Annotated in this window: 61 protein-coding genes, 4 tRNA genes and 2 pseudogenes; 15 read left to right on the top strand and 52 right to left on the bottom strand. The window is 37.6% G+C overall.

Annotation, left to right across the window (positions count from 1 at the left end):
* Positions 1–185: 185 nt before the first annotated feature.
* Positions 186–506, bottom strand: coding sequence for a DUF4870 domain-containing protein (locus BMX30_RS20515; protein WP_090749837.1), 321 nt, complete (start codon positions 504–506; stop codon positions 186–188).
* Positions 507–675: 169 nt separating this feature from the next.
* On the opposite strand from BMX30_RS20515, the gene BMX30_RS20520 reads away from it, so the two are divergent.
* Entirely contained in the window at positions 676–1,455 is a 780-nt protein-coding gene (locus BMX30_RS20520; protein WP_090749950.1) for an undecaprenyl-diphosphate phosphatase, read from the top strand.
* Between the two features lie 282 nt (positions 1,456–1,737).
* Positions 1,738–2,298 (top strand): GNAT family N-acetyltransferase, encoded by a 561-nt coding sequence (locus BMX30_RS20525; RefSeq protein WP_090749839.1) that lies wholly within the window; start codon positions 1,738–1,740, stop codon positions 2,296–2,298.
* Positions 2,299–2,344: 46 nt separating this feature from the next.
* Here BMX30_RS20525 and BMX30_RS20530 read toward each other — a convergent pair whose 3' ends face one another.
* The 4 genes from BMX30_RS20530 to BMX30_RS20540 all read right to left on the bottom strand — a co-directional run bounded on the left by BMX30_RS20530 (position 2,345) and on the right by BMX30_RS20540 (position 5,933).
* Positions 2,345–3,538, bottom strand: coding sequence for a DHH family phosphoesterase (locus BMX30_RS20530; protein ID WP_090749841.1), 1,194 nt, complete (start codon positions 3,536–3,538; stop codon positions 2,345–2,347).
* A gap of 313 nt (positions 3,539–3,851) precedes the next feature.
* Entirely contained in the window at positions 3,852–4,658 is an 807-nt protein-coding gene (locus BMX30_RS20535; RefSeq protein WP_090749843.1) for a CAP domain-containing protein, read from the bottom strand.
* A gap of 360 nt (positions 4,659–5,018) precedes the next feature.
* Positions 5,019–5,150 carry a hypothetical protein gene (locus BMX30_RS24160; protein WP_280139996.1) on the bottom strand — a complete coding sequence of 44 codons (132 nt, stop codon included), beginning with the start codon at positions 5,148–5,150 and terminating at the stop codon, positions 5,019–5,021.
* Between the two features lie 3 nt (positions 5,151–5,153).
* Positions 5,154–5,933: an SDR family oxidoreductase gene (locus BMX30_RS20540; protein WP_090749850.1), complete on the bottom strand. Its 780-nt coding sequence runs from the start codon at positions 5,931–5,933 to the stop codon at positions 5,154–5,156.
* A gap of 194 nt (positions 5,934–6,127) precedes the next feature.
* Between BMX30_RS20540 and BMX30_RS20545 the strand changes: the two genes are divergently transcribed.
* Together BMX30_RS20545 and BMX30_RS20550 are read left to right on the top strand one after the other, a co-directional pair.
* Positions 6,128–6,610 (top strand): Hsp20/alpha crystallin family protein, encoded by a 483-nt coding sequence (locus BMX30_RS20545; protein WP_090749851.1) that lies wholly within the window; start codon positions 6,128–6,130, stop codon positions 6,608–6,610.
* Between the two features lie 26 nt (positions 6,611–6,636).
* Positions 6,637–7,155, top strand: a complete 519-nt coding sequence (locus BMX30_RS20550; RefSeq protein WP_090749852.1) for an Hsp20/alpha crystallin family protein — start codon at positions 6,637–6,639, stop codon at positions 7,153–7,155.
* A gap of 32 nt (positions 7,156–7,187) precedes the next feature.
* Here the strand turns inward: BMX30_RS20550 and BMX30_RS20555 are convergent, their stop codons facing one another.
* Positions 7,188–8,585 (bottom strand): sensor histidine kinase, encoded by a 1,398-nt coding sequence (locus tag BMX30_RS20555; RefSeq protein ID WP_090749853.1) that lies wholly within the window; start codon positions 8,583–8,585, stop codon positions 7,188–7,190.
* On the bottom strand, positions 8,582–9,262 hold the full coding sequence (locus tag BMX30_RS20560) for a response regulator transcription factor (RefSeq protein ID WP_090749861.1): 681 nt from the start codon (positions 9,260–9,262) through the stop codon (positions 8,582–8,584). The genes BMX30_RS20555 and BMX30_RS20560 overlap by 4 nt, the downstream gene beginning before the upstream one ends.
* Positions 9,263–9,699: 437 nt before the next feature.
* Between BMX30_RS20560 and BMX30_RS20565 the strand changes: the two genes are divergently transcribed.
* Positions 9,700–9,942, top strand: coding sequence for a DNA alkylation repair protein (locus BMX30_RS20565; RefSeq protein ID WP_090749863.1), 243 nt, complete (start codon positions 9,700–9,702; stop codon positions 9,940–9,942).
* A 19-nt stretch (positions 9,943–9,961) separates the two neighbouring features.
* On the opposite strand, the gene BMX30_RS20570 is transcribed toward BMX30_RS20565, so the two are convergent.
* The 3 genes from BMX30_RS20570 to deoD form a co-directional block, all read right to left on the bottom strand.
* Positions 9,962–10,798: a hypothetical protein gene (locus tag BMX30_RS20570; protein WP_090749868.1), complete on the bottom strand. Its 837-nt coding sequence runs from the start codon at positions 10,796–10,798 to the stop codon at positions 9,962–9,964.
* A 159-nt stretch (positions 10,799–10,957) separates the two neighbouring features.
* Entirely contained in the window at positions 10,958–12,457 is a 1,500-nt protein-coding gene (locus BMX30_RS20575) for a lmo1851 family serine protease (RefSeq protein ID WP_090749870.1), read from the bottom strand.
* A 177-nt stretch (positions 12,458–12,634) separates the two neighbouring features.
* Positions 12,635–13,339, bottom strand: a complete 705-nt coding sequence (gene deoD, locus BMX30_RS20580; protein ID WP_090749873.1) for a purine-nucleoside phosphorylase — start codon at positions 13,337–13,339, stop codon at positions 12,635–12,637.
* 192 nt (positions 13,340–13,531) lie between these two features.
* Between deoD and BMX30_RS24165 the strand changes: the two genes are divergently transcribed.
* A complete protein-coding gene (locus BMX30_RS24165; protein ID WP_090749875.1) occupies positions 13,532–13,660 on the top strand; it encodes a hypothetical protein in 129 nt (42 codons plus the stop codon).
* 39 nt (positions 13,661–13,699) lie between these two features.
* Here BMX30_RS24165 and BMX30_RS20590 read toward each other — a convergent pair whose 3' ends face one another.
* From BMX30_RS20590 to BMX30_RS20600, 3 genes are all read right to left on the bottom strand, one after another.
* Positions 13,700–14,470: a sporulation protein gene (locus tag BMX30_RS20590; RefSeq protein WP_090749877.1), complete on the bottom strand. Its 771-nt coding sequence runs from the start codon at positions 14,468–14,470 to the stop codon at positions 13,700–13,702.
* Positions 14,471–14,490: 20 nt separating this feature from the next.
* The gene (locus BMX30_RS20595; protein ID WP_090749879.1) at positions 14,491–15,291 is read right to left on the bottom strand and encodes a serine/threonine protein kinase; all 801 of its coding nucleotides are present in this window, start codon (positions 15,289–15,291) and stop codon (positions 14,491–14,493) included.
* Between the two features lie 301 nt (positions 15,292–15,592).
* The gene (locus BMX30_RS20600; protein WP_090749882.1) at positions 15,593–15,766 is read right to left on the bottom strand and encodes a YozD family protein; all 174 of its coding nucleotides are present in this window, start codon (positions 15,764–15,766) and stop codon (positions 15,593–15,595) included.
* A gap of 160 nt (positions 15,767–15,926) precedes the next feature.
* Between BMX30_RS20600 and BMX30_RS23685 the strand changes: the two genes are divergently transcribed.
* Complete coding sequence (locus BMX30_RS23685) at positions 15,927–16,094, top strand: hypothetical protein (protein ID WP_170843960.1); 168 nt, start codon at positions 15,927–15,929, stop codon at positions 16,092–16,094.
* 262 nt (positions 16,095–16,356) lie between these two features.
* Positions 16,357–17,319 carry an arsenic resistance protein gene (locus BMX30_RS20605; RefSeq protein WP_090749884.1) on the top strand — a complete coding sequence of 321 codons (963 nt, stop codon included), beginning with the start codon at positions 16,357–16,359 and terminating at the stop codon, positions 17,317–17,319.
* 49 nt (positions 17,320–17,368) lie between these two features.
* Here BMX30_RS20605 and BMX30_RS20610 read toward each other — a convergent pair.
* The 21 genes and pseudogenes from BMX30_RS20610 to ltaS form a co-directional block, all read right to left on the bottom strand.
* Positions 17,369–18,004, bottom strand: a pseudogene (locus tag BMX30_RS20610) (hypothetical protein); the annotation flags it as partial.
* Between the two features lie 95 nt (positions 18,005–18,099).
* Positions 18,100–18,228, bottom strand: a complete 129-nt coding sequence (locus tag BMX30_RS24170) for a hypothetical protein (protein ID WP_280139997.1) — start codon at positions 18,226–18,228, stop codon at positions 18,100–18,102.
* Between the two features lie 217 nt (positions 18,229–18,445).
* Positions 18,446–18,646 (bottom strand): hypothetical protein, encoded by a 201-nt coding sequence (locus tag BMX30_RS20615; protein ID WP_090749886.1) that lies wholly within the window; start codon positions 18,644–18,646, stop codon positions 18,446–18,448.
* Between the two features lie 92 nt (positions 18,647–18,738).
* Complete coding sequence (locus tag BMX30_RS20620; RefSeq protein WP_090749888.1) at positions 18,739–18,972, bottom strand: thioredoxin family protein; 234 nt, start codon at positions 18,970–18,972, stop codon at positions 18,739–18,741.
* Positions 18,973–19,024: 52 nt separating this feature from the next.
* Positions 19,025–20,029: a permease gene (locus BMX30_RS20625; RefSeq protein ID WP_090749890.1), complete on the bottom strand. Its 1,005-nt coding sequence runs from the start codon at positions 20,027–20,029 to the stop codon at positions 19,025–19,027.
* A 33-nt stretch (positions 20,030–20,062) separates the two neighbouring features.
* Entirely contained in the window at positions 20,063–20,413 is a 351-nt protein-coding gene (locus BMX30_RS20630) for an ArsR/SmtB family transcription factor (protein ID WP_090749892.1), read from the bottom strand.
* Positions 20,414–20,783: 370 nt separating this feature from the next.
* Entirely contained in the window at positions 20,784–21,725 is a 942-nt protein-coding gene (gene trxB, locus BMX30_RS20635; RefSeq protein WP_090749894.1) for a thioredoxin-disulfide reductase, read from the bottom strand.
* Positions 21,726–21,759: 34 nt separating this feature from the next.
* A complete protein-coding gene (locus BMX30_RS20640) occupies positions 21,760–22,188 on the bottom strand; it encodes a protein-tyrosine phosphatase family protein (protein WP_090749896.1) in 429 nt (142 codons plus the stop codon).
* A gap of 17 nt (positions 22,189–22,205) precedes the next feature.
* Positions 22,206–22,328: a hypothetical protein gene (locus BMX30_RS24175; RefSeq protein WP_280139998.1), complete on the bottom strand. Its 123-nt coding sequence runs from the start codon at positions 22,326–22,328 to the stop codon at positions 22,206–22,208.
* A gap of 186 nt (positions 22,329–22,514) precedes the next feature.
* On the bottom strand, positions 22,515–24,284 hold the full coding sequence (gene arsA / locus BMX30_RS20645; protein WP_090749897.1) for an arsenical pump-driving ATPase: 1,770 nt from the start codon (positions 24,282–24,284) through the stop codon (positions 22,515–22,517).
* Between the two features lie 5 nt (positions 24,285–24,289).
* Positions 24,290–24,652, bottom strand: a complete 363-nt coding sequence (gene arsD / locus BMX30_RS20650; protein WP_090749899.1) for an arsenite efflux transporter metallochaperone ArsD — start codon at positions 24,650–24,652, stop codon at positions 24,290–24,292.
* A gap of 178 nt (positions 24,653–24,830) precedes the next feature.
* Complete coding sequence (gene arsC / locus BMX30_RS20655; RefSeq protein ID WP_090749901.1) at positions 24,831–25,250, bottom strand: arsenate reductase (thioredoxin); 420 nt, start codon at positions 25,248–25,250, stop codon at positions 24,831–24,833.
* 27 nt (positions 25,251–25,277) lie between these two features.
* Entirely contained in the window at positions 25,278–26,576 is a 1,299-nt protein-coding gene (locus BMX30_RS20660) for an arsenic transporter (RefSeq protein ID WP_090749904.1), read from the bottom strand.
* A gap of 15 nt (positions 26,577–26,591) precedes the next feature.
* Positions 26,592–26,936, bottom strand: a complete 345-nt coding sequence (locus BMX30_RS20665) for an ArsR/SmtB family transcription factor (RefSeq protein ID WP_090749906.1) — start codon at positions 26,934–26,936, stop codon at positions 26,592–26,594.
* 379 nt (positions 26,937–27,315) lie between these two features.
* Positions 27,316–27,621 (bottom strand): UPF0175 family protein, encoded by a 306-nt coding sequence (locus BMX30_RS20670; RefSeq protein WP_244532684.1) that lies wholly within the window; start codon positions 27,619–27,621, stop codon positions 27,316–27,318.
* A 198-nt stretch (positions 27,622–27,819) separates the two neighbouring features.
* Positions 27,820–28,689 (bottom strand): NUMOD4 domain-containing protein, encoded by an 870-nt coding sequence (locus tag BMX30_RS20675; protein WP_090749910.1) that lies wholly within the window; start codon positions 28,687–28,689, stop codon positions 27,820–27,822.
* A gap of 618 nt (positions 28,690–29,307) precedes the next feature.
* A complete protein-coding gene (locus tag BMX30_RS23690) occupies positions 29,308–29,469 on the bottom strand; it encodes a hypothetical protein (RefSeq protein WP_170843961.1) in 162 nt (53 codons plus the stop codon).
* A gap of 57 nt (positions 29,470–29,526) precedes the next feature.
* Complete coding sequence (locus BMX30_RS20680; RefSeq protein ID WP_090749912.1) at positions 29,527–29,772, bottom strand: hypothetical protein; 246 nt, start codon at positions 29,770–29,772, stop codon at positions 29,527–29,529.
* Positions 29,773–30,041: 269 nt separating this feature from the next.
* Entirely contained in the window at positions 30,042–30,170 is a 129-nt protein-coding gene (locus BMX30_RS24180) for a hypothetical protein (RefSeq protein WP_280139999.1), read from the bottom strand.
* A gap of 168 nt (positions 30,171–30,338) precedes the next feature.
* A complete protein-coding gene (locus tag BMX30_RS20685) occupies positions 30,339–31,817 on the bottom strand; it encodes a SulP family inorganic anion transporter (RefSeq protein ID WP_090749914.1) in 1,479 nt (492 codons plus the stop codon).
* A 296-nt stretch (positions 31,818–32,113) separates the two neighbouring features.
* Positions 32,114–34,069, bottom strand: coding sequence for a lipoteichoic acid synthase (ltaS, locus tag BMX30_RS20690; RefSeq protein ID WP_090749952.1), 1,956 nt, complete (start codon positions 34,067–34,069; stop codon positions 32,114–32,116).
* Between the two features lie 293 nt (positions 34,070–34,362).
* On the opposite strand from ltaS, the gene BMX30_RS20695 reads away from it, so the two are divergent.
* A complete protein-coding gene (locus tag BMX30_RS20695; RefSeq protein ID WP_090749915.1) occupies positions 34,363–34,908 on the top strand; it encodes a recombinase family protein in 546 nt (181 codons plus the stop codon).
* A 113-nt stretch (positions 34,909–35,021) separates the two neighbouring features.
* Here the strand turns inward: BMX30_RS20695 and rnjA are convergent, their stop codons facing one another.
* The 10 genes from rnjA to BMX30_RS20745 form a co-directional block, all read right to left on the bottom strand.
* On the bottom strand, positions 35,022–36,683 hold the full coding sequence (gene rnjA, locus BMX30_RS20700; RefSeq protein WP_090749917.1) for a ribonuclease J1: 1,662 nt from the start codon (positions 36,681–36,683) through the stop codon (positions 35,022–35,024).
* 138 nt (positions 36,684–36,821) lie between these two features.
* Complete coding sequence (gene helD, locus BMX30_RS20705; RefSeq protein ID WP_170843962.1) at positions 36,822–39,128, bottom strand: RNA polymerase recycling motor HelD; 2,307 nt, start codon at positions 39,126–39,128, stop codon at positions 36,822–36,824.
* Between the two features lie 261 nt (positions 39,129–39,389).
* Positions 39,390–39,809: a universal stress protein gene (locus tag BMX30_RS20710; protein ID WP_090749919.1), complete on the bottom strand. Its 420-nt coding sequence runs from the start codon at positions 39,807–39,809 to the stop codon at positions 39,390–39,392.
* Between the two features lie 11 nt (positions 39,810–39,820).
* Complete coding sequence (locus BMX30_RS20715; protein ID WP_090749921.1) at positions 39,821–41,269, bottom strand: SulP family inorganic anion transporter; 1,449 nt, start codon at positions 41,267–41,269, stop codon at positions 39,821–39,823.
* A 795-nt stretch (positions 41,270–42,064) separates the two neighbouring features.
* Entirely contained in the window at positions 42,065–42,247 is a 183-nt protein-coding gene (locus BMX30_RS20720; protein WP_090749923.1) for a helix-turn-helix domain-containing protein, read from the bottom strand.
* A gap of 332 nt (positions 42,248–42,579) precedes the next feature.
* Positions 42,580–43,440: a patatin-like phospholipase family protein gene (locus tag BMX30_RS20725; protein WP_090749925.1), complete on the bottom strand. Its 861-nt coding sequence runs from the start codon at positions 43,438–43,440 to the stop codon at positions 42,580–42,582.
* A gap of 113 nt (positions 43,441–43,553) precedes the next feature.
* Entirely contained in the window at positions 43,554–45,008 is a 1,455-nt protein-coding gene (locus BMX30_RS20730; RefSeq protein WP_090749927.1) for a SulP family inorganic anion transporter, read from the bottom strand.
* 343 nt (positions 45,009–45,351) lie between these two features.
* Entirely contained in the window at positions 45,352–46,764 is a 1,413-nt protein-coding gene (locus BMX30_RS20735) for a pyruvate kinase (RefSeq protein ID WP_090749929.1), read from the bottom strand.
* A gap of 261 nt (positions 46,765–47,025) precedes the next feature.
* On the bottom strand, positions 47,026–47,445 hold the full coding sequence (locus BMX30_RS20740) for a universal stress protein (protein ID WP_090749931.1): 420 nt from the start codon (positions 47,443–47,445) through the stop codon (positions 47,026–47,028).
* A 206-nt stretch (positions 47,446–47,651) separates the two neighbouring features.
* On the bottom strand, positions 47,652–48,071 hold the full coding sequence (locus BMX30_RS20745; protein WP_090749932.1) for a universal stress protein: 420 nt from the start codon (positions 48,069–48,071) through the stop codon (positions 47,652–47,654).
* A gap of 325 nt (positions 48,072–48,396) precedes the next feature.
* On the opposite strand from BMX30_RS20745, the gene BMX30_RS20750 reads away from it, so the two are divergent.
* Both BMX30_RS20750 and BMX30_RS20755 read left to right on the top strand, forming a co-directional pair.
* Complete coding sequence (locus BMX30_RS20750) at positions 48,397–49,014, top strand: class I SAM-dependent methyltransferase (protein ID WP_090749934.1); 618 nt, start codon at positions 48,397–48,399, stop codon at positions 49,012–49,014.
* A 27-nt stretch (positions 49,015–49,041) separates the two neighbouring features.
* The gene (locus BMX30_RS20755; protein WP_090749936.1) at positions 49,042–49,314 is read left to right on the top strand and encodes a hypothetical protein; all 273 of its coding nucleotides are present in this window, start codon (positions 49,042–49,044) and stop codon (positions 49,312–49,314) included.
* 221 nt (positions 49,315–49,535) lie between these two features.
* Here the strand turns inward: BMX30_RS20755 and BMX30_RS20760 are convergent.
* The 4 genes from BMX30_RS20760 to BMX30_RS20775 all read right to left on the bottom strand — a co-directional run bounded on the left by BMX30_RS20760 (position 49,536) and on the right by BMX30_RS20775 (position 49,943).
* Positions 49,536–49,610: transfer RNA gene (locus tag BMX30_RS20760), tRNA-Asn, on the bottom strand.
* Positions 49,611–49,651: 41 nt separating this feature from the next.
* Positions 49,652–49,735, bottom strand: a tRNA-Tyr gene (locus BMX30_RS20765).
* Between the two features lie 24 nt (positions 49,736–49,759).
* Positions 49,760–49,836, bottom strand: a tRNA-Asp gene (locus tag BMX30_RS20770).
* 30 nt (positions 49,837–49,866) lie between these two features.
* Positions 49,867–49,943: transfer RNA gene (locus BMX30_RS20775), tRNA-Met, on the bottom strand.
* 828 nt (positions 49,944–50,771) lie between these two features.
* Between BMX30_RS20775 and BMX30_RS20780 the strand changes: the two genes are divergently transcribed.
* The 3 genes from BMX30_RS20780 (at position 50,772) to BMX30_RS20790 (ending at position 52,145) form a co-directional block, all read left to right on the top strand.
* Positions 50,772–51,182 carry an endonuclease domain-containing protein gene (locus tag BMX30_RS20780; RefSeq protein WP_090749938.1) on the top strand — a complete coding sequence of 137 codons (411 nt, stop codon included), beginning with the start codon at positions 50,772–50,774 and terminating at the stop codon, positions 51,180–51,182.
* Positions 51,179–51,772, top strand: a complete 594-nt coding sequence (locus tag BMX30_RS20785) for a restriction endonuclease (RefSeq protein ID WP_090749940.1) — start codon at positions 51,179–51,181, stop codon at positions 51,770–51,772. The genes BMX30_RS20780 and BMX30_RS20785 overlap by 4 nt, the downstream gene beginning before the upstream one ends.
* A 142-nt stretch (positions 51,773–51,914) precedes the next feature.
* Complete coding sequence (locus tag BMX30_RS20790; protein ID WP_139195427.1) at positions 51,915–52,145, top strand: hypothetical protein; 231 nt, start codon at positions 51,915–51,917, stop codon at positions 52,143–52,145.
* A gap of 409 nt (positions 52,146–52,554) precedes the next feature.
* On the opposite strand, the gene BMX30_RS20795 is transcribed toward BMX30_RS20790, so the two are convergent.
* Positions 52,555–52,851 carry a hypothetical protein gene (locus tag BMX30_RS20795; protein ID WP_090749944.1) on the bottom strand — a complete coding sequence of 99 codons (297 nt, stop codon included), beginning with the start codon at positions 52,849–52,851 and terminating at the stop codon, positions 52,555–52,557.
* A gap of 309 nt (positions 52,852–53,160) precedes the next feature.
* On the opposite strand from BMX30_RS20795, the gene BMX30_RS20800 reads away from it, so the two are divergent.
* On the top strand, positions 53,161–53,484 hold the full coding sequence (locus BMX30_RS20800; RefSeq protein ID WP_090749956.1) for a helix-turn-helix domain-containing protein: 324 nt from the start codon (positions 53,161–53,163) through the stop codon (positions 53,482–53,484).
* A 143-nt stretch (positions 53,485–53,627) separates the two neighbouring features.
* On the opposite strand, the gene BMX30_RS20805 is transcribed toward BMX30_RS20800, so the two are convergent.
* The 3 genes and pseudogenes from BMX30_RS20805 to ltrA all read right to left on the bottom strand — a co-directional run.
* On the bottom strand, positions 53,628–53,918 hold the full coding sequence (locus BMX30_RS20805; RefSeq protein WP_090749946.1) for a hypothetical protein: 291 nt from the start codon (positions 53,916–53,918) through the stop codon (positions 53,628–53,630).
* 1,076 nt (positions 53,919–54,994) lie between these two features.
* On the bottom strand, positions 54,995–55,732 hold the full coding sequence (locus BMX30_RS20810) for a MerR family transcriptional regulator (protein ID WP_090749948.1): 738 nt from the start codon (positions 55,730–55,732) through the stop codon (positions 54,995–54,997).
* A 276-nt stretch (positions 55,733–56,008) separates the two neighbouring features.
* A pseudogene (ltrA, locus tag BMX30_RS20815) lies at positions 56,009–57,091 on the bottom strand (group II intron reverse transcriptase/maturase); the annotation flags it as partial.
* Positions 57,092–57,199: the final 108 nt, after the last annotated feature.

Consider the following 57,199-nt stretch of genomic DNA (forward strand, 5'->3'; position numbering starts at 1 on the left):
CAGGAGTCTTCGCCGCCTTCCACTCCAATCAACAGTGTCTTTAATTAGGTTGAGTTTAAAAATTAACAAAAAAACGACTCTAAATCAGGTTTTGAATTTTAGAGTCGTTTTTTGATTGAAGAAATTACTTTTTCAAAAACCCGAAGGCTTTTCAGTGCCCTCTTAGAACACAGGCCCGGTCTCTCTTATAAGATTCGGAAGATGAACGGGATTCGATATTCATCCCCTTCATATGCTTTAACTGCTCCAATAAGGGTAAAAACAACGCCAAGGATGCCGACGATTGGTAGCAAAAGAAAACCAACAAGAACAACCATTAAAATTCCACTAATAAGGCCATAGACAGCATAGGTTATTAGAAAATTAAAATATTCTCGTCCGTGATAATCGATAAAGCTTGAATCATTCTTTTTTACAATCCAAATGACTAGCGGACCAATAAAGACGGTGAAAAAACTAATCGCATAAATCGCAGCAGCCAGAAGCCTTTCTTCATTGCTCGGCATATCAATTCTCCCCCCTTTGCCAGCCTTCTCCTTATCCTACGAATGTACCATCTAAATGTTTCATCATGTAAGTATATTCCGCAACTACAGGATGAGAAGTTCTTGTTTTGGACTACGTGAATACATTTGTAGTACAAGCAACTTCTATGAGGTGATAGTTATGGAAATGATGTCAAAAATTGAAGCGTTTATTCTCGGGATCATTCAAGGATTTACCGAGTTCTTGCCCATCTCAAGTACTGGCCATCTATATCTTGGGCGGCATCTCTTTGGACTAGACGAAGCTGGTCTATTTCTTGATACAATGCTTCACATGGGTACATTATTAGCTGTCCTTGTGATTTATAAGGATGAACTTCTCGATGTGATTAAACATCCACTAGGGAGGACTGCAAAGCTACTCGTTATCGGAACGATTCCTGCTGTTATCGTCGGGGTCCTCTTCGATGACTTCTTTGATTCAATCTCAAAGAGTGGACTTACAATTGGCTGGGAGTTCCTTGTTACCGGTTTGATCCTTTGGATGGCGGATGGAATTAGAAGAGGCCGCAAAAAAATGCATGAAATCACTTATGGAGATGCATTATTCATTGGGGTCTTTCAATCGGCAGCAATCATGCCTGCGTTGTCCCGGTCCGGCCTAACAATCGCAGCTGCTCTGTTTAGAAAATTAGATCGCGAAACAGCCGCATATTTTTCCTTTCTATTGTCGATTCCAGCGATTGCAGGCGGGGTCGTATATAAGCTTCCAGAATTGTTTTCAGGTGGAACAGAGGCCGTTTCGCTGGGTAGCTTAATGGTGGCCACAGTCGCTTCTGCCCTTTGTGGTTATGTAGCCGTTGTTTGGATGATTAATTTCCTCCAGACAAAATCCTTGAAAATATTCGCTGTATATGTGTGGATTTTAGGGTTAACCGTATTGGCACTCCAATACACAGGAATTTTTTAGAATTATCTGAAGTAATTTGGGAAAAAAAGGCGAAAAATCGGGCAAAAAAACTATTTCCTTTTGCGCATTTTTTTAGTATGATTTCTATGGAAATTGTTTAACCGAAAAGTTCATATCGGATATGTAATAAGGGAAGGCAAATGGTGCGCCACCAGTATCCTGGTTCTAGTGGGTTCGATTCCCACCCCGAAATTTTTTAGCAATTTTACAAAAAATTTCGAGGGTGGGCCATGTCTGTTTGACATGGTTGGAATCTGCCCTGCAAATAGGAGGGATACAAACATGCTCAAGAAAAGAGATCTTCAGGATTCTCACGTTCTTTTCGAGCTTATGTCGCATCCAGATGTCTTCCCTTTTGTACGTCAAAAGGCTTATTCTTACGATGAATTTGTGTTCGTCACAAAGCAAACCATCGAAGCTGAAGACCGAGGAGAACTTATTTCGAGAACCATTCTTGATGATTGGGGAGCCCCAATAGGGACAATTAATTTATTTGATATTCAAGATGGGGCTGGATTCCTCGGAACATGGATTGGCAAACCTTATCACGGAAAAGGCTATAATGCACCAGCGAAAGATGCCTTTTTCCAAGAAGCTTTTTATGAGCGCGGAATTGAAACAATTTTTATGCGTATCCGGAAAGAAAATATCCGCTCCATTAAAGCTGCTGAGAAACTTCCTTACGTTGTCAAAGCAAACGAAACGAGACCGTCCATTTATAACCAATTAAACGCGAATGGCGATATTTACGATTTATATGAAATTCCTAAAGATCAATACACACTATATATCCGTCGTGAAGTGAACCAGACTGTTGACGAATCACAGCTATTGGAAGCATAAAAGCAGGAGCACCCCATCCAAGATCATGTGGGGGCTCCCGCTTTTTTTATTTTTTTTCTTTTAGATAAAAATCGACTAAATATTTAACATAAACATCATCCCGAGATAGAGAGGCGCCGAAGTTTCTTTTTATATGATTTTCAGCTTCCTGAAACTGACTAAAGCTCTCTTCGAGAATACCGTTTTTGACCTCAATGCTCCACTTGCCATCCTCCATTGGGGCAACGAAGAATTTATCCCCCTGCCGACTATCATATAAAGTACCTTTTGGTGATTCCTTAAGGTTGTATCGGTTTCGAAAGGCATCTTGTCGGATTGGATCTAATGGATAGACTTCCTGAACGTATAAATCGAACGCGTCTTTTCCCATCGAGCATCCCGAGGCTTTTGCATGACCTCCGCCTCCGAACTGACCAGCGACGGCTGATACGTCCACATCGTCATGAATGGTTCGAAAGCTTATCTTTTTTCCACCAACGTTCAAAATCGCAATGTAGTCCAAATGCGGATATTCTTTCCCTAGCTCGTTTCCTAGCTCAGAATGGTAAGATTCAGCATGGACAATCCCAGCACAAAGCTCATTGATAAACGTTTGATATGTCTCGCGCTTTTTTCTTCGGACATAGCGCTCAATTTTGTCCTCTTCCATTGATAACAGCTTTTGCTCAAAATCATCAAAATTAAAGGAATCTTGCTGTGACGTTAAACGTTCAATCATCTTTTCTTCAAATTCATCCAGTGAAAACATAAAAAATAAATCATTTAAATGCTTTGCTTTAATATTGTCGTTTTGGTCCCATTCCCAGGTATCATATTGGCGGACAAGCTCGACAAATTCATCCAAGGCCTTCGTTTTATGTATCCATTCATTCTCAAGCAAATGCTCATACAACAAGGAAGTGGCCGAAGTAAGCCTACCATCCTCATATTCCACCTGAACAGTCCCCCAGCTGTACTCATTAAAATGGAGCGCTGTCTTATGATGGTCAATAAAATTTACCTTTCCTCCACGCTTATGTAGCTGCTCCACCCTTTTCGTGTTTTCTTCATTAATGGATAAGTCCGTAATAAATAAATGGAACTCCTCTAACTTCTTCTCATGTTCAAAAAGCCGTTCGATTTGGTGATCCAACCCCATTACCGAGTTATACCGAACCTCAACCTTATCAGCAAAAGCCAGTTTCGCTACAATGCCACACCCAATCCCATCAAGGTCATTATGGGTATACAATTTATACATCCTCTTCACCCGCTATTCTTTACATTTCTCCCATTAGGGTATCATTCTTCCCCCCTTTTTAAACACTATTTTCCACCATTTAAAGCAAAAGACTTTTTCAGAAAGGATTGTTGTTAAAATCCTAAAGCCAATTTTAGCGTAAAATAAGCTAATTTGTACGTTTTAGTAAGTTTGCAAGCTCTTTTTTCATATGTAAATAGCCATGATGCTGCTCTGTAACAATGCTTAAGTCGTTCTACTTTATTCCAAAAACAACAAAGTATAAGAATAGAGGCCAGGCATCCAAAAACTGGATGGTGCCTGGCACCTTACATTATTTCCCTATAAACATTTGTGTCCAATAGTTTCCTTCGGCTATATGACCTACTCCGATGTGAGTAAAGGAGCTATTTAGGATATTTTTGCGGTGGCCTTCGCTATTCATCCAAGCATTTACGACCTCTTCTGGTGTACGTTGGCCCATTGCGATGTTTTCGCCAGCAGCACGGTAGCTGATGCCAAACTGTTTCATCATATCAAACGGTGATCCGAATGTCGGGCTAGTATGGCTGAAGTACTTGCTGTCTTTCATATCAAGCGACTTTGTTCTCGCTACTTTACTTAATTCTGTATCTAACTTTAATGCAGCGAGACCTTGCTTCGCTCGTTCCTGGTTCGTTAAATCCACTACTTTTTGCTCGTAGGCACTTACCTGGGAAGCCTTAGGAGCTGTCTCTGTTTGTTGAGCTGGTTGCTCTTGAACAGGTGCTGTTGGCTGTTGGACTGGCTGTTCTTGAACTGGTGTAGCCGGCTGTTCTGCAGTTGGTTCTTCTACCGGTGGTGCAGACTGTTGGGGAGTTTGAACAGGCTGTTGTTCCTGTATAACCTCCTCCGTTGGTTGTTTAGGCTCTTGAATAGTAGGCTGCTTTGCAATATAACGATTCCAGTTTAATTGGTAGTCTTTTAAGTATTTTTGTAGATAACTATTAACTTGATTAAAGTCATATGTGCCTGTCTGGTATACATAAACTTTTTTCTCCACTTGATAATATGGACTTGCCGCATCTGCTTCATTTGCACCCGGAGTACCAAAAAGCAAAGCTGCTGTTGCTGCAACGCTTACGAGCATTTTCTTTTTCATTGATGAATTCCTCCCTAGAAATGTTCATGCTGTCTTGCCCTTTAATGATAGCATTCAATTTTTGTAATATTTTAGGGAGAAATTTCCTTTATACAGATCTAATCCTATTTAGTAATGCAAGACTGAGATTACTTTTTAAAAAATTTAACTAGTTTTCATGGCCTGTCTATAGTTATTTGATGTCCTTCTGTTATCAGTTATATTTATCCAACATTGTTAATTACACCCTCATAATCCATGTATTACATAATAATAGAGGTTGACAGGTTTTTAATAGGCCGTTCTTTTTTACATAAATTTCATTTAAATGTCTAGTTTTAAAAATATATGTGAAAGATTACCTTAAAATGATAGTGTAAGTTACGTGCCTAATGTATGCTGGTCTACAAACATCACAAAAAAAAGAGAAAGCCAACCAAGGCGATTAACACTGACCATCGCCCTGGTTGGCTTCGTTTTTAACTCAATTTCCAAATAAATTATCACTTTCATTATCTATCCTTCTCGCCTATGAACCTTACCAAGCACATCTTTGCCGCCAGTTATCGGAATGATGCTTCCGGTAATATAATCTGACTTCTCGTCTGCAAAAAATGAAATCACCCTAGCAATATCCTCGCCCGTTCCTGGCCGTCCTACTGGTACCGATTCATCAATTGATTCCACAGCCTCATCAATATCTTTTTCCTTCCAGTCTCCAACAATATCGCCCGGACACACCATATTGGCTGTAATCCCATATTCCGCTTCCTCAAGCGCTATCGATTTAGTCAACGAAGCCAATCCAGATTTAGCCGCTGCAAAAGCAGAACGGTAAATCCACCCAGGTGCACTCTCAACGCGGTCAAAACCAACAGTGATGATTCTCCCCCAATCCATTTGACGCATGCCAGGAATAAGCAGGCTCGAGAGATAAAAAGCCGAATTTAAATTCCCATTGATCAAATACTGCCAGTCCTCTACGGAGTAGTCGACCATCCTTCTTCGTTCATGGATGTATGGCCCCGCATTATGAACTAGAATATCAATCGAAGAAAAGCATTGCTTTGCCTCCTCAACAAGTTTACAGCACTGCTGATAATCAGAGACATCCCCAGCTAAGGGGAGATTGTTGGTCCCATACTTTGACGTAAGTTCCGCTGCCAATGCTTCTGCCTTATCCTGACTGTTTCGGTAATTTATCACTAAATTGATCCCCTCTGAAGCAAGCTGTACCGCTGTTCTTCTGCCAATTCCTGATGCCCCTCCTGTGATAAAAGCTGTTCGTTTACCCACGTTTATACCCCACATTTATAATTCCTTTATACCATTATAGTAAATAGAACACCGTGTTTATGCAAATCTTAGCTAAACAATTTTCCTAGTGCAGGATTTCTTAACCACTAGGCTTTTTATTGCATACAATAACACAACTTAATTACGATTAGCAGAAGTATAACGGGTATCATTCCCCAAAAGGAGGTCATCTGATGCTCCCGTGGAACCAACTCCCTTTTAACGAGGACATGAAAAAAAAGCTTAATAGCATGAACCCAAACGAGATTGACAAATATGTGCAAGACATGGTTTTAAAAATGTTCCCAAAGAATATGGGGGGAATGTTAAATCCTCAAGAATGGCTTAAAGATGCTGACAATTTTCAAGGAGCCTCCCCCACATCAACTAGGGAAATTCATGGGCTTCAATCTACCGTTTTTGAAACACATGATTTTGTTTTTATCAGAATCCCAATCAAAGATGAACACTGGTTAAGAGAAATGAAGATTTATCATACCTCCCACGAGGCCATAATCGAAAATATTCCTGAAATCGGAGAAAAACACACGCTAAAATTACCTGCTGCCGTAAAGAAAAAAGGAGCCGTTGCCAACCATAGGGACGGTGTGCTCGAAGTTCGAATACCACGCAGTTATCAAACACAGATTTCAGAGATTAATATACAAGACAATTAGACGGTTGAAAGTTAAGGAGGATTAAAATGGAAACTGATAAATGGAAGGATTGGCTAGATTTAACGAAACAATATGCTGCCGAAAGCTTTTGGAAGGAGGTTTTTAATCAGACTGATCAACCCTTTGCGGGTCATGAGAAGATGGGTGAAACTTTATCCAACTTGGCAAAAGAAACAAAAACAAAGGGGTTATTTCCTAGATGCGATATGTTTGAAAGAGAAGATCAACTGTTTATTCAAGCAGAATTGCCAGGAATCTCGGGAGAAGATGTCCTTGTGACGTTAAGAGAAGATAACCTGGTAATTCAGGGAAATTATGCTACGCTACAGCCTAAGTTACAATATTATTTAAAGGAACGCTCTGATAGAAGCTTTGAAAAGTCGATTAAACTTCCTGTAAAGGTAAATAAAAAGAAAATTAGCTCAACACTAAAGGATGGCGTATTAACCATTGTTCTTCCAATTATCACGGAGGAGGATAGCGTCCCCATCCATATTGAAATTACGAGGTCACCGATCCCTAATGAGATGTATAAACAAGAATAGGAATCAAACAATCTTGTTTGATTCCTTTTTGATTAAATCGTTCGAAACAGTAACCGGACGGTCGTTCCCTTGCCAAGCTCACTTTCAATCTGAATAATTCCATGATGAAGGGTAACAAGCTTTTCTGTTATCGCAAGCCCTAAACCTGTACCACCATTGCTTCTTGACCTTGCTTTATTCACACGGTAAAACCTTTCCGTGATTTTCTTTAAATCCTCAGCTGGAATTCCTATCCCAGTATCAACGAATTCAATGCATGCACCATACGTATGCTTGGTAAGCTTAAGGCTAATCGTCCCACCTGTATCGGTGTACCGGATGGCATTGTCCATGATATTTTGGAGTATTTGCTCAATCCTTCCTTCATCCGCATCTATAATGATTTCAGGGTCAAGGTCCACAACTAAGGCAATCTGTTTTTCTACTAAAACCTGTGAATATTTTTGAATAAAATCATCAATCAGTTGGGCAAGTGGCAAGGGATGGATATCAAGCGAAATTTGACCAGCATCAATTTTTGATAAGTCCAATAAGTCAGAAACAAGCTTTCCCATTCTTCCCGCTTCCCGATTGATGAGTTTTAGGTATTTTTCCTGCTCCTCAGGTGACTTAATATAACCCGAAGCCAATCCTTCACTATAACCTCTTACATAGGCGATTGGCGTTCGAAGTTCATGAGAAACATCTGCTAAAAAATCTCGCCGACGCTCATCCTCCTCCTGAATAGAAGCGGACATCTGATTAAACGCTGCTGCTAATTGGCCAACCTCATCCTTTGATTCTATGTTAACCCTTGTGGAATAGTCTCCTTTAGATACTCTTTTAGCTGCTCGTTTCATCTCAACTAGTGGCCTTGTCAAACGATCAATCGCTACATAACCGATTGAAAGGGCTATTACAATGAAGGAGACTCCACCTAAAAACCATAGATAGGAGAAATCCCGGGTTAATTCCGAAATCTTTACAAGGGGAACATAAAGAAAAATCATTCCTTCAAGACGGTTTTCATCTAACAGGGGAATAATGACCGCAATGATTTTCCGTCCAAAGAACTCTTCAAAGCCAATTTTAGAAATCATCCCCCCTTGCAAGAGCTGTTCACGTTCCTCAGAACTAATTAGCGAATCATTATTAGCTTGAACCGGCAGACTACTAGTAAGCTCCAACGGACTCTTAACAATGAAAACTTCCGTATCCGATTTATCGTTGAACCATTTTATATATGTTTTCAGTTCTTCCGATAGAGGTCCGCCCTGATAGTCCTCTGCTAATTTAAGTCCTGTTTCATAAAGATCTTCTTCAATTCTGTCAACATACAGTTTTTCATAAAATAAGTAAGATAAAATAAAGGACACGGAAATCGTCACTAATATGGCAAATGTAATCGTTAGCCACAACTTTTTTAATAAGCTGTCAGCTATGAATTTCATGATCCAATAACCTCAAATTTATACCCAATTCCCCAAATCGTTTGGATATAATCTCCTATCCCTAGTTTCATCCTTAACGTCTTTATATGGGTATCAACCGTTCGTAAACTACCGATATAATCCATGCCCCAAACATGCTCCAACAACTGTTCCCTGCTTAGCGCCTGGGAAGAATGCTCAATAAGGAAGTTTAGCAATTCATATTCTTTGAGGGTTAACGGGATCATTTCACCCTCGACATTTACACGACGGGCTTTTTTATCAATCGATATTTTACCATACTTTGCAATTTTATCTTCATGAATGGTTGGTGAAGTACGCCTTAGGACAGCGGCTATTCTCGCTACAAGCTCCCCTGGACTGAATGGTTTAACGATATAGTCATCTCCGCCAAGCTGCAAAGCCTTTACTTTGTCCCACTCTTCTCCCTTTGCTGATAAAAAAATGATTGGAAGCTGCGAAAAGGAACGGATAGTCTCGCAAACAGCGTAACCATCTCCTTCAGGCATCATAATATCCAAGATGACTAAATCAATAGCTTCTTTCTCTAATACCTCATAGGCTATAGTTGCACTAGCCGCTTGATAACATCGGTATCCTGAATTTTCTAAGTAAATTTGGACGAGGTCCCGCATATCCTCCTCATCATCAATAATTAAAACTTTTACTGGATACATCTTTCTCACTCCCTTGAACACGGAACTGTATAGTTCATATAAAATAAAAGCAGCTTTCTTTCCAATTTCATTATACTGCTAAAGTTCTGTTGGAAATATGAAAATTATAAGAAGAAAACTGACACAGATTTAACAATAAAAAAGCCAGTGCATTATAAGCAGCTAGCCCGAAATTAATTATATCTTTACATAAGGCTGTTTTCTCAACTATTGTTGTTAAAATCCTAACACCGATTTTAACGCAAGATAACCTATTTGGTGCATTAAATTATATTTGAGTGCTCTTTTCTCATGGATAAAGGTTAGTTTATAGTAGAACAAAGCTTAATCCATTATATTTTATATCCAATAGCTACAAAGTTTGAGAAAAGAGCCTTACATAAACCATCCAATAGATGCAAAAAATACTGAATAACATCAAAAAGGAGGCAATAACAATGAATGTTCCTTATCGCTGTCCGAACTGTAGGACGAACAAAAGCAGGTTCAACCTGATTAAGCAAGTAGCTCAGCCTGTAAAACTCAACCCCCAATCAGGGGAAGTCGTAGAGGAATATACCAGTAATCAGCTAGATCCTTTTCATACACCATACAGGGGACCTGAACTTCGTGTTCAGTGTGGGGTATGCGGACTTATTGAAGATGAAAGAACCTTTGTTAAATTTGGAGAACAAAATTAAGTAAAAGGCTGAGACGGTTTCAGCCTTTTTTTATTTCGTAATCGATTTTATTGTCTTCAAGAAACTCGATGGAATCTACCTTCCAGCCTTCCTCGAGAGGTAGCCTGACAAGCTTCAATGTACCATCATAACGTTTGCGCCCTACACCTCGCAGTTGCATCATAACGCTAACCGGAACATTCAAGGCAAGCTCATCTTTTATGTCTTCAATAGGTAAAATAGACATTCTACTAATGGAGACATTCTCAAATTCAGGTAGAAGGTCCTTCCAATTTAGCTGTTGAACTGAAGCTTGCGAAACAATCCTTTTATCCTGCTGCTTTAACCCGGCTAAATAGGCATTTGCCAACTCGTAGGGATCCGTTGTCGTTAGGTAGCTATCAAGCTTATCAGCTGATTTTAGTATCATTAGCTTATGGGATAAATCCATAAAGTTTGTCCGGTGGGTTGTACTACCATAAAAGTGAATGCAAAAATGTCCAGGAAAATTATTCTTTAAGGCCCCTGCACCATGAGGCATGCCATGCATAGAGGCCGCTATTCTTTTCCCATTTGATTGGACAATAATCGCTCGCCTTTTCCAACTCCATTTACCATTATAAATTTCTTTCATGATTTTTGTATCCTCAGCGGTCATTGGTTGTACATCAGCATGGCGACTCCCGGCCCTACGTTGAACCTTAAACTTTTTACCTGTTTCGAGATCTTCAACAGTAAATTTGCTATATCGAGGAAGAAGTTCATTTACCTGCTTCCATGGAAGAATTTCAATTTCCACCTTTTTTGCTTCAATATTTTGCCCATTTGTAGTAGTCAACAGGAGCACAAGGATTATAGCCAAATGAATTCGTTTCATTCTTATTTCACCGCTTCCAAAAAAGGTCTGCGAAAAAAGTTTTTCCGTTTTCTTCCCTTCCTATTCGGTTCCATAGGTTAAGATAGATCAAAAAACTTTGGAATACATTGAAAACAGGCCCATTCAATAAAAAACATTGAATGGGCCTGCATTAGTTTTTTATTTATCCATTTCTTCTTTGACAACTTCAATCGCTTTTTTAAGCTGTGGGTCTTCCTCAAGCATCTTATTCCGAACAGCTGACATTAACTCAATCGTTGAGCTATCTTTTAAAACACCCGTCTGTTCAAGTTCTTTATCCTTTTGGAACTGCTTCACAGCTTCACTTGTTTTTTCATCATAAAAGCCATCTTCACGTCCTGGGTCATATCCAAGTACTTTGAGCATCGTCTGTGCTGCTTTTACCTGTTCAGAGGCAGCACTAATGTTCAATTCAGTCTCTGGATCAATAAATGGAAGTGAGGCATAATCAGGCATTTCAACTTCATAATCAGGCTTAACGCCTTTTTCATGTACCCAATTTCCATCTGGTGTCAGCCATTTCTCTGTAGTGAGCTTGATATTAGAACCGTCCTTAAAGTTTTCAGCTCTTTGAACCGTACCCTTACCAAAAGTTGTTTGGCCAACTAACGGAACTTCTGCCGATTCACTCACAGCACCAGCCAAAATTTCTGAAGCACTTGCGCTTCCCTTATCGATGAGAATCACTAATGGGAAATCACTGGTACTATTCCCAGTCGATGGATATTCTTGTACATTTCCTTGTCTATCTTCAACCTTGAATAATAGTTTGCCTTCTGGAACGAACATGCTTGTGATCTTAATCGCCTGATCAAGCAAGCCTCCCGGGTTTTGGCGAAGGTCGAGGACCAGTCCTTTCATTCCTTTAGAATTCAGGTCTTCTAAAATCACTACAAGTTCCTCATGAGTATGCTCTGAGAAATTTGTAATTTGAACCTTGCCAATGTCATCTTCAAGCATTTCACCATAAACCGTTTCAATCGGGATTGTATCCCGTGTAATCGTTACCTCTGTGGGTTCAGCATTGCCTCGCTGAATCGTTAATTTCACCTTTGTTCCTTTTTCACCCCTGATTAAAGCAACCGCCTCGGTTGTGCTCATTCCTTGAATGCTTTTGCCATCAACAGAGAGGATGAGGTCCTCTGGTAGCAAACCCGCCTTTTCAGCTGGCGAGCCCTTTAAAGGTGAGACGATGGCAATATGACCATCCTTTTCTTGAATTTCTGCTCCTATTCCTTCAAATGAAGCCGAAATACTTTCGTGAAAGCTTTTAGCATCATCGAGACTCATATAATCAGAATATGGATCATCTAGAGATTCTACCATTCCACTTATCGCACCATCAATAAGCTGCTGTTCATCTAATTCCGTGTAATAATTTTTCTGTAAAGTATCATACGCTTCGTATAATTTTGCAAATTCTTCCCTTTCACGAATAACTTTTACAACAGGATCATCCTCGCCAAAAGCTAATGCAAAGGTGGTAATCCCGGCTGTTATAAACACAATAAAAAATAATAGCATCGCAAAATGAAACTTTTTTATTTGCATAAAATTCTGCTTCGTCTCAGTCTCTCCCAACTGTTCAGAAGGACCTTCTTGTTCGGTATTTTCACCATTTTGTTTCTCTTGGTCCATTATTTCACCACTTTCAATCGCTATGTAGAATACAGTAATCCTTTATTTTTTAGGATAACACTTTTATATAAAAAATAACAGATTTAATAATCGAGCCCTCCTTGGTGTGACCGCATTAGGGACCAACTGAATGAATTCAAACAAAAAAAGCCCTCTAATAGAAAGGGCTTTCGTAAACTATTCTTTAATTACAGCTTCTAATGCTACTTCAATCATTTCATTGAAAGTCGTTTGACGCTCTTCAGCTGTTGTTTCTTCCCCTGTCAAAATGTGGTCACTAACAGTAAGGACGGATAGTGCACGACGGTCAAGTTTTGAAGCAAGCGTGTAGAGAGCCGCCGTTTCCATTTCAATTGCGAGAATATTGTATTTGGCCCACTTTTCAAGTTCTGCATTATCGTTGTAAAACTGATCGGCAGTAAAGACATTCCCTGCTTTTAAATTCAAGCCTTTGTCAAGTCCAGCATTATAAGCTTTTAACAGAAGGTCAAAATCAGCCGTTGGAGCGTAATCAACACCACCAAATGTTAAACGATTCATTTGAGAGTCAGTCGAAGCGCTCATCGCCAAAATTACATCACGTACCTTAACATCTTTTTGAATCGCTCCACAAGTTCCAACCCTTACAAGTGTTTGGACATTATAGCTGTTCATCAATTCATTAATATAAATCGAAATTGATGGTACACCCATTCCTGTTCCTTGCACAGAAATTCTTTTCCCTTTGTATGTACCTGTATATCCAAACATATTACGTACTTCATTATAGAGCTTAACATCTTCTAAAAATGTTTCCGCAATATATTTCGCTCTTAATGGGTCCCCTGGAAGTAGGACTGTTTCCGCAATTTCATTTTCTTTTGCATTGATATGTACACTCATTGTCAAAAACCTCCATCTTTTCTAACGACATTCGAATAAAATGATACCATAATCTGTCCAAGCTGGGAAATCTTCCGTTAGTAAACTCATTGATCCGGGGAAAGCTAAAAATAGCTTGCCCAACACAAGGGGATTGATTCCCATGGATGGCAGCTAAGGATACAAAACCATAGTTGGAAAGGGGTTTTTCAGATGGGTAAAAAACACCGCAATCGAATAAATTCTCCAAAGAAAAATAACCATATCCCACCAGAAGCCATTGTCGCAGAACATGAGGCACATGCAAAGGAAATCGTATCCGCACGCGAACGTAAAAATTAACTAAAAACGATGAAGCTTTATGCTTCATCGTTTTCCTACTTAGCTATATCGGTTGATTGTTGATTCCAGTTTCTCTTTTAGATTTGGCAAGTCACTTGAAGTAACAGTGAAGCGAATATTGCTTTCATCCATCTCCAATGCCTCTGAGAGGAAACCACCAAGACCCCTTGCTCTACGATCCACCTGCATGAATATCTCAACTTCATTTTCTGAAGCTGGGAAAAAGACTAGTTCAAGTTCATCTAATTTACCACGGAAAGAACCCATAACTGGGACATACTCAAATTCTTGTATAAATGGTAATCTCTTGCGCAACCGGTACGGAGCCTGTTCACAATCTGCCTCACGGAGCCTAAATCCTAAATCCTCAACTGCAGTTAATACCGAATCCATTAACTTGTTAGGAACCACCTTAAGATAATCTTTATCGGTTGGGTCAACCGCATTTTTAATATCAAGTGAGGTGGTTACCCATATTTTTGAACGACCAATAGATATCGGCACATCTAAAGGGAGGATAAAAGAGAAAGGAATCTCTTTTGTTTCCCCCGGCCCAACCGTGAAAGGTTCATTCAAGCGAAACCTGTCAACCACCACCGGAACATTAAATTTGCGATCGTTCGATTCTTTTAAATAAGTTGTGTTTAATGCTAGATAAATCTCGTCCACCTTTTGCTCCGTGCTCCCACCTTTAATATGGACCACTCCACGAATCTCTCCGCCTGGGACAACCGTGTCCTGCTCTAATTTTGTATCCACCTGTGCTGAGCCAATCCCAATGCTAGCAAGAGCCTTATTGAATAATGACATACTCGCCTTCCTCCTCCGGTTTATCTATTTATAATTTTTAGAAAATCCACCTGAATATCATGCCAGTTTTCATACGGTTTATCTAATTGAAGGAGTTTACACAGGACCGACCGAATCAACATCGGTAGCTCCAGTTCTTCTACCCAGCTTCGTTCCTTTGCTCCTTCATCGTTTTGATAACCGGAATATAATAAAAACAAAAGGAAATGACCTAAAGCATAAAAATCTGCCTGAAAGGATATGTCCTTCATTCGATTCTGTTTGCTTCGTATAGGATTATTCCCCTTAAATTCCACACTTTTTGCTAGTCCGAAATCAATCAACTTTAAAGCGTGATCTTCTTGTACCATCACATTCGGTATCCGTATATCTCGATGCACGACACCTTTATTATGTAAGTATCCTATGATTTGTATAAGTTCTAATCCTATTGTAAAGGTTTCGCGCTCATTGAATGTTTTTCCTTCATCAAAAATCAATTGTTCAAAAGTTTTTCCCTCAATAAAGTCCATTGTGAAATAGGGAACTCCTTTTACCTCACCGGTCGCGTATACTCGTGGAAAAGAGTAATGGTGGAGGGATTTGAGCATGTTGCTTTCTTCAATAAACCCTTTCCGACCACCTCTTGACATCCGTTTGTGAAGTCTTAGTGCTTTTAATACCACTTTCTCATTGTTCTCCCGATCTTCCACTAAAAAACTACGGCCATATCCGCCAGTCCCAAGCCATTTCAAAAGACGGTAGCGATCATCAATCAACTCTCCAACTGAATAACGGACATCAAAAAACTCTGAAAAACCTAGGATCATTGATTTATACATTGTTTAGTTCCCCATGGTAAGAAATGATTAGCTACTAAAAAAGCTGCTGAAACTCCTACTTCGATGCTTTCTTTTATAATGTTGATGCCCCATTTTCGAGTATTTTTGGTGATGTTTATGACGCCTCCCATTGTCACTTGAGCTATAATGTTTTTTTGATACTGAATTATTTAAGATGGACTTCAGAAGTTTTTTTAGCATCTTTTCGACCTCCTTATTTTCTATTAGTTACTACGTTCTGATTAAATTAAAAGTTTCATATTTAATATTAGAAAAGGCGGACCAAAACGGCCCGCCTTCTTTATTCATTTTCGACCTCTTCATCGATGATACATTTATCGAGAAGGTATTCGAAGGTAATATCCGCAATTTCCTCCAATTCTCCTTCATTGGGAACGTATCCCCTTTTTACTAGCTCATGAAAGAAAAATTCCGCAATCTCTTCGGTATCGATAACAACTTCAATCTCCTTCATCAGAATCGCCCCCTTTGTACTGAATGTATGAACGACAGGAATGATTCATGCATAGTTAAGATGTAACCATTTTCAAAAATCAGAAAATTCTCCACATAAGTCTAAATTTATTTGGACAAGCATAGACATTATCATCATTTCTTTTTTAGGGGGAGTTCGAGTGCAACAACTTAAAGTAGTAGCTCAATCCATTACAGATGATCTAAACAGTGAGGAAAGTATCCTTATTGAAATGATGGAAAAGGGAACAGACTGGTTATTCAAATTGGTTCTGTTCTTAGGTGTACCAATTTTTGCTTATGTAAGCTATCAATTTTTACAGCTTTAAGTAATTTTTGTAAGTAGTTTGCTTATCCTTTCCTCTATCACAATTATTGTATCTATGACAAAACTGACTTACTCCACGGGGCAGGTCCACGTGGTTTGACGGATAAATTCTATATTTTTTTTATTATAGTAACAATCTCAAGTAACACATTTATTGTTATACGGTTATACTTAGTAAGTGAATTAACTTAACTGTTAATAGAGGTAGGTAGAAACTACCCAATGTAATTTATAATACTCAGTTTATTAGGTGTGACAACAACATGAACTTATTCGAAAAATTTTATACATTAATTATCTTCCTAGCAGTTATTTTCGGGTTAGGTTTAGGGCAAGTAGAACTAATTCGTACTAATGCAGAAAACTTTATTGTTCCATTGTTAGTAGCAATGCTCTATATTACGTTCTTACAAATTCCTCATGAGGAAATAAGGAAAGCTTTTAAAAATAGAAAGTTTACATACACATCAATAATTATTAACTTTGTTTGGACTCCTATTTTAGCATGGTTACTTGCCTTGCTTTTTTTAGGTGATTATCCAGCATTATATATTGGGTTTATCATGTTAATGGTCACACCGTGTACAGATTGGTATCTAATCTTTACAGGGCTTGCCAAAGGAAATGTAGCCCTATCAATGGCAATACTGCCTTTGAATTTAATCCTCCAGGTTATTTTACTACCTATCTACCTTCTTATGTTTGGTGAGACCACTGGGGTGATCGAATTAGCCTTCTTAGTAGAAAGTTTTCTAATCGTTTTATTCATTCCATTATTTTTAGCAATGCTAACGAAAAGGCTTTTAAGAAATCAGGAGCAATTCAGTGAAAACCTTATAGCAAAACTTAGCTTGTTTCCAATTATATTTCTAAGCTTAGCCATCCTGGCGATGTTTGCTTCCCAGGGCCAACTCTTACTTGACCATTTAGATTTAATGTGGAAAATAACCATTCCGATTTTATTATTTTTCATTGTGAATTTTATATTTGGTCAAAAGGTTGGGCAGTTAATGGGGTTTCCGAATTCTGATAAAGTAAGTTTAAGCTTTACAACTTTAGCTAGAAATTCACCAATTGCTTTAGCCATTGCGATGACCGCTTTCCCAGACCAACCATTAATCGCTTTAACTTTAGTCATAGGCCCCTTATTGGAACTACCGATTCTTGCGATTATTTCTCAGCTTTTATTATTTATTTCTAGTGAGAGAATACGAGATAACACGTGAAAGCACACATCAACATGATGTGTGCTAGTTATTGTTCTCTCCAAAACCCTTACACATGACTTTTGCCGTCATTATTCACAATCACAGAAAGTTTTCGCAGAACAACTTTCATCACATGCGCATACTCTTCGTCTCCAAACCACAAGTAGAGAATTCGGTAGTCATTGTAAATATCAAGCATGCTGTCGATGAGACTCTTTTTCATGCCTTTTTTTCGCAACTCCTCTTTTTCCGATTTTCGCTTTGAAGAAGTTTGCTTTTTTTCTTCTGGTGCAGATAAAGCTTTCTTGTCTTTCTTGTCTGTATTCCATAGTAAGCCAAACTTCTTGATGAAAACATCGGCACTCTCGGCGTCTGCGATAAGCGTTAATTCCTCTTCCCCAGCTTCGAGCCATTCTCCGTCCTTAATACGTGAAAGCTCATAAATGATATCCTCCCAGGAGTCTTCCTTGTAGCGCCAGATTTCCGTTCGGAACCCGACGATTTTAAATAAATCGGAGCCATATCCTTTCACCTGGACAACATCACCGAAAAAAAACTTATATTCTATATCAATATGCTCTTTTTCAAGGAGCTTTCCTTCATATTCATCTAACGGCAATAGGCTAGATTCAAGATACAGCCCTTGACCCTTGTTTATTTCATATACATATAGTCCGTCAAGCCATTTTACATTTGTTAATTTGCTATTTTTATTGGTTGTAGAAAAAGTTACCTAAATATATATCCGTTTCGTCCTAAGTACAAAAAGAAAACTCGGATACCTAATAGTACCCGAGGTTAGCTTACTTTGTCATTACCCTTTTTATCTTTATCATTTGGCTTTTTAATTTTATTCGTTAATTCAATTAATCCCCTTGCGGCTTGCTCAGCATTAAATGTTCCCTTTTCTGCGTATTTTACCTTCATGATGTGAACACCTCATAGCAAAATATGCGTGAGGTCTCTGTTTTTTATCTTGTCTTATGCATTTTTTTCGAGGTCCATGTTACAAAGGTTATTACAGAAAGCACAGGTTACTTGAATAAGCTAAAATTACTATGAGCCAAACTATGCAAGGTTTGTGCCATAAATTATCGTTTGTTATCTTATTAGGAGTAACCTACTCCTTTTTAATTGGTATTTGTCAGCCACCTTCTATACAAGTTGTATTAGAACTTCCAACAACAGAATTTAAATCCTGAAGTAGTGAAGGAAGTATATTACTTTCAACCAAGATATTTAATGGTTGTTTCGTAAGTGACACATTATATTTTATAAATACAGCTTCTGTTTCACTCCAAACATCAACAATTGCTTCAGGTGTCATATTCGACTGTATGACCATTTAGTTCTCACCACTTCTCAGTATTTTCATCTTAAAATAACCCCAAATATTCTAATGTGTCTATGCAGTTCAATCTTTGTATAGATTTTTATCTATTTTTCAAGAATTTTAACGATGTCTTTTGGTTTCAAAACCTTGCCAGTTGAGACGACTTTTTCATCAATTACTAATGCAGGGGTCGACATTACGCCATAAGCCATGATGTCTGGTATCTCTGTAACTTTAATAACTTCGGCGTTTCTCCCTACCTCTTTAAGCGCTGCCTCCGTGTTTTCACCTAGTTGAACACATTTTTTACATCCTGTACCTAAAATTTTAATAACCATCCTAATCTCTCTCCTTCGTTTCTGAATATAATTTCTAACCATAAAGACGCACTTATAGTAATAGATGACCAAAGGCGTTAAACGTGTAGCCAATGATGAGAATCCCTACTGTGACAATACCAATGAAAATGACTAATAATCTCGTTTTAACAACTTTCTTTAACATGATGAGAGATGGTAGAGATAGTGCTGTTACACTCATCATGAACGCTAACGCTGTACCAATGCCGACCCCTTTCGCAACCAAGGCTTCTGCAATTGGAAGTGTGCCGAATATATCTGCATACATCGGGGTACCTATAATTGTTGCTAACGGTACAGAGTACCATTTATCCTGACCAAGCAACGCAGTGATAACCGATTCAGGAATCCAGTTATGAATCGCCGCTCCAATGCCAACACCAATTAGGATGTATAACCACACCTTTTGGATTATTTCCACTACCTGATCCTTCGAATAATCCAATCGTTCACGGGTAGTCAACTCTTCTTGAGTGGCACTAATCATTTGATTGCTATAAACAAACGACTCTACATACTTCTCAAGTTTCAATTTACTAATGATAGTTCCCCCAATCACGGCAAGAACAAGACCTACCACCACATAGGCAATTGCAATCCGCCAGTTAAAAATACTTGCAAGTAAAATAACGGATGCTAAATCAACTAATGGCGATGATATTAAAAATGAAAAGGTCACTCCAATTGGGAGCCCAGCGCTTGTAAACCCAATAAATAACGGAATGGACGAGCAAGAGCAAAATGGGGTAACGGTTCCGAGTAAAGCGCTTAAAATATTGGCTGTTAGCCCCTTAAAGCGACTTAATATTTTCTTCGTTCTCTCGGGTGGAAAGTAGCTTTGAATATACGATATGAAGAAAATCAGGACAGAAAGTAAGATGAAAATTTTAATCACATCATAAATAAAGAAGTGAATACTGCCTCCTACTCTGCTAATGGGATCCAACCCGAATCCTTTTTCTATTAAAACCGTTACTAAATGATGTAGCCACTCCATTTTGAGTAGCTGGTTGTTCAACCATTCAAAAATAAACACAGGACCCATCTCCTAAGAATATTTAGCATTTGATTAATTGTTTAGAAGTGGTAAGACAGGTGTGAGTTTCTCCTTGTTTACACGATAAATTGTAAACTTTCCCTCTCGCCTTGATTCTATAACTCCACCTTTTTCCATAATTTTCAGATGATGGCTGATGGTAGAACTGGCTCCGTCTAAAGCTGCCACGATTTCACACATACATAAATCTTCCAGCCACAATAAGGAGATAATTCTCAGCCTAGTTTCATCAGCCAAGCCCTTAAAAAAGCCAGCTGAACTTTCTAATTTATTACTACTTAAAGTAATCGGGAATTGTTTCTCCGCATCCCCACGAATCCCACACATTTCTTCATTCGATTTCAGGCTCCATGTTGTTCCCACATGATCAACTCCTCCATTTAATTATAGAACTATTTTTCTAGTTTTATAGTTTTGTAATTGACGTTTTTATTACAAAATCGGTTGCACTATCCAATACGGATATAAAATCATTAAGAAATAGACTAATAACGAAATTGCGATTCGAATCACATCTAGTAGTAATGAAATTACTTTGAACTTCTTTTAGAGAATAAATCAGAGCAATGGTAAATAACAAAGCAATGAGTGTGATTGGTGAAATCCTGACAAGAATTCATTTCCATTTCATTATTCCCTTTAGACTTCAATTCGAAATCCCCCAGATAACCAAGATGGTTTTTGATTGAAAAACCGCAATCCGGTAAGGATTGCGGTAATTTGTTCCTATAGTTTACTTCGATTCCTCTTTCAATTCCTCTACATAATGTTGAGCTTGCTGGGCAGCGATACTTCCATCACCTGTAGCGGTTACGATTTGGCGTAGAGATTTTTCACGGATGTCGCCAGCAGCAAATATCCCCGGAACCCTTGTCTCCATCTGTTCATTGGTTTCAATGTAACCATTGCTGTTTGTGATTCCAAGTTTTTCAAACGGCTTCGTCAGTGGCACCATTCCAATATATATGAATACCCCATCCGCCTTGTATTCCAATTCTTCACCGGTTTTAGTGGATATGAGGGTAACACTTCCTACCTTGCCATCTTGATCGTTAATCTGTTTTACGGTATGACTCCAAATAAAATCAATTTTGTCATTTGCAAATGCACGGTCCTGGAGAATCTTCTGAGCACGAAGTTCATCACGACGGTGAACAATTGTCACTTTTGAAGCAAATCGGGTTAAATAGACACCTTCCTCCACTGCAGAATCTCCACCACCAATGACGACAAGCTCTTTCCCTTTAAAGAAAGCTCCATCACATACGGCACAATAAGAAACCCCTCTGCCACCGAGCTCCTTCTCACCTGGAACACCAATTTTTTTGTACTCAGCCCCAGCCGAAATGATGATAGCGCGAGCTTTATACTCCTTAGAACCTGCAACAACGGTCTTATAATCTTTGCCATCGGTGATTTCCTTCACATCACCGTAAGCATATTCAGCACCAAATTTTTTAGCATGGTCAAACATCTTTGTTGATAGGTCTGGACCAAGAATATGGTCGAAGCCTGGATAATTCTCTACTTCCTCGGTATTCGCCATTTGACCACCCGGAACTCCTCGTTCTAGCATTAAGGTAGACAAGTTAGCACGTGATGTATAAACAGCCGCCGTCATGCCTGCAGGTCCAGCCCCTATGATAATGACATCAAATATTTTCTCTTCTGCCATTTTCCCCACTCCTTTGTTTAAGCATAAATAGTCTTTATGCTTCAGGATAAATTCGCTTCAATGCTTCCTTCATTTCCGGTTTCACCTTAATTTTTGGCCGGATCCCTTTGGCCATTTCTTCTGCCTCGTCAATCGTTGATGCCTCTCCCATAGCCAGAAGGGTTCCAATTGCAACGGTACCCGTTCTATTGCTGCCTCCTCCGCAATGGAAGTAGACTATCTTTCCTTCATTGTAGGCATTCATCAAACGATCAATAGCATTTTTAATGGACTCTTCCTGTCCGGCTTCATCGTCCACAATCGGGCTATGAACCCGATTATAATCCGCTGGCTCTGTTGGAGCTTCTGCCCGGAGATCAAAGGTCACTTCCGCTTTTTCGTTCTCCACCACTGTTTTGGCATCATCTGCTCCACCAATAAAAATACGATCCTTTACTAAAGCCTGATAATTTTTTTCACTCATCTGTATACCCTCCTATGTTAACAACAGTCACTTTCATTGCCCTTTAAAACTAATGCTTTCCCATCTTCATTCAGGTCAAGAACCATCCCGTCTATATGCTCTTCTATATTCGGGTCAACCGCGACCTGAATTTGATTCATAGTTATTACCTTATCACTTACTTCTGGCTCATCCAGAGCCAGTCCAATCTGAGGCTTGCCTCAGCCAAAGCCAGCAAAGTAAACACGGATGCCTTTTGCCTCTCTATCGTTAAGTAGAGTTTGCAAGAAGTCCCTTGCATCATTCGTGATTTGCATTGTTGTCGTCCTTTCGATCTATTATTGATGTTATTCTAGGTATGACTTTAACCGCTCATACCCTTTGCGATCTTCATTAATAAGTGGCACGATGGCACACTTCTCTGCCAGTTCCTTTTCTACTTTAGAAATCCAGGATTCCTCAGCCACAGCCCTCCCTTTTAATACAGGGTCTTGTGTTTTCGTTGCGAAAAGGCTCTGGTTGATGATCCACCATTTTGGCGAAATATCAGCACGCTCTAGATCCTTCTGTAATCGGCTTGCCTCCAATACAGGAGTGGCTTCTGCCAATGTTACAATGACGACACTTGTTTCCTGCGGGTTCCGAAGTCGGGGAAGGAGCTTTTTCGCACTTTCAGGTACTTCTCCTGTCGAGCGGGCAAGTTCTTTGTTATAGGACTGTGCTGCATCTAAGAGTAATAAGGTATGACCTGTCGGGGCCGTATCAATCACAACAACTTCATCTTCAGACCGTTCCACCACGTCCGCAAAAGCTCGGAAAACAGCAATCTCTTCTGTACATGGTGAGTTTAAATCTTCTTCTAGATAAGCTAATCCGGCCTCATCAAGACCTTCAGCCGCGTTTGATAAGACTTCTTTTTTATAAGAATCCACCTCTTGTACAGGGTCAATTCTGCTAATCGTCAACAACTCGCTTTTTTCACTATTACCGAACACGAAGTCCAAATGTGCAGCAGGGTCTGTTGTCGTTAAATGCACTTTGTGTCCTTTTTCTACAAGACCCACTGCAATCGCAGAAGCCATTGTGGTTTTCCCAACTCCTCCCTTCCCCATCGTCAATATGACACGAGTTCCGTTCACAGAGAATTCGTTAATAACATCCTTCAAGTCTGGTAGGTTATGTTCCTTAATCTCCACGTTCTCTTGTGATGCGGGCATTGTGTAATGATTAACAAAATGGCGAAGGCCATCAAGCCCTGTTAGGGAGTAAGAAACAAACGGTAAGGAAAAGACACCAACCTGTTTTAAGCCTTCCGGAATGTTCTTTATGCTATTCTGTTGCCTTTGATAAAAAGAAGTCGAAACCTCATCTTCCGGTACGTAAGTTTTCATTAATCCATTCACAATAAGATATTGGTTCTGAATGCCGATTTCTTTTAATTCTAATGCGGCTCGATTCGCTTCTAGCAGGGAAGACTCATCCGGTCTTGCAACAAGGACTAATGTTGTCTTTTCAGGGTCAGACAGAGCTTCTACTGTTCGACTATAGATTTCTTTCTTTTCCCCCAAGCCGGATAGAGGACCCAGACAAGAAGCTCCATGCGTACTCTCTTCTAAAAATCCGCTCCATGCAGTTGGTAACTGCAACAATCTTAGCGTATGACCTGTCGGGGCCGTATCAAAAATGATATGATCAAATCCTTCGACAATCTTTGGGTCTGCAAGTAAACTCGTAAATTCATCGAATGCTGCAATCTCGACTGTACAAGCCCCTGATAGTTGCTCCTCCATTGTTGCTACAACAGACTCTGGAAGGACCCCGCGGTATGGGCCCACTACTTTTTCCCGGTATGTGTGGGCAGCTTCTTCCGGATCTAGATTACAAGCAAAGAGGTTTTCTACTTCTGGAATGGGTTTTGGAGTGTTCGTCAAGTCCACTTCCAATACATCTTGAAGGTTGGATGCCGGATCTGTACTTACGAGCAACACCTTCTTCCCCTCATCAGCAAGTGATACCGCCGTAGCGCACGCTGTTGAAGTCTTTCCAACGCCGCCTTTTCCTGTAAAGAATATAAACGGAGTATGAACATTCTTCTTTGGATTAAAAGGTTGGAACATGCTTCTCACTTCTTTCCTAAAAGATTAAGATTGTTATTCACTTTCTTTTCTTTCAATTCTTCTAAATTTAAATCAAACCACTCAGAAAGCTGCTCGTTCGTAGGGTAACCTCCCACAATGACCACTTCTCCGTCTAACATAGTGATTGGTAGGGAATCAGGGCCTTTTTCATGAAGAACTTTCGTTATTTTTTCATTCTCCGCAAACTTTGAAGGTTCGCTAGCAAGATTATACCGCTTAATATCAAATCCTTTATTCTCTAAAAGAAAGAATGCTGTGGCAACTCTTGTTAACTCAGGATCGACACTTGGCCCACAAACACCTGTAGGACAGCAAAGGGCTGGATCAAAGACTTCAACTTTCCTCATAATTTATTCCCCCTATATTTTATATAAGTATTTGCTTATATAATAAAATACTTATACATAGAATTCAAGCAATTGAATGTAAAGATTTTGTTAAGAGCAAAAAACGATTATGCAAGATATTTAATATGGATGGGACTTATAAAAAAACCAAGAGAAAGTTCTCTTGGTTTTTTTAACATTATTCACCTGTTTCAGAAAATCGTTTAATCCTGTCTCCTACCTCATCACGAACTCGTTGGAAGAAGGCCCACTTTTCTTCATCGGTTCCCACCGCTTTAGCTGGATCATCGAAGCCCCAATGTTCCCGTTTAACATGAGGAGGCGTTACCGGACACTTGTCTGCAGCATCTCCACATAAAGTCACGACTAAATCAGCATTGTTTAATATCTCAGGGTCGATAATATCAGAAGTTTGATTAGAAATATCAATATCAGCTTCCTTCATAGCTTTTACTGCATTCGGGTTTAAGCCATGAGCTTCAATTCCCGCACTGTATACGTTCCACTCATCTCCTAAGTATTTCTTTGCCCATCCCTCAGCCATCTGGCTTCTGCATGAATTGCCTGTACATAAGAAGTAAATTGTTTTTTTAGACATGAATGATTTCTCCTTTGTAAGTTAGATTTAAGAAATAATTAACAACCATAGATAGAGACCCACTAATGTAATAAATAGGGTCGGAATCGTAAGAACAATACCTGTTTTAAAATAAGTTCCCCATGAAATTTTCACGCCTTTTAAACTTAATACGTGAAGCCACAGCAAGGTTGCAAGTGATCCAATTGGCGTGATTTTTGGTCCTAGGTCAGACCCTATTACATTGGCATAAATTAAAGCCTCTCGTATTACACCACTTGTATTCGTATCAGCAATCGCAAGGGCATCAATCATCACCGTCGGCATATTGTTCATTACTGACGAAAGAATGGCTGCAATAAAGCCCATTCCAATCGTTGCGGCAAATAGACCTTCATCAGCGGTTACCTGAATCACATCGGCTAATATATTCGTTAAGCCTACATTTCTTAATCCGTAAACCACAACATACATACCTATGGAGAAAAAGACGATAGCCCAAGGGGCACCTTTAACAACATTGGCTGTTTGAACAGCAGGACTTTTCCTAGCCATTAATAAGAAGAAAATCGCCACGATGCCGGCAATAAAGGATACAGGGATGCCAATAAATTCACTGGCAAAGTAGCCTACTAAAAGAACAGCTAGAACGACCCAAGACAGTCGAAACATTTTAGGATCACGAATGGCCTCATTAGGTCTCTTAAGTTGGGACATATCATAGTTCTTCGGAATACTCTTCCTAAAAAAGAGGTATAAAACTATAATACTTGCCGCTAACGAGAAAAGATTCGGTACAATCATTCTCGAAGCAAACTCGACAAAACCAATACCGAAAAAGTCCGCAGATACAATGTTGACCAGGTTACTTACCACTAATGGAAGCGATGTAGTATCAGCAATAAACCCACTCGCAATGATAAATGGAAACACCATTTTCTCATTAAAGTTCAAATTACGAACCATTGCTAACACAATCGGAGTCAAAATAAGCGCAGCCCCGTCATTGGCAAAAAATGCAGCCACTAATGCACCCAGAATGGATACATACACAAACATTCGAACTCCATTTCCCTTAGCCGCTCTAGCCATATGAAGAGCTGACCATTCAAAGAAACCAATCTCGTCTAAAATAAGCGAGATAATGATAATGGCAATGAACGCTAGTGTGGCATTCCATACGATGGAGGTTACATCTAGTACATCTTGAAAATCAACCACCCCCACTAGCAAGGCCAGTATGGCTCCCCCGCAAGCCGACCACCCAATGGACAATCCTTTTGGCTGCCAGATGACCAGAATGAGTGTAATCAAAAAAATCGCTGAAGCTAAAATCACTTGTGTCATTTTCTTACCTCCTCATCACTCACAAGAAATACGCAAGCCTTGTACTTCTAATTCTTTAAGTTTATATTCTTGGCTAGGAAGATGATGGAGTAAAGTTTGGATAATTGGATAATAATCGCTTTGCTTATTGAGTGAATAAAAAACCCACTGCCCTTTTCTGGCTTCTCGGACGATTCCTACGTCCTTCAATTTTCGAACATGCTGGCTGATAGCCGGCTGGCTGGTTTTAAAGATTTCAACAAATTCACAGACACAGCAATCATTTGTATCTAATAGCTTTACCATAGTCAAACGTGTTTTATCGCCAAGTAACTTTAAAATAGTGGCCACTTTATCTAGTTCAACATTCGATACGTTCATCTTACCTCCCTACCTTTCAAATATAAATATATAATAATTCACTTATATATTCAAATGCCATTTTATTGTTAGTTTTGAAATTCTCATTTATTTTTATTCAACTTCTTTTTTCTTTGTAGTTCTGGATGCTCGACAACATATGTATTCTTTTAACCTTTTTATTTAGTAAAAAACCGAGAAAAGATATGGTTGAAGTAAAATTAAGAGAAATATAAAGAGAAAACAACCATTCTTTCTGTGGTCATATTTACAAAAAATAAGCCCAGTTATTTTGGCTGGACCATGGTTAACGGTTATTTAGATTTCACCATAGATATCAAATAATTCCCATAGTAGATGAAGACGACCAATGATAGCTAGCCCAATAATAGGACTTGTATTACTTATTGCTTCCATCTTGTTTACCATCTTCTTTTAGAATAAACTCAATCGTTTCATCATCTTGCTTTTTATGATCTTCTGAATACTCAGCCCAATGAATATTATGATCAATTAAGATTTGAATAAATTCTGATATGCTTTTACCACCTAGCTCAGCTGCTCGTGCAAGTGTTATTTTTCTTGCAGTAAACAAATACATAGCTATTGATATATTAACACTTTCATCAACAGAATTTACATGTGTCCCTTTTAGAAAAGGCAAGAATTCAGGATTAATTCCAACTTTTGCTTTTGATTCCTCCATAGCCAATGGTATCATTCCTCTCTATACATTCTTGCCTTCATTTAACAATTAATGATTACTAACAGAAGAAATCTATCCTTAAAATAGATATATAATAAAACAATGACCTTGTTCAGCATAAGCACCCGATAGTTTAAGTGAAAAATTCACAATCTCATTCAATAAAAAATGGCGGGCATTAGATTTACAACACTCCAATTAATTTATGTCAGTTAATGATATTGTAAGTTTAATAACTTCAAAATTATAGTTACCTTCTGAATCTTTCTCAAACTCAAATGGATAAAACCCTGTTTCATTTCCTTCCATGTACTTCTTCACTTGTGGCAATTGTTTTATATAATTGATGCACCTTGAATTAGAAGGAAAAGAGTCTATAAAATTGCCTTCTTTATCATATAATTCAGTAACAATTTGGTAAGGACTATTATAACTATTAACCATGTGAATAGAGTTTTCACTATATGTTACCCATTTCAGATTATCAACGCTTGCATTACTTCGGTTGCAATCAATATGGTTAACAACTGGCTTATTTTCAGGATTAAGAATAAATGCTTCTGCAACTAATCTGTGAACCAATAAACGTTTCCTCTTTCCGTCAACAGATATATTAACAGTCCTATAACCACTTGTATTAATACTTTGACTTATAACTTTATTTGTTTTAGAACTAAAAACTTCACCGCCTTTACTCACATAATAATTAGTATAGTCTTTAATTTCTTTCCACTCTTCACTTTCCTTTACAAAATTTATTTCAATTTCTTTTCTTTGTTCTTCTTTCGAACCCCAACCAACATGTTTTAAGTTAGTAAATCTATCATTAGATAAGTTACCATCAATATGTTTTATATGCTCTGGAAACCAAACTCCCTTATTCGCAAAGGAATTATACACGATTACACAAACATATTCTTCTTTGTATCTGAAACCAACTTTCAATCGAACTTTGTTATAACCACTTTTAACATTTTTCTGTTTCACAACATTATCGGTTTTAACGTGTCTTACTTCACCTTTTTCATTTACAATGTAATCATCGTAACCTTTAACAATTTTCCACATATACAATACCCCAATTAGTTTAATTATCTACCTCTTAATCGACCACTTTTATTAATCGTGAAACCGATTTTCTTTAAGATACTTTCAAATTTAAAAAGTTTTCGTTTGCAATTTTCCCGAGGTTTAAATGCTTCCCCTATAACTTTAGTTCAATCTCATATTACCTTTTTTGGAAAGTATTTGGAATGAATTTCTTCTTACACTAGCCTGACCCGTTAGCTTAAGTACATTCATGCACAAAGTCGCCTAAAAATGACCATTTATTGCACAGTATAAGTCTACTATGCATTTAGAAAATGAGAATTTTCTTATTCCATATTACGCCCCGTTAGTGTAAGTACAATCCTTAACGCCTTTAATGTAAACATATAAAAGGATGGAACCATTGTAATCCCATCCTTAAGACTCTTTCACTTTTATTTTAAATCCATTTCAGCCCCGCTTTGGCCAAAAACCAAAGGACCTTGTATTAGCCAACTTAAAACGGCCACAAGAGAATTGTTCTTTCTATTCCTTTGTGAGTTGCTGTTAGTTTTTCAACAATTCACCTGTCTTCAACCATTATTAACCCTTTTTTTCACTGGACTAATTTCACTCTAAGATGTTATCAGCTAGTTGCTAATGCTTAAACATGACTTTATCATCATTATTTACAATCATAGCAAGCTTTCGTAACACGACTTTCATCACATCGGCATACTCTTCATCTCCAAACCACAAGTATAGAATTCGGTAATCATTGTAAATATCAAGTATGCTGTCGATTAGACTCTTTTTCATGCCCCTTTTTCCGCAACTCCCTCTTTTTCCGATTTTTTTCTCGACGAAGATTGCTTTTCATCCTAATGGAGCAGGTAGACTTTTTTTGTCTGTGTTCCACAATAAGCCAAACTTCTTGATGAAAACATCGGCACTTTCGGCGTCTGCGATAAGCGTTAATTCCTCTTCCCCGGCTTCGAGCCATTCTCCGTCTTTAATACGCGAAAGCTCATAAATGATATCCTCCCAGGAGTCTTCCTTGTAGCGGCAAATTCCGGTTCGGAATCCGACGATTTTAAATAAATCGGAGCCATATCCTTTCACCTGGGACAACATCACCGAAAAAAAAACTTATATTCTATATCAAATATGCTCTTTTTCAAGGAGCTTTCCTTCATATTCATCTAACGGCAATAGGCTAGAAGATTCTAGATACAGCCCTTGACCCTTATTGATATCCTATTCGTACAAGCCATCGAGCCATTTCACGTTGTTAATTTGTTATTTTTATTGGTTGTTAGGGCAAAAAGACGCTAATTAAAATCCGAGGTCGTTTATACAAAAAGAAAACTCGGTCCTAAAAGGACCCGAGTTTAGCTTACTTTGTCATTACCCTTTTTATCTTTATCATTTGATTTTTTAATTTTATTCGTTAATTCAATTAATCCCCTTGCGGCTTTCTCAGCATTAAACGTGCCTTTTTCTGCATAGTTAACTCTCATGATGTAAACACCTCATTGGAGAATATGCGTGAGGCCTCTGGTTTTTATCTTGTCTTATGTTCTTTCTTTAAGAAAACTGGAAGTAATTCGTTTGGTGATTTTAAATATTTTAAAAGGAGACACAAAAAAGCACACTGAGATTTATTTATCAGTGTGCTTTTACCATTATTAATGTCCAACAACTTTTTCAAGTCCACCTGGTTTATTATGAACGGCCAACTTTTCAACTAATTTATTGCTCTCTTTATTAAGACCGATAAGATTTACTTTTACACCGTTTTGGTGATATTTAATAACAATCTTATCGATTGCTCCTACTGCTGAATCGTCCCATAAGTGAGCTTGTGTTAAGTCTAAATTAATTTCTTTAACCTTTTCGTTGTAATCAAAACTTTCAACAAATTCTGTCACAGAGGCAAAGAACAATTGTCCAGATACTCGGTATACCTTTTTATTCGATCCTTCTGAAGCTAAAGTCGTTACCTTCACTTTAGAGATCTTTGAAGCAAAGAAGATAGCACTCAGGATGATTCCTACTAAAACTCCTTTAGATAGGTCATGAGTCATGAGAACTGTAATAACAGTCCCAACCATTACAATCGTATCAGTTACAGGTACTTTGCGAAGGCTTTTTAAAGATGCCCAATCAAACGTACCGATCGAAACCATAATCATAACACCAACTAAAGCTGCCATAGGAATTTGCACAAGAAAATCGTTTAATACTAGGATCAAGAACATTAAGAAAGCCCCAGCAACTATTGAAGAAAGTCGACCTCTTCCTCCAGATTTTACATTAATGACGGATTGACCAATCATGGCACAGCCAGCCATTCCACCGAAAAAGCCAGAAACTATATTCGCAATTCCTTGCCCTCTTGCTTCCTTGTTCTTATCACTTGTTGTGTCAGTCATGTCGTCCACAATACTTGCTGTTAGCAATGATTCCACTAATCCAACAATCGCAATAGATAAAGCATAAGGGAAAATAATTTGTAATGTCTCAAAGTTCAACGGAATATCCGGAATTAAGAAAATTGGTAAAGCTTGAGTTAAATTCCCCATATCTCCTATTGTGCGCACATTGCTACCAGTAAAAATGGCAATCGCCGTAATGGCCACAATTGCAACTAATGGAGCGGGAACAGCTTTTGTAAATCGGGGTAAGATATAGATAATTGCAAGTGCACCAACGACCATTGCGTACATAACCCAAGATTCCCCAACAAAGTGCGGCAATTGCGACGTGAAAATCAAGATCGCAAGTGCGTTAACAAATCCGACCATAACAGATCGTGGCACAAATTTCATTAAACGTCCTAGTTTCAGTACCCCCATCACAATTTGAAGCACTCCGGTTAGTATGGTTGCCGCAAGTAGATATTGTAAACCATGCTCCGCAACTAAGGTTACCATCAGTAACGCCGTTGCCCCTGTAGCAGCGGAAATCATCCCTGGCCTTCCACCAACAAACGCAATAACAACCGCTATACAGAAAGATGCGTATAATCCAACCATAGGGTCCACTCCTGCGATAATAGAGAAGGCAATTGCTTCTGGAATCAAAGCCATTGCGACAACCATCCCTGCTAGAACATCCCCCTTGATATTCCCGAACCATTCATATTTAATTGTACTTAAATTCAAATCGGCACCTCTTTCTTATATTAAAATTATTTTTGTACTTATGACTTTCAACTCTCATGAAAGTCGGGTCCGTTGATAACAAAGGAGATTATAAATGATTGTGACATTTTTGTGAAATCGCATGTAAACGCACACAACTTTAATTATCATAGGATTGCTCTTTTTAACTCAAGATTTCTATATAACTCTATAATATTTAAAAAAAGTTTATAAAAACATACCCCCAAGATAATTCATTATGAATATAAAAATAGAAGGCTCCCCATTCTAAGGTAGCCTTCTAAAAAGAAACGTCTTTAATTAGGAAAATCGTTCTGGGAAGGGTGATAGTTAAATAATGATCGATCTACCGGTGTGAAGTTCTCAGGTGTATAGAACCTTAGTAAATCTCCATTCACCACTTGATCAGAAAGTTCTAGTTTTTGCTCAGCGATTTCCTGATACTTTTTCGCCCTCTCTATTTGAGCTTCCTCCTCCAAAAGCCTTCCTGTTTTTGAATCGTAAAAGTTTCCATCGACAAATGTAATTGTTGGACTAACAAAGTCTCCATTGCGGAAAGGCACGATTTCGTCGTGGTTTTCCGCTAATAAATCCGTTCCTAACTGTACATAATCCTTTGTATTAATCCCTAACAAGTGAAGCAACGTTGGAAGAATATCCATTTGTCCACCATATTCATGATTTACTCCACCCTCTATACCTGGTACTCGAACGAATAATGGCACACGTTGTAACTCCGCTTTACTTACAAACGGAGTGACTTCTTTTTCAAGAACTGTTTCCATCGCTTTATTATGATTTTGTGAAATTCCGTAATGGTCACCATACATGACAATAATGGAATTGTCGTACAATCCTGATTCCTTTAAATCAGCAAAAAATTGTTCCAGGGCTTCGTCTGCATATCGAGCAGTCTGAAAATAGTTATCTACCGATTTATTACCGGTTGTATGTCGCTCTATTGTAGCCTCATCCGGATCCATACTAAATGGATAATGATGAGTCACTGTAATGAATTTCGAATAAAATGGTTGTTGCATTGTTTCCAACATTGGTATAGATTGTTCAAAAAACGGCTTATCCATTAGCCCGTAATCCGCTAGTTGATCTGGAATCATTTCATAGTAGCTTGAATCAAAGAAATAATCATATCCTAAAGATTTATAAACTTCATCGCGATTCCAAAAGCTTCCTGTGTTTCCGTGGAAAACTGCTGATGTATATCCTTGTTGATCTAGAATGGCGGGAGCTGCTTGGTACGTATTTAACCCTTTGATTGTGAAAACAGAGCCCTGAGGTAATCCAAGTAAGGAATTAGATAGAATAAACTCGGCGTCGGCGGTTTTCCCTTGTGCTGTTTGATGAAAGAAGTTATCGAAATAAAGCGTATTTTCTTCCATAGTTAATGAATTTAGGAATGGTGTAACTTCTTCCCCATGCAATTCATAATCAATCAAAAACTCTTGAATTGATTCTAGATGAACTAAAATCACATTCATCCCTTTACCAACACCAAAATATTCAGGATTGGGCTCAGCATGGTTAGACCTAGTGAAGTTAATTGTTTCGGTTAAATCATCACTGTCGGCTAAAACCCTTTGGGCAGATGCTCTTGTACTTTGAACTGCATCATAAATGGTATAGTTATACATCCCTAGATATTTAACAATATAATTACGGTCAAATCCCCTTGTTAACAATTGTGGACGATCGGCCTCTGCTAGAGCAAGATTTAACGCTGAAATACCTAGTGCCAGGCACAATAGGGCCGCAATCTTCCGACGCCCTATGTTTATGTTTTCGATTTTTACAAACCTAAAAACAAGTAGTCCAATTAAAACAAGGATATCTAGAAAGAACAGGAAGTCATATGGTTTAAACAGCGTAACAATACTGCCACTTACATCACCAAAATTCTGTGTTTGAAAAAGCGTGGGTAATGTAATAAAATCATTAAAAAATCGATAAAACATAACATTAGCAAATAATAGAAATGTTAATAGAAAATAAATAATGATTAGCCAAATGTACTTCTTTCGGCCTTTAAATAAAAAGGCCAGTCCTAAGAAAAAAAGAGAAGACCCTAGAGGGTTTAAGAATAACAATATCTGCTGTAAAGTATTTCCTACACCTAAATCAAATTGAGTCAATTGAACTATATACGTTTTTAACCATAGTAAGACTACAGCTAAAAAGAAAAAGCTAATATAGTTATTAATTGTCCTGTGTTTAGTTTTCGAGCTAATTTTCATTTGCACCTTCCTTGTACCTCCTATTTATCACTGAGACTTAGTATTCACTTTTTTAGTCTACTAAGTTACTAATATACGAATAACAAAAAAGAAAAATTGAATTCAGCTCCTATCTCTTCCCAGAGGATGGGACACTATAGGGTTTGAGCACAAAAATACTGTTTCAGTGTTTTTGTTTCCCTAAAATCAGCAATATTAGAAGTTTAACACGAATCGTCCCAAAAATGAACAATTTTGGGACGATATATTTTATGCTATGCTATTAAAAGAAGGACAAGAGAGGTGAAACATACATGATTATTGGATATATTCGCACTTACCATGAAGATCTAAGTGCTGAGGAACAGCAAAAGATACTAACAAATATTGAATGCGACGTCATTATAAAAGAGACTGATTCTTCATCAAATGATTCAAGGGTAGAACTCGAAAATATAATGAAGAATCTGCAGCAAGGTGACACCATCGTCGTGACCAAACTTTTAGTTTTGGCCGACTCCATGCGTCATCTAGTTGAACTGTTGGAAGTTATTGAAGTAAAAGGTGCTATATTCCAATCTCTAACAGAAGGAATTGATACAAAAATAGATTCTAGTTATTCCTTTATTAATATCGCTAAACATCTCTTAGAGTTCCAAAGTGATCTTATTAGTCAAAACACAAAAAAGGGCTTAAATAAAGCAAAACAACAAGGGGTTCATACCGGTCGACCAAAGAAATCTGAGAGTGAAGTAGTCCGAGCAATCGCCATGTATCGTAGTAATGAATATAGCTTGGCCGAGATAAAAAAAGAGACTGGAATAAGTAAATCTACCTTATACCGATATCTGGAAAGTTGAGAATTATATCTTTTGACTAGTCCTACCGTACAACTATAAAAGGATACTATCCAATATCGGTTTAAAACCCCAACAGATATCGGCAGTATCCCATTAATCAAATTTGGTAAAGACTAAACTTCCATGATAATCGGTAAAATCATTGGTCTCCGACCTGTTTTGTCAAATAAAAACGGTTGGATATCATCAATCACCTTTTTTTTCAGTTCTGACCACCTTACCATTCCATCGTTTAATTGAGTAATCACAGTATCCGAGACGCGCTCTTCCACTTCTCTTATAAGACCCTCTGCTTCCCTCACATAAACGAAGCCTCTTGTCACCACGACTGGTCGTTTCATTAACTTTTTATTTTGTGGACTGATATTCATCGTTATGATAACTAAGCCCTCCTGCGAAAGGATTCGACGATCACGCAATACAATGTTACCAATATCTCCTATTCCACTTCCATCAACATAAACAGGATAGGCTGGAATTTTACCTGATACCTTTGCACCTTTAGCCGTTAATTCTAAAACATCACCATTATCTAGAATAAAGCAATTTTCTTTCGGTACGCCGCATTCAACTGCTAACTTCACATGTGACTGCAACATCCGATATTCCCCGTGAATTGGGAAAAAGAATGTAGGATTTAATAAGCGAAGCATTAACTTCTGCTCTTCTTGCTTTCCATGCCCTGACGCGTGTACTTCGCTGATTTTGTGGTGAATGACATGCCCACCAGCACGGTCGATGAGATTCGTTACTCGATTGACACTTAATTCATTCCCTGGGATTGGGGATGATGAGAAAACAAAGGTATCTCCCGGAATGATTTTTACATCACGATGACTCCCATTCGCAATACGTGATAACGCCGCCATTGGCTCCCCTTGGCTACCTGTGCAAATAATTGTCACTTCACTACTTAACGTTCGGTTGATTTGGTTTACATCGATAAAGGTATCATCAGGTGCCGATATATACCCTAACTTCCTTCCAATCTCAATCGTTTTTTCCATACTTCGCCCAATAACTGCGATTTTCCGATTATATTTTAAGGAGGACTTTACCACCTGCTGAATACGATCGATATTGGAAGCGAATGTGGCAAAGATGATCCTTCCGTCCGTGGTCCGAAAAATATCTTCTATTGCTTCCCCTACCCTCTGCTCGGATATTGAAAATCCCGGAACCTCACTATTTGTACTGTCCGACAGTAGGCAAAGTACCCCCTCTCGTCCTATATCAGCAATCTTATGAAAATCCGTTTCCTTCCCCGACGGTGTTAAGTCAAATTTAAAATCACCTGTGTGAACGATATTTCCTTCCGCAGTCGTAATGACTACTCCAAAGGAATCGGCGATACTATGGGTCGTACGAAAAAACCTTACCTTTAGATGGTCAAAATTGATTTCAGAATCGCCAGAGATCAAATGGTATTGTGAACCCTTAATTTTATGTTCAACCATCTTACTCTTGATCAATTCCAGGGCAAATTCTCCACCATAAATGGGTGCTTTGAGATCACGAAATAAAAACGGAAGTCCACCTATATGATCTTCATGTCCATGAGTAATAAAAATCCCTTTAAGCTTTTCCTGATTCTTTATGAGGTAAGAATAATCATTAATGACATAATCAATTCCAAAAAGATCATCATCAGGGAATTTAACCCCACAATCCACAAGGACCATTTCATTTTTATACTCAATTACATACGTGTTTTTACCAATTTCTCCAAGTCCACCTAAGGCAAAAATTTTAATTTCCTGATTCTTAAATTTCATTTCCCCATCTCCTCATAAATGTAACATTTTATAATGAATTCACCCCAAAACGAGGAACTAAGGGGACCATCGTTCAACACTATTGAACTTTGGTATTCATCTAAACATGTCATTTATTTATCTTATTTTCATTTCGTTTCAATCCATCACTTGATAATGGTTTTCATTTACTTCATCTAGCAAGAAATCAGAGGGTGCTCGTCCATATAAGTACAATCGGTGCATCGGCCTTGTCATGGCGACATACAGTAACTTAATATCAAGTTCTTCATTTGTATACTTTTCATTTAACGCTACCATTATTACTGCATCAAACTCCAATCCCTTTGACAAATAGGATGGTACAATCGAAACATACCCCTTCTTCATATCCATCATTTCATCTAACAACTGGGTTTTAACATCGCTTGCTCCTAAAAGGTTGGCAAGCACCTTGCATTCTTTCTCGGTTCTCCCAATAATCGCAATTGAATTTAAGTCTTGTTTATAAAGTTCATCCACATTTTTTTTCAATAAAGTAACCAATTCATTTGTATTTTTAGGATTCACTTGTGCAAAGATTGGTTTTGGTCCATGCCGGACAACTGGCTCAACTCTTGGTAAATCTTCTTTCATAACTGCAAGGACATCATTTGCTAATTCCATAATTTCGACTGTTGTACGGTAACTCTTTCGAAGAGAATGATAATTTGCTGAAGGAAAAATATCCTTTAATACCGGTTCCCAACTATTGTTTCCCCGGTAAGAATGAATCCCCTGCGCAAGGTCGCCTACAATCGTAAATAAATCGGTACCGGACCCTTCTTTTAATGCGAAAAGCTGAAAATAACTGTAATCTTGAGCCTCATCAATAAAGAAGCTTTTCATTTTATATTCATCGTCAATTCCAGTCAGCTTTGTTTTCAAATAATATAAGGGGGCTAAGTCTTCAAGTTCGAAAACCTTCTTCTTAAAAAGATGTGTACAATAGGTTGATAGTTGGGTAGCCTCTGACTCATTAAGGGATGAATAGTCCATTAATTTTACTGGTGATGTCATTAATTCTTTATATAGCGTGAAAATATTGCTTGGTTTAAACATTTTCATATAGTTTTTAACAGCTACTTTTCCCTCAGCTTTTATTGTCTCAAGTCGCTGTTCTTTCTGATCAAGGAGATGACTCACTTTTTTCTTCCTTTTAGAGGCATCTTTCATATTATAAAGAGCCTTTTCTAAGGCATCATCGTATTTTTCCTCAAGCTTTGTTAAGATCATTTTCTTTTTGGTTTTAAGGTGGTTCGATAATAACCCTTTTATTTTATCTAGCCTGTTGTAGATAGGTAAATATTTATACTCCTTCAAGAATAATCGTTTAAGATTCTCTCCCTTTTTTAAACGGTACTTTTCAAGCATAAAGTCCTCTGATGGAGCCGTTGATTTCTCAATGTCTTTTAAATACTTGTCCAACAGATCTCGAAATGCTAAAGAACCTTTATAGGATGAAATCCATTTGATATTGTCTGCATTCTCCGCCCCTTCAACTAGCGATAAAAGTTTGTCATTTGTGGGTGCGATTTTTATTTTCTCGCCTAAGCATGCCTTCATGTAATCAACAAATGTTGTTTGTTTAATTTTATCTACACCAAGCTCTGGGAGAACATCCGATATATAATCAATGAACAAACGATTCGGTGCCAATATCATTAATTTTTCTGGTTGAAAATTCTCACCAGCGATATAGAGAAAATAGGAAATTCGGTGAAGAGCAATGGTCGTCTTTCCACTTCCAGCTGCTCCCTGAACAATGATAGGATGCTGTAGAGAAGCGCGAATCACATCATTTTGCTCCTTCTGTATGGTCGAAACAATTTCTGTCAACCGGTTATCTGCTTTACCTGCCAAAGATTCCTGCAATAGTTCATCATGAGTGGTGAGGTCCACATCGCGGATATCTTTTAACATTCCATCCTCAATTTTGTATTGCCTTTTGAGCGATAAGTAGCCTTCCCGTTCTTCTTCATTTACTTCATAGGAGACCGTCCCTAATCTGCCATCATAATAAACATTTGCAATGGGAGAGCGCCAATCAATAATAATCGGCAGTTGATTTTCTCGATCATAAAGCGAAGTCTTACCAATATAAAGGAGCTCCTCCTTCCCATCAACTTCTCTCTGAAAATTGATTCGTGCAAAATAAGGGTTATTTAGGATACTTTGAAGTCTTCCCAACTGAGTTTCGGCCATTTCAAGAAATTTAGCATTGGTCAAAATATTGATATAGCTTAAACTGCTATCTAAATAATCTAAATCAACAAATGCCTGCTTGATGTTCTCTTTAAAATTTTCTTTGTTTCCGGTAGAACTTTCAAGAATCATGTTAATATACACTTTTGTAAATTCTAAATACTCTACTTCAGCTTGATAATCAGGATGGTCAAATACTGAAGCGATTTTGTCATTCTTCATATTTCTTTATTCTCACATCCCTTTTACTATTTAATTTTAATCTTTCATTATGTATGGTAGAAAAAAATAAGATTACAGAGGTAATAAGAGGATAAACGTGGAAAAAACACCTTGAATATAACATAATTAGAATTTTAAAACAACCTTCTGAAAGAGCTAAAAAAGCAAAGCTTTTTATCAGTAAGAAATTATTATAAGAAATCTCCATCTCTTTCTTTATTATTTTTATAAAAAAAAAGAAATGGTATCATACCACTTCCGTCATTTTACTATTAAAACGGGACACTCAGCCCTTTTTGCTACCTTATGACTAACACTTCCTAAGACGAGTTCCTGTAAGGCATTTAATCCTCTGCTGCCTATGATAACGACATCTACACCATTTTTATTGGAATAATCTACAATTGTTGGACCTGGTTCACCGTGTAAAATTTTTGTTTCAAACTGAACTGCTGACTCTTTCATTCGTTGCTCTACATGCCGAATCCGATCTTTTCTTTTATCTCCTATGTCAGCTGAGTTCCAATTATTTAAAACATCAGTCTTGGACTTATCACTGTCAACAACATATACCATCTCAATCTTTGAGCCTTTTGTACACAATGCCATTGATATGGCATGTTCTCCTGCTCGTTTTGAATGTTCTGATCCATCGGTTGCCAAAAGAATTTTTTTATACATATGACCACTCCTTAATGAGATCCGAGTTTATTTGCAAGTTTTTCAACTAATTCAGAACTATCCTCATTTAATCCGGTTACTTCGACTTGTTTGCCGTTTTCTTCAAATTTATTAATGATTTTATCTACGGCTGCTACGGCCGAATCATCCCAGAGATGTGCTCTACGTAAATTAAGCTCCACAAATTGAATTTCTTCTTTATAATCAAATTTTTCTAGTAGCTCTGTAACGGATGCAAAGAATAGCTGTCCCCTTATCTTATATATCCGCGTCTTTCTTTCTAGGGTACTATTTACCTCCACTTTGGATATCTTTGATACAAAGAAGATGGCACTAAGCAAAATTCCAGTAAACACCCCGATAGCTAAATTATGCGTTAAAACGACCGTCAAGACAGTGACAATCATCACAAAGGCATCTGTTCGAGGTAATAGATACAATGTTTTAATGGAGTTCCAATCAAATGTACTGATTGAGACCATAATCATGACACCCGCTAACGCTGCCATTGGGATTCTTACCACGATGTCACCCAAAACGACAATCAACAGCATCAGAAAAACACCTGAAAATAACGAAGATAATCTTCCCCTACCGCCTGAACTGACATTAATGACAGATTGTCCTATCATGGCGCACCCAGCCATTCCACCAAAAAATCCTGTGACGATATTGGCAATTCCTTGTCCTCTACTTTCTGTATCTTTATTGCTACCAGTGTCCGTCATATCATCCACAATTGCAGCTGTCAGTAACGACTCCAATAAACCGACTAAAGCCAAAGCTAATGAATAAGGAAGAATAATCATTAAAGTATCAAGGTTAAGTGGGATATCAGGAAGGAGAAAAACGGGTAAAGTTCTTGAGATTGTCCCCATATCTCCAACGGTTCTTACACCTATATTCATAAAAATGGTAATAGCAGTTACAACGACTATGGCAACTAATGTTGAAGGGATTGCTTTAAAAACATACGGCAATAAATAGATTATAGCCAAGGTTAAGGCAACCAAAACATAGATAATCCATGTCTCTCCTACAAAGTGTTGCAATTGTGAGGTGAATATCATAATCGCTAATGCGTTGACAAACCCCACCATCACCGATCTTGGAATAAATTTCATATATCTTGAAAGCTTAAAAACCCCAAACAGAATTTCAAATATGCCCGTTAGGATTGTCGCGGCAAGTAAATACTGAAGTCCATGCTCGGCAACTAGATTTATAAACAATAAAGCCATCGCACCGGTTGCCCCAGATATCATCCCTGGCCGTCCACCTACAAAAGCGATGACTACTGCAATCGTAAAGGAAGCATATAAACCCACCATTGGATCAACCCCTGCGATAATCGAAAAAGCAATCGCTTCTGGAATTAGTGCTAATGCCACGACAATTCCAGATAATAAATCCCCCTTTATGTTGCTAAACCATGAATCCTTATAGCTCATCTGTTCCATCTTCTTACCTCCCTTTTTCGTAGTATGGATATTCTGATTTAGAATAATGTCTGGGGTAAAATACCACATAATAGCAATTCCAAAAAAATGCAATATAAAGCTTGAAGACATGCCTCACTACAAAACATTCATGTTGTGTGTTAAGCTAATATTAAATAAATTCTGGATAAACCGTTTGCATATTATAGAACGAAAAGTTTTTTCGCCTTTTAAGTAATTCGATAACGAAACCCTCTTCTTCCCCATTATCGTTTTTAAAGTCCACTATCATATTAGGTAACAACATTACACGAACTCATTTGGTAATTTTATAAAGATGAGGTTGCCAAATTTAATTAGTAATACTTCAGGTCAATTAAAATAAACTAAAGGGGGATTTAATGGCTTTTAAATTTTTATGTTGCTATTGTCAGGGGAAAGGAAAAAAGTCCTTATTTAAAGGAATATTATCCGTAAAAAAGTGTAGAAATTGTGATGGAAAAGGAATCATTTATGCTACTCGTCCTTTTAAAAAGTTGAATGAAAGTGGGTGATTCTTTGATAAAGCCAAATGATATTATTATGTATAATGACGCTAAACATTTGGTTCTTTATGTCAGTGATGCCGGCTATTGTAAAATAAAAAAACTTAATAATCCTAAATACATTGAACTTGTGCACCGAAAAGATTTAAAACAAAGAAAAGTGGTGAAATAATGTTAACCCTTACATTAAAATCAATACACGATGACCACATTTTACAGAAAATAAAAATAGACCCCAAGGGCTAAAAAAGTCCTTTTGGGGTCTATTTTCTTAAATTCTTTCTCCATTTTTTAATTGTTCAATAAATTCATCTAAATCTTCTCTTTTAACTCTCCAGTGTCTTCCTATTTTAAATCCAGGTATTTTCCCTTCCTGAACTAATTTATATGTTGTCATTTCGCTTAATTGTAAGTATTCGGCCACTTGTGAAACAGTCATAATTTCTTTAGACATAACGACACCTCCAAACCATTAACATAAGTATATAATATCATAAATGAAAAGTTGTTTTACAAAACAAGCAGTCCTAAAGTGTATATATTGGCTTGAAAATGTATCTAAGGAACTTAATTACAAATGTTTCACCCCAAGATCTAACCCGAAGGCCTATTTTTATATTTCAAAATGTTGACAAACCCGTAAAGAATCGAGCTTGTCTATAGTCTTTTTTGGTTTGGTTTAGGAAAAGGTGCTGTTGATTTCTGTTCCAGGCGCTTCGTTTCCGCGGGCAGGAGGTGAGCCCCTCTCCTGTGGGTTCTTACCTGTCCAGAATGGCCAAAAATGATTTAAAGTTTAATTCCACCCAACCACTCAATTAAACTGTCGTAAGTATTCTGGGCATCTTTATAACCTTGTTCATATAATTGGCTTAGCTTTACTTGATTACGCTCTACTCGACCAACCTTTAAATCTTTTTGTGGCCTAATGACAAAAACCTCTTTGTTAGACTCAAGGTCTTCAATAAATTCGAGTGTCTCATTATATATTTCAAAGCGAGTCTCAAGGGTCTTTGTCAACCCTTTAAAATCTTTATAAAAATAATTGGTCAATCCAGTAAAGGAAGACTTCTTCTTTCTGTAACCCTTTGGCTTTGTAAGGATGAGAACATTTTTCTGAACTCGATCACCCAAAGCCTTTCGGATGGGGATTGGATCTGAAATACCTCCATCCATTAACTTTCTTCCCTCAAATTCGATAGCTGGAGCCATAAACGGAAGGGAGCTAGATGCCCTTATAATCTTTAAAATATTATCTCCATATAAACCTTTTTCGAAATAGACTGGATCTCCTGTTTCACAATCGGTTGTACCAATAAAGAACTTTTCTCTAGCCTTGGTAAACGTCTGGAAATCGAAGGGAACAAGATTATTTGGAATCTTATCAAAAATAAGGTCCATTCCAAACAATTCCTTTTTCAGGATAAGATTGCGCACGGAAATATAGTCAGGATGATTAACATAGCCAATGGTCACCTGCTGATTCCGCCCAGCTTGTCTTGAAATGTAGGAAGCTGCATGACATGCACCAGCAGAAACTCCTATTATATAAGGAAAATATAATTGCTTTTCCATAAAATACTCCAAAACACCCGCTGTATAAACCCCTCTCATTCCACCACCTTCTAGCACAAGTCCGCTTCTATACATCCGTTGATTCCTCCTTCTACACGAATAAAAATACGATTAATCTACTGGTTAACTGAACAAAGAAAGACCCGAGTTGCTACCTCGAGTCTCATAGATTAATTGATTCATTGCTATCAATGTCCCGATGCTTTGGATAACCCACCAATCTTTTTCTTCAGATTTTTACTCTCTTTATTTAACCCTACGTAGGTAACATCAATATTGTTTTGTTCAAACTTCATTTCAATTTTATCAAGGCCCCCGATAGCTGAATCATCCCAAAGATGTGCTTGAGTTAAATCAATGACAACCTCTTTTACGTCATCTTTATAGCTAAACTTATTGAGTAAATCGGTAACAGAAGCGAAGAATATTTGTCCTCGTACTTTGTAAATTTTCTTTGTCCCTCCATTTACTAGTGTTTCCTCTATATGCACTTTCGAAATTTTGGCTGCAAAGAAAATAGCACTTAATACAACACCAGCTAGGACCCCTTTTGATAAATCATGTGTATAAAGAACAGCGGCAACCGTTACAATCATAACAACCGCATCAGATTTCGGAATTTTATGAAGGGATCTCAATGAGCTCCAATCGAAAGTTCCAATTGCAACCATGATCATTACCCCAGCTAATGCGGCCATTGGAATTTGTACGACAACCCCACCCAAAACAATGATTAAAAACATTAGAAAGATACCAGCTACTAATGAAGATAACCGACCATATCCGCCTGATTTCACATTAATAACAGATTGGCCTAGCATAGCGCAGCCAGCCATCCCTCCGAAGAACCCAGTCACAATATTGGCATAGCCTTGACCACGGATTTCTTTATTCTTATTACTTCCTGTGTCGGTCATATCGTCCACAATATTTGCTGTAAGCAGTGATTCCAACATCCCAACAATCGCAAGCGCAAGGGAGTACGGGAATATAATCATTAACGTTTCAATCGTAAGTGGAATTGAAGGAATTAAAAACACAGGTAACGATTGAGTTAATGAACCTAGATCACCAACTGTACGAACTCCAATTCCCCCAAATATTACGATAGCTGTAACAACAATAATAGCTACTAAAGTTGATGGTACTGCTTTCGTAATTTTCGGTAACATATATATAATGACTAAAGTCAAAGCAACAAGTGCGTACATGACCCACGTTTCCCCAACAAAATGCTGAAGCTGTGATGTAAAGATCATAATGGCTAAAGCATTAACGAACCCAACCATTACTGACCGAGGTACAAATTTCATGATAGACGCAAGGTTTAATGCACCGAATAGAAATTGAATAATCCCTGTCAAAATGGTTGCTGCCAATAGATATTGTAAGCCATGGTCAGCAATCAACGTCACCATCAGAAGAGCCATGGCTCCTGTTGCACCAGAAATCATTCCCGGACGTCCCCCTACAAACGCTATAACTACAGCTATACAGAAGGAGGCGTATAAACCAACCATTGGATCCACACCTGCAATAATGGAGAAGGCGATAGCTTCCGGAATAAGTGCTAACGCAACTACAATTCCAGATAATACATCCCCTTTTATATTTCCAAACCATTGTTGTTTCAAATTTGACATTTTTCCACCTCTATTATTTTTTTTGTTGACTTTTGACTCTCACAAAAGTCAGTCCGTTTTGCGTACCTGCATAATAGCATCCTTTCAATTAAATCCAAAACGGCATGTAAGCGTCAGTCATCACATGTTTTCTTTAAGTTCCTTTCAAATTCTGGCTTATACTCTCGTTCACAAAAACTTCACATTTATTTATAATCAAATATAACCATTTATAATTTAGTATATATAAGGTCAATTCAACCATAAAAAAAAGACCTGACAGGATACATTGTCAAATCCTTTTTAATAACTTATTAGTTCTTATTGATCTATCCCTTGTATCCATTTAATCTCCGCTCTACAATCAACTTTTCCCTTGATAAATAATACCGCTATATGTGTCGACCGTAACTACCTCTCCATGTATGATATTGGATACACCACCTGCCCCTAAAACCATTGGCTTATCTAGGTTCAGACCGACAACGGCTTCAAAGGAATTCAAACTCTTTTCCTCCGTAATGACCAAAGAAGCTTTTCGAATAAGCTCAGCACGCACCTGGGTTTCTTGGTTTGGTATGACTAATACATCCCCGAAAGCCATTGTATTTTCATGAAAAGCTCCGTTAGCTATAAATACTCTTCCAGTTAGAATCGAACCTCCAATTCCATAACCATACCCTAATTCCTTACCAATGACCTTTATTTCGAAGGAATGATTACCTTTGTCATTAACAGAATCATCTATATATACAACTCGATCACCAATCATTAGAGGGAAAACCTTTTTCACCTCTTCTATTATTTCCTTACTATTCGATCGTTCTGATACCAAAGTTATGGACCCACGATAAAGGCTAAACCGATATGCTAAACGCTTATTTGCAGTAATGGTTATGATAGGGATAGGAAGGCGTAAGTTTAATAACTCTTCCGCACTGGTTCCTTCTTTTGTCTGCAAAACAATTGCCTTTGCCTCACTACTCTCTACCAAATGAATTACATTCGACATGCTGTTCAACTCAGATCGTTTGCTTTCATTGATTTTCCTTGAACGCCTGTTTTCTGCTATTAAGAACCCCGTAAATCGGTGAATAACTTCCTCTTGTCGCAATCCAGAACCCTTGTTTAGGGAAAAAGAACAACCATCGAGATGGTCAAAAATAAACATATTGGCTATTCTTTTATATTCATTAATATTAAATTCATCCTGTAAAATCACTGGTTTCCCGCTTTCGTTACATGAAAAAGCCACTGCTTTAATAATTAATGGGATTTGCATCGTCTTAAAATGTTGACCCATTTCTTGCTTATCTAAAAGAATTCCATCTGACTGTTCAAGTATTTCATTTATATTTTTAATACTTTCACTGTTTCCAACTTTTGCAATCAAAATGATTTCACTTGAGGTTTTCACTGTATTTTCTATTATTCTTCTATACTCCAAAACATCAAAACCACTATGAATGTTTGAACAAATAATATATTTTACCCCAAGGTTTTCTCCCCATTTAATTTCGCGTATGACTTCGGTTCGATTTACACTTCTTTCTTCGCCACCCTTATGGATAGGTGATAGCATTAAAATATTTTTCAGTTTTTTTTCAGTCATTTGCACGGCTTCCTCTAGTGTTTTCATCCTTTGTTCGAGCCTTAAAAAACCATCTTTTGCCGGACATAGTAATGTAAAATCCATTCCTTTGTTTACTAGTTCTAGCATACTAAATAGGGATTTAGATACATTTCCCAAACTGCATATTATTTTTGTGTTTAGCATTAGGTCTCCTTTCTATATAAGCTAATAAAACATGGAATCAATTAAAAGAGGATATATCGAAGAAAGTGAGGAATAACGAAGAATTACGTTTAACAAAAAAATCAATTAGACCTGTTTTTATTCTATTCAATTTGAGCATTATTATTATAAACAACCTTTACCATAAATTTCTTCCTATGATAATTGGTCATACCATATATCTATTTTATAATATAAAAAAATAAAAGCGCTACTTAAGCGCCCTGAAAAATGATCAATTTTCTATTTAATAATCATGACAGGACATGAAGCTTTTTTCATCACTCGGTGACTGACACTTCCTAACATCATACTCTGAAGTGGATTTAGCCCTCTAGAACCAATGACAATTATATCGATTTGATTTTGGTCTGCAAATTCAATAATTTTAGATTCGGGATTCCCTCTTATAAGTTTAATTTCATATTGTACTTCGTTTCTTTTTGCAGTTTCCTCAGCTACCTTAAATCTTTCTAAGCGCTCCTCTTTTATTCCTTTCGCTTCCCAAAGATTTAGCACTTCAGTTTTTGTTTTATCATCTGACAGGACATACAATACCCAAACCTTTGAATCTCTTGTTAATTTTGCAATATCAATTGTTTTCGAGACTGTCCGTAAGGAATGCTCAGAGCCATCAAAAGCCAAAAGTATATTTTTAAACATTTTCACCCTCCCTTTCATTAATAATATCAATTAAATAAAGCGCTTTCAATTGTTTTCTGACTTTTCAGTAATTATTTAGGGGCCAAAAAAATAGCTGTGTTAAAGTACATTTTTTGATTTTACACACTGTTTATGGAGCGGAAAATGAACAGCACGTTTAACACAGCCAAAAAAATAAAAATAGGACCCCTATTGAGGTCCTATTTTTATTTTATAATCATAACAGGAGCTTTGACACGCTTAGCTACTTTGTGGCTCACGCTTCCTAACACCATCTCTTGTAGCCCATTTAAACCTCTACTTCCAACTGCAACTAAGTCAAAATCCTTTGAATTGGCAAACCCAACAATTTCCTCTGGTGCTTCTCCGTGCAAAATTTGCTGGGTATAAGAGATTCCTTTTCTATCGAAGAAATCCTCGACTTTTTTCAAACGTTGTTTCCTAGATTCATTAATTACTTCTTTGGACGATAAATGAAGAACATCTTCTTTTGAGGTGGCACTATCAACAACATACACGATAGTAATGCTTGACCCTGCAGTATTTTCTGCTAAAAAAGCTACCCTCTCAGCTGCTCTAAATGCATTTTCCGAACCATCATAAGCTAACAACATATTTTTAAACATTAAAGATTCCAACTCCTCTATTGTCTTTGAATTTTTTTGACTTTGAACTCTCATCAAAGCCGAGCCGCTTTAGACATAAAGAATCATAACATATTTCTCCTATCAAAATATCAATAGTAAAAGCGGTTAAATTACTGTTTTTCACTTATTTCCTCTATAATCCCCTTATTTGCTTTATAAGAAAGAAAATTTATAATTAATGAAGCATTCTTACACTATTTTTACATTTAACTACAAAGTATTGGACGTTTTTGTTAGAATGAATGAAGAATTGGTTCGTTTATTTTCCAATAAGCGTAAGAGGAGGTCGAAGGAGAGGTAAAAAATGAAAATTGAAGATTCAGGTGAACGTGTTATTCCCGATTTCATGAAACCCACGAACGGGCTGTTACTTGAACATATTGCAAGATACCAATTTAGCACCCATTATCTTAAGGGGAGAGTATTAGATTTGGCCAGCGGCTCGGGGTTCGGCTCTCAAATGCTTGCTAAGTTAGGGAAAAAAAGAATTGAAACTATCGTTGCAGTAGACTGTGATCCCAGTACAGTTGCATATGCAAAGGGGCGGTATAACCACCCACTTGTTGAATATCGCTGCGAAAATGCAGTAGATCCCCTACTTCCTCAAAAGTTGGGACTCTTTGATGTCATTGTTTCCTTTGAGACGATTGAACATATTGAAGAAGAACAACAATTCCTTTCTAATGTTTATCAATTATTAAAACCAGGTGGCGTTTTGATTCTGTCTACTCCATTTGGTAAAGGTCGAGGAAAACCATGTGGCTCGGCTTTCCATGTTCATCAGCTTACTGTTGATGAATTCAAAAACTTGTTTAATGGGTATACAAATGTGAAATTTTATGGACAAAAAGGTGTGTTAATTGAACCGACACAATATGATGAAAACTGGTATCCTATCGGAATTACTGTTTGTACAAAATAAAAGTCTCTTTTAGAGAAAGGTAATGATATGGATAATGAAATCATTTTAAAAGTTGTGAATGAGTTAGATATTCGGATTGTTATTCCGAATGGCAAAAGGGTCTACACCATAAGGTTCCACAAAGAAAATAATGATTTTTGGGTTGCCATGATTGGAAATATCAAAAACGATAATAATGAGGAACTGATCTCTTACTTATTGGAAAAAGTGTATCAAGATGAAACAACCAACTCGATACTAAACGAACTGCAAGTCCCCAAAAACCTTCGGATTGAACCTCTTATGATATTCAATACATAAAAAATCTGAAGGGGAACAAAGCGCTTGTGTTTATACGAATTAAAAAAATCGACAGGCACTTATGCTTGTCGATTTTAAGTTCTGAGCTACTCAATGTCTTGCATAAAGAAAACCACGCACCCATGTATAGCCACAGTAAATTCATATATGTATATTTTTAAACCGTTAAATCTTCGGGACTGAGATAACCACTATATAGGCGGGCTTAATTCAAATAAAAATGGCTCCGCAGGTAGGACTCGAACCTACGACCGATCGGTTAACAGCCGATTGCTCTACCACTGAGCTACTGCGGAACAATAGTAAAAGAAAAATATGTATGATAGGCCTACTTAAATGGTGGAGGGGGACGGATTCGAACCGCCGAACCCGAAGGAGCGGATTTACAGTCCGCCGCGTTTAGCCACTTCGCTACCCCTCCAAAAATATGGTTTAGTGTTTTAAATGGCGGTCCGGACGGGACTCGAACCCGCGACCTCCTGCGTGACAGGCAGGCATTCTAACCAACTGAACTACCGGACCTAATTTAAAAGCTTACACAAAAACTTAAATTGGTTGCGGGGGCAGGATTTGAACCTGCGACCTTCGGGTTATGAGCCCGACGAGCTACCGGACTGCTCCACCCCGCGGTAATATTATTTTTAAACATCTAGTCCTGAAAGACCTATGAAAATTATATCATAAAAAGTTGGTGGAGCCTAGCTGAATTTAAACCGCTTACTACCTTTGTTCAAAGCATGCGCTCCACGTTAAGCTAATTCAAGGTTATATTGCCTCTATTGTAAAGAAAAGACCTTCTAATCACCTCATTCTAGTTCAATCCAGCTTGGCGGCCATGGGGAAGCTTAATTTAATGTGGTTAAACATAAAGTCCTAGAAAGAATTGTTCTTAAAAATGCATCTTAAAAATACCAAAGTACAAAGGGTTCCAAGGACTGGGTAAAAGTAATAAATAATCAATATATATAGACACTTACATAACCGTGATGAGAAAGGGTTATGACACCAGAAGCGAAAAAAATATTTTACAGCCAGTACAGGGATTACATTACCGAAGAGAATAAGAAATATGTCTATTTAGACCCTAAGATAAAATGCCGCGTAAAGTTTAGAAACTATACAACTGATGGATTATTATGAATCCCTTCATTTGTTAAGTGTATAGCGTAACGCCTACCCACTAGGATGGATAGGCGTTTTTTATGTACATTATACTCTTAGTCAATGCTCAAACCTATCCAGTTCTAACTCATTTTTAATGCCTAGAACAACGCCCACTTTTAAAAGTTCTAAAGGAAAAAGGTAACGTGTAATGTTTTCCCTTCTCGCTTTCCCCTATCTAATAGATTTCACCGACTGAATGTGTACGTCTCTTAAACGATGGGAATCCTAATGGATAAGAAAATAACAGAATTTCTTTCAACCTATTACTTGTTCAACAAGGAAGTGCGTATTCTATGCTAATCGAGTATATTGTATTTTTCAGTCTAATTGCCGGAGGGCTTATTGCTTTCTATCTACATAAGCCTGGTGAACCAGTAATTGATTACATCACATTACAACAATTGAAATGCGAAAGCTATATCGAAAGGCGGCTATATAAAGCACTCGTATCCAACGGTTATCACATACGGACACAAGTACCTTGTGGCAAATATAGAATCGATTTGACCCTTCCGGAACATAAGATAGCCATTGAATGTGACGGTAAAGATTTTCATTCAACACCTGAACAAAAAATTCATGACCGGAAAAAAAATGCGTATCTTCGAAAAAACGGATGGAAGGTCATTCGATTCAGTGGGCGCCAAATTAACCGTGAGTTAAAGAAAGTTATTAGTCAGATTAACAAGGAGAGTAAACGATGAAGGCAAAACGGAAATCAAGGAAGGATTTCGATAAACATATAATCAGTGGAATTATGCTTTTTTGTTGGTTTTTTACAACCGCCGACTATATTAAAGAAATCCCGAGTGATGTATCAACAGGGGTATTTCTACTTTCTTTACCTTTCCTTGTAGGCCTCACAAATAAGAGGTTCCGAAAGTTTGTTATTAGAATGATCCTTGTATTTATCAAGTCTTTTCGATATAAAAGTGGACTTCCCGTAGATTTAAAAAAAGTCGATACCATGGCCGGTCTGGAATTTGAACGTTTTTTAAAACCCGTTTTTGAACGGCAAGGATATTTGGCCGATGTAACCCAGGGATCTGGTGATTATGGTGCAGACTTAATTCTGAGAAAAGGCAGAAAGAAATACGTTGTTCAGGCTAAGAGATATAATAGCAACATTGGAGTTAGTGCAGTCCAGCAAGTTGTGGCAGCCGTCAGTTTTTATCGTGCTCATGGAGCAATTGTCGTTACCAACAGGTACTTTACTCCTGCGGCAAGAGAACTAGCGATGGTAAACGAGGTAAGGTTAATCGATCGGGATGAACTAACTAAACTTTTATGCTAAAATCCGTTACTTTTTAATGTGGGCAAAGCCATGACACTAAAATAGATGTTCACACTAAACATATCCTCCTAGTCTATACATTCATAAACTTGTGAAGTATGATAAACACGAACAAACTTTCGTTTCATGGATTTTAGGAGGTATGATGGTGGTAGTGTCCATAACGATTAGATATAAAAGCCCTGCTGGAATTGTATTAAAACAAGGATTATTTCCGATTCGCGGTCAAAAACCGGAACTAGTTGCCTGGAATTGGTGGCAACAAATTAAACTAGAAACCTATACTGATGAATTAATTGAAGTGATTGTGAATGGCGAACTAGATATAACCGATAAGGTGAGAGAGTTGAAAAAGCCCCTCCTCACAGAATAACGAGTCCGGTTCAGAGTTAGAAAATATGCTTTATAATCAAAAAAGGTTTGACCCTGGCCGATTTCTATTTGGTAAATGAAAATTTTACTTCAGATAATATGAAAAAGCATACTTCTGATTGCCCATAATACCGTGCATAAAAAAACACCCGAATTATTGTGCTAATTGGGGTGCTATATGTAATGTTATTTCTCGTTTTCTAACCTTTTCTGATCCTAACCGGTAATTTTAACGAATAGGGCCAATTTAGTTAGGCTCAATGCTTTTCTCATAACTTCATGGACAGAATTCCAGTAGCAGTAATGCACTTATCTTCATAGGGGTGCTAGCTTAATCGATACCACAAAACATCTTTACCCTTTTTTTTCAAAAATGAAGGATATTCTAATGTCCGGAATGTTGTTTTACACTAATTGGTGAGGTTTAACTTCTCACCTCTTTTTTGCATTTGGTTAACAGCTTGTTCTAGATTGTAAATTCTCATGTTCAATGTAGCAAGCCCATCTATTACATTTTCAGATATCATTTCAATTTGTTCATTAATTTGTGTAAATAGTGCTTTTTCTAATTTCTCCTGCTCTGCTTTTATTTCACATAAAACATAATTTAGTTTTGTGTCTAAATCTTCAGGGTTCCCAACAATATTCTTTACACTTGCATTGATGATTTTCAGATCAATGATCATCTGTTTCAATAAATCTTCCACATCGTTACCCTCCTAATAGAACATTAAAGTTTACCTTAGAAAACTGCCAACAAGGCAAATTTTCGTGGGAAGGCCTACTCTAGCCCATTTTTATTTACCAAAAAAACACATTCATCAACACACCCCAAAAACATTACGCTTACGTTCAATTAGTAACTACCGCTATTCAAAAGAATTCACAGGTTTAACACTTATAAATCCCATTCATCATATTGAATACCAGTAAGACAATTGACCATACTAAAGGAAAGAGGGGAAGAAAAGTTGCCGCTTTTCCTCCCGAGTCTAAACAAGGAGATGATACCAACCATGTCGGACTTTGGATCAATGATTCGGGCTCATCGTGAACAAAAAGGATATACACTAAATGACTTTGCCCACCGAATAGGAGTTTCCCCTGGATATCTGAGTAATTTAGAAACCGGAAAAACGGATACCATAAGGTTGCATGTCCTAGAAAGGCTCCAGCAAGAACTTGACATCCACCCTCTCCAGACTGATGAACAGCGTTTAGAGCAAAGGCTTCAACGTGTAACCCTAATGCTACAACAATGTCAAATGAGAAATCCCTCATTAACGGAACATTTTATGACTCAATTTGAACAAAGCTTGGAGCTTCTTATGGACGCATAAGCTTTGTTCCTTTTTAATTTGCTCCTTTTTTGGAAGATTATTCATCATTGTGAAACTTATTTATCATGATGAAACACAGTCAATGGGATTAATTACAGGAAGATTGTTTTGACCAGCCGAACGTGGTCCTACATTCATAAGATTTAGAATCCCAGATATTCTTCTGTAGTTAACGGCTTTTTGGGACTAGTTAAGTATTTTTTATCTGATAAGTTCGTATAAAAGAACAATTGGTAACCATCTATTCCGTTATGGCTAAAAGGTCTTGAGCATACAAAGGTTCCTTCAAATAAGGAGTGATTTTCAAAAAATACAAATAAACGACCTTTGGGGCCATAATTATTTACCTCATCTTCCATCTCACTTACCGTTTCAAATGTTTTAGTTTTAAACAGTTGAAATGACAAGCGGTCATAAAACTGTACTGTAAACATTAATTGTACCCCCTTTCTTTTATCACATATTGCATACAAAAATGGTTTTCCAAAAGCGTAAATCTCTATCGAGATGAAAAGGCTGTTTTATAAGCACCAAACTCTACGTATATTAGCTACACCAGAAGAACCCCTCCTTTGGCTCCTTTAATCAAACCTTATCGTTTCATTTGTTAATTTGCGCCATTTCGGGAAGGTTATTCATCATTGTGAAACGATGTTTATTTCCATAAACAGTTACAGTTTCAAATTAGGAGGTACTATATTAGAGGTCGGGACTGTTAATTTTAAGACTTTTCTTTATTGGAACCCTCCAGTAATTCCTTCTTCATTCTCGATCTGCTGTTTGGAGGGAGCTGAATTAATTTTCATGAACAGGAAATTCATCAAATTCTGATAGACATCCTTCTGCCTGAAAGATTACATATCAACATTAGGAGTGGTTTTCATAGTTCAAGCACAAACTTTTACCATCGAGTATGAACTCGCGGGTGTGATATTTTATCAACAAGTTCAGGCTTAGGGTATTGAAGAAGCAAAAACCAAGGTTAGGCAACAACAATCTACAGCAACCCATTCCGGCAGTTAACCTGTTAAATATTTAACTTAATGAGGAGAGGCTATTATATAGCCCTCCTCATTGTTTTTCATTTAGAAAAATCTCTTGTTTTCCCTTCAACAGAACTGCCAATGGCTTTACGTTTGTGTTTTTTCCGATCTGTCCCATACAAGCTACATTAGAAATCGTATTTTAGTGCGGCCAAGATCAAGTTTAAGATATTTCTATAACACAGCTTTTATGTATAAACGGCCATAACAGTGGCTATGACCGTTAACATCCATATTTAGTATAGACTCTCAATCTGGTACCCTTCCCGGCACTATAGCCTCCCCTTGAAACTGAGAACACTCCGCTCTCAAGACGTAGACCTCAAAATTAGATTTTTGCAAGTAAATTTCATCGGTTTCAGAAGATTCCCCGACACCGGGTATTAAGGACATGTGATAAGAACATTTTACACTACCACGATTCTTGGAATGAATTTTTCCTTTTTCTTAACGTACCCAATGTTAACTTACTGGTTCTCTGTCTCCCACTCTTCCTCCTTACCCACTCCTGGTAAACTCATCTGATTTTTATTGACTTGTGTTTTATTTTCCTTTTTATGTTTTGTTTTTGATATAGAGTCATCAATATATTTTTTTAACTGATTTTCCATCTGATCGAGAGCGGTTAATTTTTGTCTCAACTGATCTATTTCTGAAAATATTTTACTCTGATGTTCCTTTAAATATTGTTCTATTTCCTTAATGGAATTATTGGACGTTAATTCTATTTTCCCCTGCTGCAACTTTAACTCTTCCACTTGCTTCTTTAGAATATCCAAATCAGTGGATTGAACTATGGACTTCTCTTGCTCATAATTGTTTGTACTAGCGTTTAAGGTTGTATTTTCATCTCCCAATTCCCGTGAATTTTCATTTATAGGATTTTCAACCGTTTTCCCACCTTCTTCATTTGTCTCAGTTTTTGTAGCTAAGCGATTAAATTCTTCGTTAATGTCAGGTTCTAGTTCTAACTCATCAATGTCCTGTTTATACAAAGCCAATATCCTCGGCCAACCCGGCCTTTTTTTTTCAATAAACTCGTAAAGGTTTTCTATTGTTATCCGCCACCCATCCTTTCTATTGTCGGTGCGGCTTGCAACAATTGACCCTTCCCTAATCCATCTGGACAACATTTGTATTGAGTCAGTTATGTAAAATTCCTTTAGTATCTTTAAAGCTTCCTCAACATTAAGATCTCTACTCACTGTTTTCCCCCCAGAACCATACTGTTACTATACTATTCGGCTTATGGACAATCTTTCCTTGATATTAGGACTAAGCCTTAGAGACAAATGTAAAGTTACCAATCTCTCAGTTTAGATATATTTTTACTATCATAAAATTACTTAATTAAAATTACTGAAGTAAAGTTATTAAGGTAAAGTTACATGCATATCGAGTAGGAGAATAATCATTAATTGATTATCCGACCTCTCACACCACCGTACATACGGATCCGTATACGGCGGTTCAATTTCATACTAAACATGTACTTTTTTGTAATGCTGGACACAAGAGATTAGCCCGAAACTAGCTAGTCTCTTATTTGTAATTGTCGTTGTAAGTACCCACGAGTAGGCAATACGGACTGCCCCTTTACTTGTATGGCTATATTTATAAGCGTTGTATCTTTCCATTCCAAGCTTGATTAGGTTCTTCCTTCGATTCTTGGCTGTTTTCCATTTCTTCCATATGCATGTTCTCAGCCGAACTCTTGTATGGGTGTCTATCTTACCTAGCACGCTTTTCATGTAGCCAATTTTGAAGTAATTTACCCATCCTCGTATGACTTGGTTGATTCGTTCAACCTGAAACTTCGTTTCAACACTCCAATTCTTCCTCGTTAAAAGTTTCAGTTTGTATTTGAAGTTTTCTACTGACTTTTGGTGTGGTTTTGCCTTGTATAAGTCGGCTTGATAATCTTTAAAGAAGCCAAAACCCAGAAATTTCATATTAGGGTCATCTGGTCTTGTCACTTTCGTCTTTGTGCTATTGACAATCAAACCCAACTTTTCTTCGATCAACTTCGTCACTGACCTCATTACTCGTTTCGCCGCCATCTCGCTTTTGACCATAATAATACAGTCATCCGCATATCTTGCGAATCGGAGCCCACGCTTTTCAAGTTCTATATCCAGTTCGTTAAGCATAATGTTACTAAGTAGCGGAGATAGGTTTCCGCCTTGAGGAGTTCCTATGACTGTTTCTTTATATTCCTCATCGATTTGCACACCACTTACTAGGAATTTACGGATGAGTGAAATGACATCCCCATCATCGACAGTTTTTGATACGAGATTCATCAATCTATCATGATTTACTGTGTCGAAGAAACGTTCTAAGTCAATATCTACAATCCATTCATGACCATCATTTAGATACTCTAGAGTTTGTATGATAGCCATCTCGGCATACCGGTTAGGCCTAAATCCGTAGCTATAATCACTAAACTTCTTATCAAACATAGGTGTAAGGACTTGTGCTATCGCTTGTTGAATAACTCTATCTTTGACCGTCGGGATGCCTAAGAGCCTTATCCCACCATTTGGTTTAGGAATTTCAACCCTTAGGACGGGTTAAACTGTACCCTATAGAGTAGACATGTAAAAAAAGTCTACCTATGGGGTACTTTTTTGTATAATTAAGAAACACAACTAGAGAATGACAAAAGG

Source organism: Mesobacillus persicus, assembly GCF_900109925.1.
GTDB classification, from domain to species: Bacteria; Bacillota; Bacilli; order Bacillales; family Cytobacillaceae; genus Mesobacillus_B; species Mesobacillus_B persicus.

What these genes read in the sequence shown, in the direction of transcription:
- BMX30_RS20515 (WP_090749837.1), bottom strand. Translation starts at nt 506, where the DNA reads ATGCCGAGCAATGAAGAAAGGCTTCTGGCTGCTGCGATTTATGCGATT.
- BMX30_RS20520 (WP_090749950.1), top strand. Translation starts at nt 676, where the DNA reads ATGTCAAAAATTGAAGCGTTTATTCTCGGGATCATTCAAGGATTTACC.
- BMX30_RS20525 (WP_090749839.1), top strand. Translation starts at nt 1,738, where the DNA reads ATGCTCAAGAAAAGAGATCTTCAGGATTCTCACGTTCTTTTCGAGCTT.
- BMX30_RS20530 (WP_090749841.1), bottom strand. Translation starts at nt 3,538, where the DNA reads ATGTATAAATTGTATACCCATAATGACCTTGATGGGATTGGGTGTGGC.
- BMX30_RS20535 (WP_090749843.1), bottom strand. Translation starts at nt 4,658, where the DNA reads ATGAAAAAGAAAATGCTCGTAAGCGTTGCAGCAACAGCAGCTTTGCTT.
- BMX30_RS24160 (WP_280139996.1), bottom strand. Translation starts at nt 5,150, where the DNA reads ATGAAAGTGATAATTTATTTGGAAATTGAGTTAAAAACGAAGCCAACC.
- BMX30_RS20545 (WP_090749851.1), top strand. Translation starts at nt 6,128, where the DNA reads ATGCTCCCGTGGAACCAACTCCCTTTTAACGAGGACATGAAAAAAAAG.
- BMX30_RS20550 (WP_090749852.1), top strand. Translation starts at nt 6,637, where the DNA reads ATGGAAACTGATAAATGGAAGGATTGGCTAGATTTAACGAAACAATAT.
- BMX30_RS20555 (WP_090749853.1), bottom strand. Translation starts at nt 8,585, where the DNA reads ATGAAATTCATAGCTGACAGCTTATTAAAAAAGTTGTGGCTAACGATT.
- BMX30_RS20560 (WP_090749861.1), bottom strand. Translation starts at nt 9,262, where the DNA reads ATGTATCCAGTAAAAGTTTTAATTATTGATGATGAGGAGGATATGCGG.
- BMX30_RS20565 (WP_090749863.1), top strand. Translation starts at nt 9,700, where the DNA reads ATGAATGTTCCTTATCGCTGTCCGAACTGTAGGACGAACAAAAGCAGG.
- BMX30_RS20570 (WP_090749868.1), bottom strand. Translation starts at nt 10,798, where the DNA reads ATGAAACGAATTCATTTGGCTATAATCCTTGTGCTCCTGTTGACTACT.
- BMX30_RS20575 (WP_090749870.1), bottom strand. Translation starts at nt 12,457, where the DNA reads ATGGACCAAGAGAAACAAAATGGTGAAAATACCGAACAAGAAGGTCCT.
- deoD (WP_090749873.1), bottom strand. Translation starts at nt 13,339, where the DNA reads ATGAGTGTACATATCAATGCAAAAGAAAATGAAATTGCGGAAACAGTC.
- BMX30_RS24165 (WP_090749875.1), top strand. Translation starts at nt 13,532, where the DNA reads ATGGGTAAAAAACACCGCAATCGAATAAATTCTCCAAAGAAAAATAAC.
- BMX30_RS20590 (WP_090749877.1), bottom strand. Translation starts at nt 14,470, where the DNA reads ATGTCATTATTCAATAAGGCTCTTGCTAGCATTGGGATTGGCTCAGCA.
- BMX30_RS20595 (WP_090749879.1), bottom strand. Translation starts at nt 15,291, where the DNA reads ATGTATAAATCAATGATCCTAGGTTTTTCAGAGTTTTTTGATGTCCGT.
- BMX30_RS20600 (WP_090749882.1), bottom strand. Translation starts at nt 15,766, where the DNA reads ATGAAGGAGATTGAAGTTGTTATCGATACCGAAGAGATTGCGGAATTT.
- BMX30_RS20605 (WP_090749884.1), top strand. Translation starts at nt 16,357, where the DNA reads ATGAACTTATTCGAAAAATTTTATACATTAATTATCTTCCTAGCAGTT.
- BMX30_RS24170 (WP_280139997.1), bottom strand. Translation starts at nt 18,228, where the DNA reads ATGAAGGTAAAATACGCAGAAAAGGGAACATTTAATGCTGAGCAAGCC.
- BMX30_RS20615 (WP_090749886.1), bottom strand. Translation starts at nt 18,646, where the DNA reads ATGGTCATACAGTCGAATATGACACCTGAAGCAATTGTTGATGTTTGG.
- BMX30_RS20620 (WP_090749888.1), bottom strand. Translation starts at nt 18,972, where the DNA reads ATGGTTATTAAAATTTTAGGTACAGGATGTAAAAAATGTGTTCAACTA.
- trxB (WP_090749894.1), bottom strand. Translation starts at nt 21,725, where the DNA reads ATGGCAGAAGAGAAAATATTTGATGTCATTATCATAGGGGCTGGACCT.
- BMX30_RS20640 (WP_090749896.1), bottom strand. Translation starts at nt 22,188, where the DNA reads ATGAGTGAAAAAAATTATCAGGCTTTAGTAAAGGATCGTATTTTTATT.
- BMX30_RS24175 (WP_280139998.1), bottom strand. Translation starts at nt 22,328, where the DNA reads ATGAATCAAATTCAGGTCGCGGTTGACCCGAATATAGAAGAGCATATA.
- arsA (WP_090749897.1), bottom strand. Translation starts at nt 24,284, where the DNA reads ATGTTCCAACCTTTTAATCCAAAGAAGAATGTTCATACTCCGTTTATA.
- arsD (WP_090749899.1), bottom strand. Translation starts at nt 24,652, where the DNA reads ATGAGGAAAGTTGAAGTCTTTGATCCAGCCCTTTGCTGTCCTACAGGT.
- arsC (WP_090749901.1), bottom strand. Translation starts at nt 25,250, where the DNA reads ATGTCTAAAAAAACAATTTACTTCTTATGTACAGGCAATTCATGCAGA.
- BMX30_RS20660 (WP_090749904.1), bottom strand. Translation starts at nt 26,576, where the DNA reads ATGACACAAGTGATTTTAGCTTCAGCGATTTTTTTGATTACACTCATT.
- BMX30_RS20665 (WP_090749906.1), bottom strand. Translation starts at nt 26,936, where the DNA reads ATGAACGTATCGAATGTTGAACTAGATAAAGTGGCCACTATTTTAAAG.
- BMX30_RS20670 (WP_244532684.1), bottom strand. Translation starts at nt 27,621, where the DNA reads ATGGAGGAATCAAAAGCAAAAGTTGGAATTAATCCTGAATTCTTGCCT.
- BMX30_RS20675 (WP_090749910.1), bottom strand. Translation starts at nt 28,689, where the DNA reads ATGTGGAAAATTGTTAAAGGTTACGATGATTACATTGTAAATGAAAAA.
- BMX30_RS23690 (WP_170843961.1), bottom strand. Translation starts at nt 29,469, where the DNA reads ATGAAAAAGAGTCTAATCGACAGCATACTTGATATTTACAATGATTAC.
- BMX30_RS24180 (WP_280139999.1), bottom strand. Translation starts at nt 30,170, where the DNA reads ATGAGAGTTAACTATGCAGAAAAAGGCACGTTTAATGCTGAGAAAGCC.
- ltaS (WP_090749952.1), bottom strand. Translation starts at nt 34,069, where the DNA reads ATGAAAATTAGCTCGAAAACTAAACACAGGACAATTAATAACTATATT.
- BMX30_RS20695 (WP_090749915.1), top strand. Translation starts at nt 34,363, where the DNA reads ATGATTATTGGATATATTCGCACTTACCATGAAGATCTAAGTGCTGAG.
- rnjA (WP_090749917.1), bottom strand. Translation starts at nt 36,683, where the DNA reads ATGAAATTTAAGAATCAGGAAATTAAAATTTTTGCCTTAGGTGGACTT.
- helD (WP_170843962.1), bottom strand. Translation starts at nt 39,128, where the DNA reads ATGAAGAATGACAAAATCGCTTCAGTATTTGACCATCCTGATTATCAA.
- BMX30_RS20710 (WP_090749919.1), bottom strand. Translation starts at nt 39,809, where the DNA reads ATGTATAAAAAAATTCTTTTGGCAACCGATGGATCAGAACATTCAAAA.
- BMX30_RS20715 (WP_090749921.1), bottom strand. Translation starts at nt 41,269, where the DNA reads ATGGAACAGATGAGCTATAAGGATTCATGGTTTAGCAACATAAAGGGG.
- BMX30_RS20720 (WP_090749923.1), bottom strand. Translation starts at nt 42,247, where the DNA reads ATGTCTAAAGAAATTATGACTGTTTCACAAGTGGCCGAATACTTACAA.
- BMX30_RS20725 (WP_090749925.1), bottom strand. Translation starts at nt 43,440, where the DNA reads ATGTATAGAAGCGGACTTGTGCTAGAAGGTGGTGGAATGAGAGGGGTT.
- BMX30_RS20730 (WP_090749927.1), bottom strand. Translation starts at nt 45,008, where the DNA reads ATGTCAAATTTGAAACAACAATGGTTTGGAAATATAAAAGGGGATGTA.
- BMX30_RS20735 (WP_090749929.1), bottom strand. Translation starts at nt 46,764, where the DNA reads ATGCTAAACACAAAAATAATATGCAGTTTGGGAAATGTATCTAAATCC.
- BMX30_RS20740 (WP_090749931.1), bottom strand. Translation starts at nt 47,445, where the DNA reads ATGTTTAAAAATATACTTTTGGCTTTTGATGGCTCTGAGCATTCCTTA.
- BMX30_RS20745 (WP_090749932.1), bottom strand. Translation starts at nt 48,071, where the DNA reads ATGTTTAAAAATATGTTGTTAGCTTATGATGGTTCGGAAAATGCATTT.
- BMX30_RS20750 (WP_090749934.1), top strand. Translation starts at nt 48,397, where the DNA reads ATGAAAATTGAAGATTCAGGTGAACGTGTTATTCCCGATTTCATGAAA.
- BMX30_RS20755 (WP_090749936.1), top strand. Translation starts at nt 49,042, where the DNA reads ATGGATAATGAAATCATTTTAAAAGTTGTGAATGAGTTAGATATTCGG.
- BMX30_RS20780 (WP_090749938.1), top strand. Translation starts at nt 50,772, where the DNA reads ATGCTAATCGAGTATATTGTATTTTTCAGTCTAATTGCCGGAGGGCTT.
- BMX30_RS20785 (WP_090749940.1), top strand. Translation starts at nt 51,179, where the DNA reads ATGAAGGCAAAACGGAAATCAAGGAAGGATTTCGATAAACATATAATC.
- BMX30_RS20790 (WP_139195427.1), top strand. Translation starts at nt 51,915, where the DNA reads ATGATGGTGGTAGTGTCCATAACGATTAGATATAAAAGCCCTGCTGGA.
- BMX30_RS20800 (WP_090749956.1), top strand. Translation starts at nt 53,161, where the DNA reads ATGTCGGACTTTGGATCAATGATTCGGGCTCATCGTGAACAAAAAGGA.
- BMX30_RS20805 (WP_090749946.1), bottom strand. Translation starts at nt 53,918, where the DNA reads ATGTTTACAGTACAGTTTTATGACCGCTTGTCATTTCAACTGTTTAAA.